General features: G+C 69.7%; 51 protein-coding genes (1 of these 51 cut by a window edge). 26 read left to right on the top strand and 25 right to left on the bottom strand.

Annotated features, from left to right (window positions below):
* From dnaK to FXF51_RS48945, 6 genes are all read left to right on the top strand, one after another.
* Positions 1-197, top strand: partial view of a molecular chaperone DnaK gene (gene dnaK, locus FXF51_RS48920; RefSeq protein ID WP_148441686.1) — the final stretch only. Its footprint begins 1678 nt before the window's first position; only the last 197 of its 1875 coding nucleotides appear in the window; its start codon lies off the left edge, out of view; its stop codon occupies positions 195-197.
* Positions 197-790 (top strand): nucleotide exchange factor GrpE, encoded by a 594-nt coding sequence (grpE, locus tag FXF51_RS48925; RefSeq protein ID WP_148441687.1) that lies wholly within the window; start codon positions 197-199, stop codon positions 788-790. The genes dnaK and grpE overlap by 1 nt, the downstream gene beginning before the upstream one ends.
* 21 nt (positions 791-811) lie before the next feature.
* A complete protein-coding gene (gene dnaJ / locus FXF51_RS48930; RefSeq protein WP_148441688.1) occupies positions 812-1996 on the top strand; it encodes a molecular chaperone DnaJ in 1185 nt (394 codons plus the stop codon).
* A gap of 3 nt (positions 1997-1999) precedes the next feature.
* Positions 2000-2350 (top strand): heat shock protein transcriptional repressor HspR, encoded by a 351-nt coding sequence (locus FXF51_RS48935; protein ID WP_043629776.1) that lies wholly within the window; start codon positions 2000-2002, stop codon positions 2348-2350.
* A 6-nt stretch (positions 2351-2356) separates the two neighbouring features.
* Entirely contained in the window at positions 2357-4930 is a 2574-nt protein-coding gene (gene clpB, locus FXF51_RS48940) for an ATP-dependent chaperone ClpB (RefSeq protein ID WP_148441689.1), read from the top strand.
* 232 nt (positions 4931-5162) lie between these two features.
* Complete coding sequence (locus FXF51_RS48945; protein WP_148441690.1) at positions 5163-5837, top strand: hypothetical protein; 675 nt, start codon at positions 5163-5165, stop codon at positions 5835-5837.
* Between the two features lie 214 nt (positions 5838-6051).
* Here FXF51_RS48945 and FXF51_RS48950 read toward each other — a convergent pair whose 3' ends face one another.
* Positions 6052-6582 (bottom strand): tetratricopeptide repeat protein, encoded by a 531-nt coding sequence (locus tag FXF51_RS48950; RefSeq protein ID WP_253753840.1) that lies wholly within the window; start codon positions 6580-6582, stop codon positions 6052-6054.
* A 172-nt stretch (positions 6583-6754) separates the two neighbouring features.
* Between FXF51_RS48950 and FXF51_RS48955 the strand changes: the two genes are divergently transcribed.
* The 3 genes from FXF51_RS48955 to FXF51_RS48965 all read left to right on the top strand — a co-directional run bounded on the left by FXF51_RS48955 (position 6755) and on the right by FXF51_RS48965 (position 8713).
* Positions 6755-7087 (top strand): hypothetical protein, encoded by a 333-nt coding sequence (locus tag FXF51_RS48955; protein ID WP_148441691.1) that lies wholly within the window; start codon positions 6755-6757, stop codon positions 7085-7087.
* A gap of 68 nt (positions 7088-7155) precedes the next feature.
* Positions 7156-7659, top strand: a complete 504-nt coding sequence (locus tag FXF51_RS48960; RefSeq protein WP_148441692.1) for a SigE family RNA polymerase sigma factor — start codon at positions 7156-7158, stop codon at positions 7657-7659.
* A 4-nt stretch (positions 7660-7663) separates the two neighbouring features.
* Entirely contained in the window at positions 7664-8713 is a 1050-nt protein-coding gene (locus FXF51_RS48965) for a hypothetical protein (RefSeq protein WP_148441693.1), read from the top strand.
* Here the strand turns inward: FXF51_RS48965 and FXF51_RS48970 are convergent.
* The 4 genes from FXF51_RS48970 to FXF51_RS48985 are packed head-to-tail and all read right to left on the bottom strand — an operon-like array spanning position 8710 to position 13090.
* Positions 8710-9351, bottom strand: a complete 642-nt coding sequence (locus FXF51_RS48970; protein WP_187414997.1) for a TetR/AcrR family transcriptional regulator — start codon at positions 9349-9351, stop codon at positions 8710-8712. The genes FXF51_RS48965 and FXF51_RS48970 overlap by 4 nt on opposite strands.
* A gap of 19 nt (positions 9352-9370) precedes the next feature.
* On the bottom strand, positions 9371-11080 hold the full coding sequence (locus tag FXF51_RS48975; protein WP_148441694.1) for an SDR family oxidoreductase: 1710 nt from the start codon (positions 11078-11080) through the stop codon (positions 9371-9373).
* Between the two features lie 42 nt (positions 11081-11122).
* Entirely contained in the window at positions 11123-12199 is a 1077-nt protein-coding gene (locus FXF51_RS48980; RefSeq protein WP_148441695.1) for a CapA family protein, read from the bottom strand.
* A 60-nt stretch (positions 12200-12259) separates the two neighbouring features.
* Positions 12260-13090, bottom strand: a complete 831-nt coding sequence (locus FXF51_RS48985; RefSeq protein ID WP_222871812.1) for a helix-turn-helix transcriptional regulator — start codon at positions 13088-13090, stop codon at positions 12260-12262.
* A 139-nt stretch (positions 13091-13229) separates the two neighbouring features.
* Here FXF51_RS48985 and FXF51_RS48990 point away from each other — a divergent pair, with 139 nt between their 5' ends.
* Both FXF51_RS48990 and FXF51_RS48995 read left to right on the top strand, forming a co-directional pair.
* Entirely contained in the window at positions 13230-14621 is a 1392-nt protein-coding gene (locus FXF51_RS48990; RefSeq protein ID WP_222871813.1) for an MFS transporter, read from the top strand.
* Entirely contained in the window at positions 14618-14857 is a 240-nt protein-coding gene (locus tag FXF51_RS48995; protein ID WP_411268435.1) for a catalase, read from the top strand. Before FXF51_RS48990 ends, FXF51_RS48995 begins: the two co-directional genes overlap by 4 nt.
* Before the next feature lie 65 nt (positions 14858-14922).
* Here the strand turns inward: FXF51_RS48995 and FXF51_RS49000 are convergent, their stop codons facing one another.
* The 3 genes from FXF51_RS49000 to FXF51_RS49010 all read right to left on the bottom strand — a co-directional run bounded on the left by FXF51_RS49000 (position 14923) and on the right by FXF51_RS49010 (position 16653).
* A complete protein-coding gene (locus tag FXF51_RS49000; protein ID WP_148441698.1) occupies positions 14923-15138 on the bottom strand; it encodes a hypothetical protein in 216 nt (71 codons plus the stop codon).
* A 381-nt stretch (positions 15139-15519) separates the two neighbouring features.
* Complete coding sequence (locus FXF51_RS49005) at positions 15520-15744, bottom strand: DUF397 domain-containing protein (protein ID WP_148441699.1); 225 nt, start codon at positions 15742-15744, stop codon at positions 15520-15522.
* Positions 15745-15789: 45 nt separating this feature from the next.
* The gene (locus FXF51_RS49010; protein ID WP_148441700.1) at positions 15790-16653 is read right to left on the bottom strand and encodes a helix-turn-helix domain-containing protein; all 864 of its coding nucleotides are present in this window, start codon (positions 16651-16653) and stop codon (positions 15790-15792) included.
* Between the two features lie 348 nt (positions 16654-17001).
* On the opposite strand from FXF51_RS49010, the gene FXF51_RS61375 reads away from it, so the two are divergent.
* From FXF51_RS61375 to FXF51_RS49040, 7 genes are all read left to right on the top strand, one after another.
* Positions 17002-17145, top strand: a complete 144-nt coding sequence (locus tag FXF51_RS61375) for a hypothetical protein (RefSeq protein WP_187414996.1) — start codon at positions 17002-17004, stop codon at positions 17143-17145.
* Between the two features lie 157 nt (positions 17146-17302).
* On the top strand, positions 17303-17518 hold the full coding sequence (locus FXF51_RS49015) for a hypothetical protein (RefSeq protein ID WP_148441701.1): 216 nt from the start codon (positions 17303-17305) through the stop codon (positions 17516-17518).
* Position 17519: 1 nt separating this feature from the next.
* A complete protein-coding gene (locus FXF51_RS49020) occupies positions 17520-18158 on the top strand; it encodes a hypothetical protein (RefSeq protein WP_148441702.1) in 639 nt (212 codons plus the stop codon).
* 121 nt (positions 18159-18279) lie between these two features.
* A complete protein-coding gene (locus FXF51_RS49025) occupies positions 18280-20463 on the top strand; it encodes a molybdopterin-dependent oxidoreductase (protein WP_148441703.1) in 2184 nt (727 codons plus the stop codon).
* Between the two features lies 1 nt (position 20464).
* Positions 20465-21076 carry an HD domain-containing protein gene (locus FXF51_RS49030; RefSeq protein ID WP_148441704.1) on the top strand — a complete coding sequence of 204 codons (612 nt, stop codon included), beginning with the start codon at positions 20465-20467 and terminating at the stop codon, positions 21074-21076.
* Positions 21077-21106: 30 nt separating this feature from the next.
* The gene (locus FXF51_RS49035) at positions 21107-22018 is read left to right on the top strand and encodes a Rieske 2Fe-2S domain-containing protein (protein ID WP_262380364.1); all 912 of its coding nucleotides are present in this window, start codon (positions 21107-21109) and stop codon (positions 22016-22018) included.
* A 29-nt stretch (positions 22019-22047) separates the two neighbouring features.
* Positions 22048-22872 (top strand): NAD(P)H-binding protein, encoded by an 825-nt coding sequence (locus tag FXF51_RS49040; protein ID WP_148441705.1) that lies wholly within the window; start codon positions 22048-22050, stop codon positions 22870-22872.
* A gap of 202 nt (positions 22873-23074) precedes the next feature.
* Here the strand turns inward: FXF51_RS49040 and FXF51_RS49045 are convergent, their stop codons facing one another.
* From FXF51_RS49045 to FXF51_RS49060, 4 genes are all read right to left on the bottom strand, one after another.
* Positions 23075-23323: a hypothetical protein gene (locus FXF51_RS49045; protein WP_148441706.1), complete on the bottom strand. Its 249-nt coding sequence runs from the start codon at positions 23321-23323 to the stop codon at positions 23075-23077.
* A gap of 23 nt (positions 23324-23346) precedes the next feature.
* Positions 23347-24102, bottom strand: a complete 756-nt coding sequence (locus tag FXF51_RS49050) for a sulfite exporter TauE/SafE family protein (RefSeq protein ID WP_148441707.1) — start codon at positions 24100-24102, stop codon at positions 23347-23349.
* Positions 24103-24161: 59 nt separating this feature from the next.
* Positions 24162-25085, bottom strand: coding sequence for an SPFH domain-containing protein (locus FXF51_RS49055; RefSeq protein ID WP_148441708.1), 924 nt, complete (start codon positions 25083-25085; stop codon positions 24162-24164).
* A 109-nt stretch (positions 25086-25194) separates the two neighbouring features.
* Positions 25195-25983, bottom strand: a complete 789-nt coding sequence (locus FXF51_RS49060) for an ABC transporter ATP-binding protein (protein WP_148441709.1) — start codon at positions 25981-25983, stop codon at positions 25195-25197.
* Positions 25984-26051: 68 nt separating this feature from the next.
* On the opposite strand from FXF51_RS49060, the gene FXF51_RS49065 reads away from it, so the two are divergent.
* Positions 26052-26768 (top strand): hypothetical protein, encoded by a 717-nt coding sequence (locus tag FXF51_RS49065; protein ID WP_262380365.1) that lies wholly within the window; start codon positions 26052-26054, stop codon positions 26766-26768.
* Here FXF51_RS49065 and FXF51_RS49070 read toward each other — a convergent pair.
* Complete coding sequence (locus FXF51_RS49070; RefSeq protein WP_148441710.1) at positions 26755-29271, bottom strand: serine/threonine-protein kinase; 2517 nt, start codon at positions 29269-29271, stop codon at positions 26755-26757. The genes FXF51_RS49065 and FXF51_RS49070 overlap by 14 nt on opposite strands.
* Before the next feature lie 366 nt (positions 29272-29637).
* Between FXF51_RS49070 and FXF51_RS49075 the strand changes: the two genes are divergently transcribed.
* On the top strand, positions 29638-30093 hold the full coding sequence (locus tag FXF51_RS49075; protein WP_148441711.1) for a hypothetical protein: 456 nt from the start codon (positions 29638-29640) through the stop codon (positions 30091-30093).
* Positions 30094-30101: 8 nt separating this feature from the next.
* Here FXF51_RS49075 and FXF51_RS49080 read toward each other — a convergent pair whose 3' ends face one another.
* Together FXF51_RS49080 and FXF51_RS49085 are read right to left on the bottom strand one after the other, a co-directional pair.
* Positions 30102-30725 (bottom strand): response regulator, encoded by a 624-nt coding sequence (locus tag FXF51_RS49080; RefSeq protein ID WP_148441712.1) that lies wholly within the window; start codon positions 30723-30725, stop codon positions 30102-30104.
* Positions 30722-31837: a GAF domain-containing sensor histidine kinase gene (locus FXF51_RS49085; protein WP_262380366.1), complete on the bottom strand. Its 1116-nt coding sequence runs from the start codon at positions 31835-31837 to the stop codon at positions 30722-30724. The genes FXF51_RS49080 and FXF51_RS49085 overlap by 4 nt, the downstream gene beginning before the upstream one ends.
* 94 nt (positions 31838-31931) lie before the next feature.
* Between FXF51_RS49085 and FXF51_RS49090 the strand changes: the two genes are divergently transcribed.
* The 4 genes from FXF51_RS49090 to serB all read left to right on the top strand — a co-directional run bounded on the left by FXF51_RS49090 (position 31932) and on the right by serB (position 35538).
* Positions 31932-32588, top strand: coding sequence for an SDR family oxidoreductase (locus FXF51_RS49090; protein WP_148441714.1), 657 nt, complete (start codon positions 31932-31934; stop codon positions 32586-32588).
* Positions 32585-33592 carry an S-adenosylmethionine:tRNA ribosyltransferase-isomerase gene (locus FXF51_RS49095; protein ID WP_148441715.1) on the top strand — a complete coding sequence of 336 codons (1008 nt, stop codon included), beginning with the start codon at positions 32585-32587 and terminating at the stop codon, positions 33590-33592. Before FXF51_RS49090 ends, FXF51_RS49095 begins: the two co-directional genes overlap by 4 nt.
* A 99-nt stretch (positions 33593-33691) precedes the next feature.
* Positions 33692-34240, top strand: coding sequence for a DUF11 domain-containing protein (locus tag FXF51_RS49100; protein WP_148441716.1), 549 nt, complete (start codon positions 33692-33694; stop codon positions 34238-34240).
* Between the two features lie 77 nt (positions 34241-34317).
* Positions 34318-35538 carry a phosphoserine phosphatase SerB gene (serB, locus tag FXF51_RS49105; RefSeq protein WP_148441717.1) on the top strand — a complete coding sequence of 407 codons (1221 nt, stop codon included), beginning with the start codon at positions 34318-34320 and terminating at the stop codon, positions 35536-35538.
* Between the two features lie 20 nt (positions 35539-35558).
* Here the strand turns inward: serB and FXF51_RS49110 are convergent, their stop codons facing one another.
* From FXF51_RS49110 to FXF51_RS49130, 4 genes are all read right to left on the bottom strand, one after another.
* Positions 35559-36035 carry a SixA phosphatase family protein gene (locus FXF51_RS49110; RefSeq protein ID WP_411268434.1) on the bottom strand — a complete coding sequence of 159 codons (477 nt, stop codon included), beginning with the start codon at positions 36033-36035 and terminating at the stop codon, positions 35559-35561.
* 697 nt (positions 36036-36732) lie between these two features.
* Positions 36733-39054, bottom strand: coding sequence for a sodium-translocating pyrophosphatase (locus FXF51_RS49120; RefSeq protein WP_148441718.1), 2322 nt, complete (start codon positions 39052-39054; stop codon positions 36733-36735).
* 1069 nt (positions 39055-40123) lie between these two features.
* Positions 40124-40543, bottom strand: coding sequence for an ATP-binding protein (locus FXF51_RS49125; protein WP_103956794.1), 420 nt, complete (start codon positions 40541-40543; stop codon positions 40124-40126).
* Position 40544: 1 nt separating this feature from the next.
* Positions 40545-40895, bottom strand: coding sequence for an STAS domain-containing protein (locus FXF51_RS49130; RefSeq protein WP_043629845.1), 351 nt, complete (start codon positions 40893-40895; stop codon positions 40545-40547).
* Between the two features lie 409 nt (positions 40896-41304).
* On the opposite strand from FXF51_RS49130, the gene FXF51_RS49135 reads away from it, so the two are divergent.
* The gene (locus FXF51_RS49135; protein ID WP_262380370.1) at positions 41305-43575 is read left to right on the top strand and encodes a DEAD/DEAH box helicase; all 2271 of its coding nucleotides are present in this window, start codon (positions 41305-41307) and stop codon (positions 43573-43575) included.
* A 1781-nt stretch (positions 43576-45356) separates the two neighbouring features.
* Positions 45357-46358, top strand: a complete 1002-nt coding sequence (locus FXF51_RS49140; RefSeq protein ID WP_148441720.1) for a hypothetical protein — start codon at positions 45357-45359, stop codon at positions 46356-46358.
* Positions 46359-46905: 547 nt separating this feature from the next.
* Here FXF51_RS49140 and FXF51_RS63975 read toward each other — a convergent pair.
* The 6 genes from FXF51_RS63975 to FXF51_RS49170 all read right to left on the bottom strand — a co-directional run bounded on the left by FXF51_RS63975 (position 46906) and on the right by FXF51_RS49170 (position 51942).
* On the bottom strand, positions 46906-47265 hold the full coding sequence (locus tag FXF51_RS63975) for an Rv3654c family TadE-like protein (RefSeq protein ID WP_411268436.1): 360 nt from the start codon (positions 47263-47265) through the stop codon (positions 46906-46908).
* Positions 47266-47330: 65 nt separating this feature from the next.
* A complete protein-coding gene (locus FXF51_RS49150) occupies positions 47331-47651 on the bottom strand; it encodes a TadE family type IV pilus minor pilin (protein ID WP_262380371.1) in 321 nt (106 codons plus the stop codon).
* A gap of 56 nt (positions 47652-47707) precedes the next feature.
* A complete protein-coding gene (locus FXF51_RS63580) occupies positions 47708-48697 on the bottom strand; it encodes a DUF4244 domain-containing protein (RefSeq protein WP_316247677.1) in 990 nt (329 codons plus the stop codon).
* A 276-nt stretch (positions 48698-48973) separates the two neighbouring features.
* Positions 48974-49780: a type II secretion system F family protein gene (locus FXF51_RS63585; RefSeq protein WP_148441724.1), complete on the bottom strand. Its 807-nt coding sequence runs from the start codon at positions 49778-49780 to the stop codon at positions 48974-48976.
* A gap of 59 nt (positions 49781-49839) precedes the next feature.
* The gene (locus FXF51_RS49165; protein WP_148441725.1) at positions 49840-50565 is read right to left on the bottom strand and encodes a type II secretion system F family protein; all 726 of its coding nucleotides are present in this window, start codon (positions 50563-50565) and stop codon (positions 49840-49842) included.
* A 240-nt stretch (positions 50566-50805) separates the two neighbouring features.
* Positions 50806-51942 carry a TadA family conjugal transfer-associated ATPase gene (locus tag FXF51_RS49170; RefSeq protein ID WP_148441735.1) on the bottom strand — a complete coding sequence of 379 codons (1137 nt, stop codon included), beginning with the start codon at positions 51940-51942 and terminating at the stop codon, positions 50806-50808.
* Positions 51943-52325 lie beyond the last annotated feature (383 nt).

Consider the following 52325-nt stretch of genomic DNA (forward strand, 5'->3'; position numbering starts at 1 on the left):
TCCGCACCTCCGCGGAGAAGCTCGCCACGGTCAGCCAGAAGATGGGCTCGGCCATCTACGCGCAGAGCCAGGGCCAGCAGGCCGGCGGCGAGGGCGCCCCGCAGGACGCCACGACCGACCAGCAGGGCCAGAAGGCCGATGACGACGTGGTCGAGGCCGAGATCGTCGACGACGACCAGCCGAAGAAGGACCAGTGATGCCGCCGCGTGACAACGGGCACGAGGAGCCGGTGATCCGCGACAACCGCAAGATCGACCCGGAGACGGGTCAGGTCAGGGACTCCGTTCCCGCCGACCAGTGGGCCGAGCAGGCGTCCGAGACGCCTGCCGGCAACGGCGAGCTGGAGGCCCAGCTCGCCGAGCGGACCGCGGACCTGCAGCGCCTCCAGGCCGAGTACGTCAACTACCGCAGGCGGGTCGAGCGCGACCGCGCCGCGGTGCGCGAGCAGGCCGTCGCGGGGGCGCTGACGGAGCTCCTGCCCGTGCTCGACGACATCGGCAGGGCCCGTGACCACGGTGAGCTGACCGGCGGCTTCGCGAAGGTGGCCGAGTCGCTGGAGTCGGCTCTCACCAAGCTGGGCCTCAGCGCCTTCGGGCAGAAGGGCGAGCCGTTCGACCCGACCGTCCACGAGGCGCTGATGCACAGTTATTCGCCGGACGTCACCGAGCCGACGGCCGTCGAAGTGTTGCAGCCTGGATACCGGATGGGTGACAGGGTGCTGCGCCCGGCGCGGGTGGCCGTCGCCGAGCCTGAGGACGCCCCCGCCGCGTCCGATGACGACGAAAACTAAGCGAAGGACGAAGGGCCGTAGATGAGCACCAAGGACTACCTGGAAAAGGACTACTACGCCGTCCTTGGTGTGCCCAAGACCGCCACCGCCGACGAGATCAAGAAGGCGTACCGGAAGCTGGCCAGGCAGTACCACCCCGACACCAACCAGGGCGACGTCACCAAGGAGACCAAGTTCAAGGAGGTCTCCGAGGCCTACGACGTCCTGTCCGACGGTAAGCGCCGCAAGGAGTACGACGACGCGCGCACGCTGTTCGGGTCCGGGGTGGGCGGTCAGCGCCCCGGCGGTGGCGGTTTCCCGTTCGACTTCGGCGACCTGTTCGGCGGCACCAGCCAGCAGACCGGGCAGAGCGGCAGCGCGGGCGAGCGGCTCGGCGACCTGTTCGGCGGGCTGTTCAACCGCGGGAGCGGCGGCGCCGGCCGCACCACCGGCGCGACCCGCCCGCGGCGTGGCCAGGACATCGAGTCCGAGGTGACGCTGACGTTCACCGAAGCCGTCGAGGGCACCACCGTGTCGCTCAGGCTGACCAGCTCCGCCGCGTGCACCGCGTGCAGCGGCACCGGCGCCAAGGCGGGCACGACCCCCAGGGTCTGTCCCACCTGTGAGGGCACCGGCGCGGCCAGCCGCAACCTCGGCAACTTCGCCTTCTCCGAGCCCTGCCGCGACTGCAAGGGCCGTGGGCTGCTCGTGGACGACCCCTGCCCCGTGTGCGAGGGCAGCGGCCGCGCCAAGAGCACCCGCACCATCCAGGCGCGCATTCCCGCGGGGGTGGCCGACGGCCAGCGGGTCAAGCTCAAGGGCAAGGGGGCGCCGGGCGAGAACGGCGGCCCGGCGGGCGATCTCTACATCCAGACGCACGTCAAACCGCACCCGGTGTTCGGCAGGGCGGCCGACAACCTGACGATCACGGTTCCCGTGACGTTCACGGAGGCCGCGCTGGGGGCCGAGATCAAGGTGCCGATCCTCAAGGGCATGCCGGTCACGCTGCGCATTCCCGCGGGCACCCCGAACGGGCGCACGTTCCGCGTCCGCGGCAGGGGCGTCACGAGGAAGGACGGCAGCAAGGGCGACCTGCTCGCGAGCGTCGAGGTGGTCGTGCCGAAGACGCTCGACGACAAGTCGCGTGAGCTGCTCAACGAGTTCAACACCGCGCACGCGAGCGAGGACCCGCGCGCAGAGCTCATTCAGCGAGCCAGAAGCGAGTAGCCGATGGACGCCAACTATTTCGACCTTTCAGACGACACCCCTGTCTATGTGATCTCGGTGGCCGCGCAGCTCTCCGGGCTCCACCCGCAGACGCTGCGGCAGTACGACCGGCTCGGCCTGGTCAGTCCTGGGCGCACGGCGGGCCGCGGCCGCCTCTACTCCACCAGAGACATCATCCAGCTCCGCGAGGTGCAGCGGCTCTCCCAGGAAGAGGGCATCAACCTCGCGGGGATCAAGCGGATTCTCGAGCTCGAGAACGAAGCTCTGCGGCTGCGTGAGGAGGTTCACCGCCTGCGCGCCGAGATGCGCATGGTCAGAGCCTTGATCCGCTACGAGCTGCCACCGGGGGCCTAGAAGGACATGGACTACAAGCTCACCCAGAAGAGCCAGGAAGCGCTCTCGGGTGCCATGCGGCGCGCCGCCGCCGAGGGCAACCCGGAGATCTCCCCGGCCCACCTGCTGACCACGCTGCTCTCGCAGACGGGCGGCACCGCCGTGCCGCTGCTCGAAGCCGTCGGCGCCGACTGGCGCACGCTGCGGGCACGCACCGAGGAGCAGCTCGCGGCGCTGCCGAAGGCGCAGGGCGCGACGGTGGGGGCGCCGTCCAGCTCCCGCCAGCTCCTGACGGTGCTCAACACCGCCGCCCAGCACGCCAACCGCCTCGAAGACCTCTACGTCTCGACCGAGCACCTGCTGGTCGGCCTGGCCGCCGACGGGGGCCAGGCGGCCGAGCTGCTCAAGTCGCAGGGGGCGACGCCGCAGGCGCTGCTCGACGCGTTCGAGAAGGTGCGCGGCAACGCCCGCGTAACCAGCGAGACGCCGGAGGACACCTACCAGGCGCTGGAGAAGTACGGCGTCGACCTGACCGAGCGGGCGCGCGGGGGCAAGCTCGACCCGGTCATCGGCCGCGACTCCGAGATCCGCCGCGTGGTCCAGGTGCTCAGCCGCCGCACCAAGAACAACCCGGTGCTCATCGGCGAGCCCGGCGTCGGCAAGACGGCCGTCGTCGAGGGCCTGGCCCAGCGCATCGTGGCCGGCGACGTGCCCGAGTCGCTGCGCAACAAGCGGCTCATCTCGCTCGACCTGGGCGCGATGGTGGCCGGCGCGAAGTACCGCGGCGAGTTCGAGGAGCGGCTCAAGGCCGTGCTCTCCGAGATCAAGGAGAGCAACGGGCAGATCGTCACGTTCATCGACGAGCTGCACACCGTCGTCGGCGCGGGCGCCGCCGAGGGCGCGATGGACGCCGGCAACATGCTCAAGCCCATGCTGGCCCGCGGCGAGCTGCGCATGATCGGCGCGACGACGCTCGACGAGTACCGCGAGCGCATCGAGAAGGACCCCGCGCTGGAGCGCCGCTTCCAGCAGGTGTACGTGGGTGAGCCCACCGTCGAGGACACGATCGCGATCCTGCGCGGGCTCAAGGGCCGCTACGAGGCCCACCATCAGGTGCAGATCGCCGACAGCGCGCTGGTGGCCGCCGCCGCGCTGTCCGACCGCTACATCACCAACCGCTTCCTGCCCGACAAGGCCATCGACCTGGTCGACGAGGCCGCCTCGCGGCTGCGCATGGAGATCGACTCCCGTCCCGTGGAGATCGACCAGCTCCAGCGCAACGTCGACCGGATGAAGATGGAGGAGCTGGCCCTGTCGAAGGAGACCGACGAGGCGAGCGTCCAGCGCCTCGAACGGCTCCGCCAGGAGCTGGCCGACCGGCAGGAGGAGCTCAACGCCCTCGTCGGCCGCTGGGAGCACGAGAAGGCCGGGCTGAACAAGGTCGGTGAGCTGAAGAAGCAGCTCGACGACACGCGGGGCGCGGCCGAGCGGGCCCAGCGCGACGGCGACTTCGAGGCGGCCTCGCGGCTCATGTACGCCGAGGTGCCCAAGCTGGAGCAGGCGCTCAAGGCCGCCTCCGAGGCCGCGCCGCCCGACAACGCCATGGTCAAGGAGGAGGTCGGGGCCGACGACATCGCCGAGGTGATCTCGTCGTGGACCGGCATCCCCGCCGGGCGGCTGCTGGAGGCCGAGACGGCCAAGCTGCTGCGCATGGAGGAGGAGCTGGGCAGGCGCCTCATCGGCCAGCAGCAGGCCGTACAGGCGGTCTCCAACGCCGTACGCCGCAGCCGCGCCGGCATCGCCGACCCCGACAGGCCGACGGGCTCGTTCCTGTTCCTCGGCCCCACAGGGGTGGGCAAGACCGAGCTGGCCAAGGCGCTGGCGGAGTTCCTGTTCGACGACGAGCGGGCGATGACCCGCATCGACATGAGCGAGTACTCCGAGAAGCACAGCGTGGCCAGGCTCGTCGGCGCGCCTCCCGGCTACGTCGGCTACGAGGAGGGCGGCCAGCTCACCGAGGCCGTCCGGCGGCGCCCGTACACCGTGGTGCTGCTCGACGAGGTCGAGAAGGCCCATCCCGAGGTGTTCGACATCCTGCTGCAGGTGCTCGACGACGGGCGGCTGACCGACGGGCAGGGCCGCACGGTCGACTTCCGCAACACGATCCTGATCCTGACCTCCAACATCGGCTCGCAGTTCCTCGTCGATCCGTCGCTGGAGAACGGCGCCAAGCGCGAGGCGGTCATGGGGGCGGTGCGCACCTCGTTCAAGCCGGAGTTCCTCAACCGGCTCGACGACGTGATCCTCTTCGACGCGCTCGGCTCCGAGGAGCTGGCGCAGATCGTCGACCTGCAAGTCGAGCGCCTGGCCAGGCGCCTGGCCGAGCGCAGGCTGACGCTGGAGGTCACGGCCGCGGCCCGCGAGTGGCTGGCGCTGACGGGCTACGACCCGCTGTACGGCGCCCGCCCGCTGCGCCGCCTGGTGCAGTCGGCCATCGGCGACAAGCTGGCCAAGGCGGTGCTGTCCGGCGAGGTGGCCGACGGCGACAAGGTCCTGGTCGAGCTGGGCGACGACGAGCTGCTCATCCAGCGCGCGGCCTAGCGCGAGGCCTAGCGAAAGGGTTCGCGGGAGCCCGGGGATCCAGCCGATCCCCGGGCTCCGGCGTGTCATGGCAGGGTCATCGGCCCGCCCGCTCGGTAAGGTTCGCCCCACTCTTCGGACAAGCCGCACTCCCCGGCGCCGGCGGCCGACTACGGTCAGCGTTCGTCAGATCACCGACATCGACTCAGGGGGACGTGCGGTGTCATTCCAGAAGTTCCGGAGCATGATCGCGGTGGCTGCTCTGACCGCGGGCGTCAGCTGGGTGTTCACCGGCGCCTCCATGGCGGGGAGCTGCGCGGAGACGGCGGTGCTCTCGCCCGCCTCGGCCGTCGCGAGCTGCGACAACCCCTCCTCGCTGCACATCGAGGAGAACGGCACGGCCGGCAGCCGCATGATCACCAGCGAGAGCAACAAGGTGGCCATGGCGGCCGGTGAGATGGCCAGGCACTTCGGCTTCACCGGCCTGGCGACCGGCAAGGAGGTGCTGAACATGGCGGACCTGAGCGGCGTGGGTGCCACGTGGGGCCTGGCGTCGCTGTTCTCGGCCTCTCCCGCGCTGTTCCCGATGATGCCCGGCCCGGCGGGGGTGTCGGAGCTGGCGACCATGGCGGACCTGCCGCCGCTGCCGCCGCTCTCGGCGCTGCCCGAGGTGCCGGGGACGCCGCTGAACAGCAGGCTGCCCGACCAGATGACGATCGGCGACGGCCCGTACGACAACCGCGTCGTCGGCACCGGGGTCGACACGCCGCTCGGCCTGCAGAAGCCGGTCAGCGAGGTCAGCGCCGAGCTGGTCGGCCAGGTGCTGCCGAAGGCGATGGACAGCCTCGAAGGCGTCGCGATCCTGCCGGGAGGCGGGTCGGGAGCGGCCGGCCTCACCGAAGCCGTGGGCGGTCTCGGGCTGAAGTGAGCCACCCTGTCCGGGCGTGGACCGTGCCTGCCACGCCCGGCTTCCCCTGGCGGAGGGGTCGCGGTCCCGGCGAACGGACCATGCGGGGATCGCGGCCCCTCCCGCGAGAGGGAGGAACGCGGGCACGGCACGGCGAGGCCGCGCCCAGGCGTGCGGGCACGGCAAGGCGAGCCCTGCCCTCATCGGACGGGCTCGGCGGAACGCGGCCGCCTCTCTAGGAAACGAGCTCGTCGAGCTCGTCCTCCGGCAGCCCGAGATCGACCCTGATGCGATAGCGGGTGCGCAGCAGCGCCACCTGCTCCGGATCGTTCTCGTCACACCGCAGAGCGGCCTGGGTGGCCCAGTCGAGCCCCCCTTGGAGGTCGCCGTAGGCGACCAGCGTCTCGGCGATCGTGTGAGCGGTCGCCGTGGAGACATTGCCCTCCGCGCGTATCGTCTCGATGACCTCCCTCGCCTCGTCAGGCCTGTCGAGCTCGAAGAGCGTGTCGGCGATGCCGGCACGCGGGTCGAAACCCGCCTCCCCACCGTCCTCGACGGCGCGCTGGAAACACTCCATCGCGCGCGCGGGCTGCCCCGCCGCTCGCCACTCCTCCGCGGCGAGAACCAGGATCGAAGCCCTGGACACGTCGCCGGACGAATAGTCGAGCGCGACGTCGTACAGCCGACTGGCCAGGGAGTCGTGGTCGTCGGCCAACAGCGCCTGCTCAAGCAGACGATCAAGGTGCTCACGGGTCACATGCGCCACACCGCGAGACTACCGAGCCGCCCAGGCCTTTGCCCGGTCAATTAGCATCGCCGGTCACCTTCGGATTCGGTAACGTCCTGTTCAAGCCTGCTCACAGCGCGCGTGTACGCGCAGCTCACAGGGCATATATCCGTCACTTTGCCGCCGTGCGAGCGGAGGGACTGTGATGGGCTTGTCCAAGCAGATGACCTTCACGCTGGCCTGTGCCGTCGTGCTGTCGGCTCTCGTGCCCGGTGTCGCCGGCTACCTGTCGGCCCGTCTGGAGGCCATCGAGACCGCCGAGCGCAACCTGCGGGCGCTGGAGACGCGGCTCAACGCGCGCGAGGCCAGGGACGCGCGCCCGGTCTCGCTGCCCGCCCCGTGTCTGCGCACGCCGACGACACCGCCCCGCCTGCACCAGGCGCCCGCGACCGCGCTCGGCGACCACGACAAGCGCTGGCTGCGTGACGTGCCCGCCTGGCTGGCCGAGCCACTCAGGGAGATGCAGGACACAGCAGAGCAGTAACGCGCGGGCAACTTTCTCGCCGGCCGCCGGCGTCGTACGGGTGACGGCGACGGAGAGAGGCTTGGCGCATGGCGGATCGTTCGGAGTACGACGCGTTCGTCGCGGCGGCGTGGCCTCGATTGCTCCGCACGGCCTACCTGCTCACCAGAGACTGGGCGGTGGCCGAGGACCTGGTGCAGACGGCGCTGATGAAGGCGTGGGTGTCCTGGGGCCGGATCAAGGACGAGCGTGAGGCGTACGTCCGCAAGATCATCGTCAACGTGCACGTGTCGTGGTGGCGGCGGCGCTGGCGGCAGGTGGAGCTGACCACGGGGGCGCCGCCCGATCACGCCGAGACCGCCGACCGCATGGGGCAGGCGGACGAGCGCGAGCTGGTCTGGCAGGCTCTCGGCCGGCTGCCCGCCCGCCAGCGGGCGGTGATCGTGCTGCGTTTCTTCGAGGACATGACCGAGGCGCAGGCCGCCGCGACGCTGGGCTGCAGCGTCGGGACGGTCAAGAGCCAGACCAGCAAGGCGCTGGCCAAGCTGCGGATCGACGAGTCGTTCGCGACCGCGTACGCGAGGAAGGGGTAGGAACGTGTCCGTCAGCCCTCAGGATCTGCACGACCTGCTGGAGGAGCGCAGCCGCCCCGCACTCGACCGGCCCGTCCCGTGGGAGCGGCTGCGCGCCCGCGCGGGGGCGGCCAGGCGCCGCCGCCTGGCCACGGTCGCCGTCGCCGTCGCCGGGGTCGCCGCCGCGTCGGTCGTGGTGGCGGGCGTCCTCGTGAACCCACGGCCGGTGATCAGGCATCTCGACGACGAGACCACGGCCACGTCCGTCTCGCCCCATCTGCTTCCGACGAGTTTCACGGAGCCGGACGGAACGGTCTACCGGCGGATCACCACGGCCACGCTGGACGCCCCGAAGAAGGACGAGGTGACGGTCGAGGTCGAGGTGAGCGGCAAGCCGCTGGCCATCATGGCGGACTGCCCGTCCGGCGCCGGCAAGCTGGTGCCGCAGGTGCGGGTCGTCCGGCCCGGCGCCGACCCATGGGCGCTGACCCCCATGTCCTCCCTGCTCAAGCTGTGCGAGACGCACCGGCCGATCGACCTCGTCCCGTTCCCTTCCGGCACGCGCGAGGGGAAGCTCGTCATCACCATGCCGAAGCCGTCGAAGGTCATGCCGGAGCAGCGGGCCAAGAGGTGGCGGTTCGGCGTCTACGAATGGACGCCGCCCGCCACCCTGCCGCCCGCGCCCGCCGCCGTCGCGCCGCCGCGGACCTTCGGCGGCACCCCGCCCGTCTACCGGCTGATCGGCTCCAGCAGCGCCGTCTGGCCGGCGGCCCGCGAGGTGAGCGTGGCCGTCCCTGCCCGGGGCAGGGATTGGGCGCTGGTCGTCTACTGCGGCGGCGGCATCGCGGGGCGGCTGACCGGCGAGGTCCACGTGACCGGCCGATCGCAGCCCGACAAGGACTACTACTGCACCGAGCCGCCTTCCGAGCGCGGCGTGGGCTTCAACATGGTCGGCTCGGCGCGGCCGGGGCCCGACGGCAAGGTGACCGTCAGGGTCAAGCTGTCGTCCCTGTACGAGGAGTACGGCCGCCGCCCGGGCACCCTGACCGTCGCCGTCTACGACTCCGTCGGCTAGAGCGGCGACCAGGATCTGAGCTGGCGGGTCAGGAACCCTCTGATGAGCTGTTTGGCCGCGTCGATCATCTCGGGCTGCCCCTCGGGGTCGCGGCGGAAGGCCATCTTCAGCACGGCGTCACCCGCCTCGACCGCCACCAGCACGGCCAGGTCGAGCGCGGGGCTGTCGGCCAGCCCGAACTCCTTGAGGAACAGGCCGCGCAGCCGCCCCGCGATCACCGTGTTGTTGTCGGAGTCGGAGTCGAGCAGGTTGAGGTCGACGGCGTCCCCGAAGTGCAGGCTCTTGAACCCGGAGACCGTCCTGTGCATGTCGACGTAAATGTCGATGATCGCGTCGACGGCCTCCCACCAGCCGCGATAGTCCTCCTCCAGGAACCTGCGATCGACTCTGCGGACGAACTCCTCGACGTTGCGCCGGGTGAGCTCCTGGGTGATGGCCCGTTTGTCGGGGAAGAACTGGTAGACCGACCCGATGGCCACGCCCGCCCGCTCGGCTATGCGGGTGGTGGACAGGGCCTCGTAACCGGACTCGTCGAGAAGCTCGGCACACGCGTCGAGCATCCGCTCGACGCGCCGGGCGCTGCGGCGCTGTGCGGGCTGCCGCCTGAGGGCTTTGGGGTGGACGCACTCGTCGTGCATTTGCGGCGAAGACACGGATTCATCTTCTCCTGTATGGGCGATCGTTACCCGCCAATTTGCTCAACCGGGCCAGCCCGCGCATGGCGCGGGGCGAAATCCGGGACAACGCGTAGCCGATTTTCCCCTCGGCGTTCACGGGGACGACGGCCTGGTTTCTGTGCACGGCCCGCAAAATGTGCGCGGCCACGCGTTCCGGCGGGTATCCGCGCCGCGCCAGCCCGCTCACGGCGTCCGCGCGCAGGCTCTCCTTCGTGTACGTGGCGTGGCTCGCGATGCCCGTGGAAACGAATCCGGGGCAGATGGCGCTGACCCCGATGCCGTGGCCCGCCAGTTCGGCCCTGAGACAGTCGCTGAGCATCTTCACGGCGGCCTTGGAGGTCGAGTACGCGGGCAGCACCTGGGAGGGCGCGAAGGCGGCCAGGGAGGCGACGTTGACGATGTGCCCGCCTGCGCCGCGCTCGGCCATGGCGGCGCCGAAGAGGCGGCAGCCGTGGATGACGCCCCACAGATTGACGTCGATGGTCCTGCGCCAGTCGTCGACTGTGTGGTCGAGGAAGGCCCCCGCGACGGCGATCCCCGCATTGTTGACCACAATGTCCGGCACGCCATATTCAGAGATGATATTTCGCGAAAAGTCTTCCATCTCTTGCGCATTCGCTACATCGACCCGCACCCCGTACGCCGCAATACGAAGGTCTTTCGCAATTTCGTCGGCCACGCGCCCGGCCGCGTCACCGTCGATATCCGCACACACCACTTCAGCCCCGTGCGCCGCGAACGCCCGCGCCGTCGCCCGCCCGATCCCTGACCCCGCGCCGGTGACCACCACCAGCCGCCCGCCGAACGCCCCCTCGCCCCGTGCCCGCCGCAACTCCGTGCTCGCCGGCCCGCCCTCGGCGTGCTCCACGAACTCGGCGATCATCCCGGCCACGGCCTCGGGCCTGCTGCGGTGCATCCAGTGCCCGGCCGCGATCCTGCGGTGCCACAGCCTGGGCGCCCACCGGCCCACCGCGGCCAGCAGCGCGGGGGTGACGAACGCGTCCCCGGTGGCCTCGACGATCTGCACGGGCACGCCGGGCAGGCGCGGATCGTCCCCGGAGCCCGGCATGTTGCACCGGTAGAGCGCGAGCCCGTTGATCCCGTCCCTGACCAGCGTCCCGGCCGGATGTCCCGGGCGCGGGGCGATGCCGTCGCCGCGCAGGGCGCGCGTCACCAGCCCCGGCAGGACGGACCGCCAGACCAGCTCGGGCAGCACGGGGAGCCGGAACGCGCCGATGTACCAGGACTTGAGCCGCTGCGCCGCGACGTCGCGGCGCGGGCCGTGCCGGGTGAAGTCGGCCGCCTGCCGCAGCCCGGGCCCGCCGAGACTGGTGAACGAGGCCAGCCGATCGGCGAGGCCAGGCCGGCTGAGCGCCTCCCAGCCCTGCAGCGAGCCCCAGTCGTGCCCGACGAGGTGCACCCGGGGCCGCCCCACGGCGTCGAGCACGGCGTCCAGGTCCGCCATCAGCCGGTCGAACCCGTAGTCGCGCCGGTCCGCGGGCTCGGTGGACGCCCCGGCCCCGCGCACGTCGTAGCGCACCACGTGGAAGCGGTCGCGCAGCAGCGCGGCCACCTCGTCCCAGACGCGGTGCGTGTCGGGGTACCCGTGCAGGAGCAACACCGCCGGCCTGCCGGGATCGCCCTCCTCGAACACCGCCAGCCGCACGTCACCGGACTCGACCATCCGCATCGCGACCTCCTATTGGACAAGATGTCCAGTAGAATAGATCGATCAGGGTCGAGCGGCCAGCCCCGTGCAACCGCGCAGCGCCTTCCAGGAGGCCACCGCGCCGGTCCTGGCCGACCCCGTCATCGGTATGGGGATACCCCCCTGGATCGTGGCCGGAGTCCACGAGTCCTTCAAGATCTTGCGACCGTTGATGGTCAGGGTCAGCACGCCCGTCCTGCCGGTGGTGGCCGGGTTGGAGTTGTAGAAGACGAAGTTGCCCATGCCGTAGTTGACGTAGGCGTCGTCGAGGTAGCCGGAGCCGAGCAGGATGTGCGCGTGCCCGCCCACCACCACGTCCGCCCCCGCCTTGACCAGCTTGGGCGCCAGCGAGAGCTGCGCCTCGTTGGGGCACTTCTGCATCTCGGTGCCCCAGTGCAGGTGGACGATCACGGTGTCGGAGTTCTTGCGGGCCTGGCGGACCGCGCGCAGCAGGGCCGTCTCGTTCTTCGCCGAGGCGAGGCCGCCCTTGTCGGCCGTGGCCGTCCACGACTGGATGAACTCCGCGTCCAGCACCTGTGTGGCCCCGATGATCGCCACCCGGTTGCCGTTCACGGTCCTGCGGTACGGCCGGTACGCCTCGGTCGAGTTCTTCCCGATCCCCACCACGGGGAACTTGGCGCGCTTGACCGCCGCCAGCGAGTCGGCCAGCCCGGTCTCCATGTAGTCCATGCCGTGGTTGTTGGCCATGGAGGCGACGTCCACCCCGGCGGCCTTCAACGCCGTCAGCGCGCTCGACGGCGCCCTGAACGTGAACTGCTTGCCGGGCGCCGGGGTCCCTCCCGTGGTGATGGCCGTCTCCAGGTTCACCATCGCCAGGTCGGCCTTGCGCAGCACGCTCGCGATCGGCCCGAGCGCCGTGCGCGGGTTGTTCAGCCGGGGCCGCAGCATGCCCTCGAAGTGCACGTCGCCGCCGAAGGCGATGGTGAACGGCTCGCGCCGCGGGGTCGGCTTCGCCGTCTGCTCCGGCTCGTCCGGCGTGGCGGCGACCTCCTTGCTCTGGAGCTGCCGCTCGGGCGCCGCCGAGCACGCGGCCAATAACCCTGCGACGGCGAACACCGAAAGGGCACGGGGGATTCTCATCTGCCGCCACTTCCGCTCGAAACCTGACTTACAGGGATCGAGCATGCCATGCAGGGCGGACTACCGCGCAGACTCCTCCATGCTCATCAACCTGGACATAATCAGTCGAGTCTTGTCATCCATCGGCGTGTAGACGATCAGCCGGATCTCCGGCATCGCCGTCAGACTGGTCGTGCTGAAGCGCATGGCGCCGAGTTCGCGGTGCTTGTACCGCTTCACCCGCGGCCCCGGATCGGCCACGTCCTGCCGGGCCCACAACCGGGCGAACTCGGCGCTCTCGGCGCTGAGCCGGCGGACGAAGTCCTGCCAGCACGGCGAGTCCGCGTGCCTGCTGTAGGCACCCCTGAAGACAGCCACCGCCCGCCCCAGCTCGTGATCGCGGTCGAGCATCCGTGTGACGGGCGCCGGGTACACGCACGCCTGCCAGAGCGAGTTGCGCTCCCCCTCCGGCGCCCCGACCAGCTCGGGGAAAACGGCGGCGTACGCGTCGTTCCAGGCCAGGACGTCGCACCGGCTGTTGGACACACAGGCCGGCATGTCGCCAAGCCGGTCGAGTATGCCCTGCATCTCGGGCGTCACCTGGCCGGAGTCCACGGGGACCGGGTCGGCCGCCTGCCCGGCCAGCCGGTAGAGGTGGTGACGCTCGGCGGTGTCGAGCTTGAGCGTGCGGGAGATCGCGTCGAGCACCTGCGGGCTGGCGTTGATCGGCCGCCCCTGCTCCAGCCACGTGTACCAGGTGACGCCCACCCCGGCGAGCTGGGCGACCTCCTCGCGGCGCAGCCCCGGCGTGCGCCTGCGCGGGCCGGGAGCCAGGTCGACCATGTCCGGCGTGATCCGCTCCCGCCGCGAGCGCAGGAACGCCGACAGGTCGGTACGTCTTACCTCAGCCACCGTCATTTCTCCACTATGGGGGCACACTGCACGGCTTAGCCAGTTAGCGTCAGTACCAGTATAAAGGGGCTCTCGTTACTGGTATCACGATGACGGCAGACTATACGACATGTCGCAAACTGCCGCTTTCTCCCCTCCTGTGAACACCCAACCGCAGGAAGCCGTTCCCAAGACCAGCGGCCTGCTCCTGGCGATCATCCTCGTGGGGCAGTTCCTGGCCATCCTGAACGTCAACATCGTCAACGTGGCCACCCCCACCATCGAGGCCGACCTGCACTCGTCGGGGGCCGGGCTGCAGATGATCGTCGCCGGTTACACCATCGTCTACGCCGTCCTGCTCATCACCGGGGCCAGGGTCGGCGACCTGTTCGGCTATCGCAAGGCTTTCCTCGGCGGCCTGGCGGTCTTCACGATCACCACGCTCGCCGCCGGCTTGGCACCCTCGACGACCTGGCTGGTCGCCTCCCGGCTGCTGCAGGGCGCCGGGGCCGCGATGATGATGCCGCAGGTGCTGACGTTGATCCAGCGCAACTACCACGGGGCGGCCAGAGGCCGGGCGATCGGCCTGTGGTCGCTGGTGATCAGCGGTGGCATCGTGGTGGGCCAGGCGCTGGGCGGGATCCTGCTGGGTCTCGGCCTGGGCTGGCGAGTGGTGTTCCTGACGCTGGTGCCCATCGCCGTGCTGCTGCTGATCGCCGGGCTCCGGGTGCTGCCCGCCGACCAGGGCGGTGGCCGTACCGGGCTCGACCCGCTCGGTCTGGTGAGCCTGTCGGCGGCCGTGCTGCTGTTCGTGGTGCCGCTGGTGCTCGGCCGCGACCTCGGCTGGCCCGCGTGGGGCTGGGTCTCGATGGGGCTGAGCGTGGTGACGTTCGTCGCGTTCGTCCGCGTCGAGCGCTGGGTCACCGCGCGCGGCGGGCGCCCGCTGGTGGACGCGCGGGTGCTGCGCGCGCCCGGCATGCGGCCAGGGCTGGCGATCCTGCTGTTCGGCCCGGCCACGTGGGGCGCGTTCCTGTTCACCTCCGCCCTGCACCTGCAAGGCGACCTGCACCTGTCGCCCCTGGCCTCCGGGATGATGATGGTGCCCTGCGCCCTGGCCTTCGGCTTGGTCGGGCTCGCCTGGCCGCGCCTGCCCGCGCGGCTGCAGCGACCGCTGGTGCCGTTCGGCTACGTGGTGGCCGCCCCCGCCTACCTCGGCCTCGGCCTCGCCTCCGGCGGCGGCGCCGGCTACGCGGTCATGAGCGCCCTCATCGGCGCCGGGCTCGGCGTGCAGGTCGCGGTCACGAACATGGCCACCGAACAGGTGGACGGCGCGTACGCGGCCGACGCCAGCGGCGCGCTGCTCACCGTGATGCAGCTCGGCCAGGTCATCGGCGTCTCCACCGTGGGCACCCTGTTCATCACCCTCGACCAGGGCGCCGCGTCCTCGGCCTCCGCGTCGCTGGCCACGTCCGTCGCCATGGCGGCCCTGGCCGTACTCGCCGGGCTGAGCTCGCTGTTCCTGGTACGCCGCCGCGTACCGGCCGCCGCCTGAACTGGAGCGACCACCACTCTCTCTCCGTCGGCCCGAACGGCCCGCTGCTGCTCCAGGACCACTACTCGAACCAGAAGATGGCCCACTTGCGCCGAAAGCGCGTCCCCGAGCGGGTGGTGCACTCCAAGGGCGGCGGCGGCGCGCACGGCTTCCTGCACATCACCGAGGACGTCAGCCAGTTCACCAAGGCCAAGCTGTTCCTGCGCTTCTCCACCGTCGCCCAGGGCCTGGGTTGACCCTCATCACCGCACGGCCCGCGCCCCTACGGGGAGCGCGGGCCGTAGCGCTGTTCGAAAGTCGATCAGGGAATTGGGGGCGTGGTGCTCTTGTCCTTCACGAACAGGCCTGTCAGGGCCATGATCGTGACGACGAGAGTGGCGATTCCGAGAAAGGTGACGCCACCTGCGCTCAACGCGTTCGGCAGATCGCCCGCCGTGGCGAAGACCACGATTCCCGCGATCAGGGCCGCGTTGAGAGCGAGGCTGAGAGCCAGGATGATGTAGCCGCCGTTCTTCATAGCCGTTCCCTCTGGTGAACGAGTAACGCTCAACCGCCTTGGACGTTGGCCAGCCGTCCAAGATGCGATGTATGGATGTTCGCGCGTCCATCCACATCCGGAAACCTTGTCTGCCTCGGGATCGTACACTGCAACTTGTATCTTGTGGTGCGTGCCTGAGTTTCCAGAAACGCATTGCGCAGACTATTGCAGCAGCGTCCACTGAAAGGCCTTTTCGCACCTGGCCAAGAACAGGATCGACGCAAGCCGAGAAAAATGCCGGAACTTGATCGGGCAACCGGGAAGCCCGTCTTCTACGGAAAGAGCGGCAGGTCGCAGAGGCGCGCCGCCGCTTGAACGGCCCTGGTGGTTGTGCCGACAACGCGCCAGGGCCGTCTCAACTCATGCACTGGCGACGAGCGCGTCCAGGTCGAATTCGCCGCTGAGGACGCCCTTTGTGAACGCCGCCCACTCCGCCGGCGTGAAGACCAGGACCGGGCCGTCCTGCTGCTTACTGTCGCGCAGCGCGACGTTGCCATCCGCCAGAGGCGCCACTTCGACGCATGCCGTCGCGCCGTTGCAGTAGCTGGCCTTACGCCAAGCCACCTTCGTGATGTCGTTGTGCATTTTCTTCCCTAGGCTCCGTTGCCTGTGTATTGAGTGGCGGCGTCGTCAACGCCGCCAAAGCATGGCCTTGCGCTGGATGAGCACACGAGACTCATCCTCATCCAGAGCTTCCGACCTCATATGGTCGAAGGCTGTTTCGTAACCAGCCACCCGCTCGAGGTCTTCCACGAAGTGGGCCGAATAGAGCTGCTCCAGGTACACCACATCGTCGAATTCCGCGAACTTGAGATGAATGAACGCACCGGTGTTGACCGGGTGAAGCGAGTCCAATGGTAGGACCTGAACGCCGACGTGTGACAGTAGGGACACCTCCAACAGATGTTCCATCTGCTCACGCATGACCGAAGGCTCCCCGAAACGGCGCATAAGCGCTGCTTCGTCCAGAATGACGCTCATCCGGCAGGGATCGGGTCTGTGCAGAACCCGTTGCTGCCGGTCGAGCCGGGCCTCGACCCTGCTGCGGACACCGCTGTGCGTGATGCGTGCGATGCCGCGCGTGGCGAGGATGACCTCCCGGGCGTAGTCCTCGGTCTGCAGGAGACCCGGCACAGCCTGGGGTTCCCAGTTGCGCTGGTGGATGGCCTCCGCCTCCAGGCCGAGGAATCTTGTGTACTCCTCGGGGAGGGTGTCCTCGTAATCCTCCCACCACCCGCGCTGCTCCGCGTCACGCAACAGGCCGACGAGCTCGTCAAGTTTGGCGCCGTCGGCGCGGTACAACTTCGCCATGGACTTGATGTCCTCGGCGGACGGCATGGTCTTGGCGGCCTCGATGCGGCTCACCTTGCTCGCCGACCAGCCCAGCTCCCTGGCGGCTTTGGCCCCGGTGTACTTCCGTCGCTCGCGGAGTAGGCGTAGCTCCTGACCCAGCCGGAGCCGCCGAACTGTTGGACTGCCCTGCTGCGATGGCACCGTCCACGCTCCTTCTCAGGAATGAAGGTGTAGCCGGATGGGACCGTTTGGAGCCCGGCTTTTTGGGCCGTTCGCCCAATCTTACACTGCAAGTTGCATGTGTTGTGCCGCACAGCCTTGCCAGAAGGCTTTCACGGGTAGAGCGTAGGAGCAAGGACAAGCTCCGTGAACTGGCAGGAGACGGGCGAGATCTTCCGGCTCCCAGCGGCCCTATGACGCTTGTCGTGCAAGTTGCACCGCAAGAAGCGAAGAAAAGTAAATCTTCCCTTGCTGGAAGTCTTGCAGCATTGACGGCAGCGGGGGACGATCAGAACCAGGAGGGTTCTCAAGTCGCGAGGGAGGCCGGACATGACGATACGGCCCAGCGCAACGAGCCTTTCGCCCACCGTCGCGCGCCCGCACGAGGGCCGCATCTCCGGCAACGTCGCCGTCCCGGAAAAGAACATCCGAAACAGGGAGGCCACTTGCCGGAAGGATCTCGTCATCGCCTGAATCGCACAGCGCGAATCCGCTCATTCGAGCACGAAAAAAACCGGGCCGAGGCTGATCACCGAGCGCCGCATACGGGCTGCCACCCTGCGGCGAAACTCGGTCACCAGCCTTCGGACCGGCAAGAAGCCACCTCTAAATGCCGCGAAAGGGGTCTTCTATGTACTCACAAGGTACCAAGGGGGTCAGCCGAATCAAGTCCTGGATCCAGGATCTCATCGCTTCCGCCGACTACGAGATCTGCGTGGAGCCCGACGAATTCGCCTTCCGGATGGGCTGGACCGTCACCAAGACCGGTTTCGGTTCGCGCAGGTACCGGGACCCACGGTTCGACCAGCTCCGCCAGCCACGCAAGGTGACAGAGGAGGTGTCCTGACATGGCGAGGAACCCGCGCAACCAGATGTACCCGGCCAGTGAGGACCTCCCCGCCGCGCGTGGCGGATCCGTCCTGGCCAGGCTCTGGCGGGCGCGCACCGAGCTGCTGCTGCTCGGCGGGCTGGCGCTGCTCGTCATGACCCTGCTGAGCGCCGCGCAGCAGGGCCGGTGGGTGCCCTTCGTCCTGGTGGCCGGCGCGGTCTCGGTGCCCGCGGCCACCAGGTTCGGCCGCAACTGGGTCGCGGCGCACTTCTGGTGCGTGGTCTCCCGGCACCGCCTGCAGCGGACCTGCCTGGAGACCACCCTGCACACGAGGGCGGGCCGCATCCCGCTGGTGCTCTGGATCACGCCGACGACCACGGGCGAGAAGGCCCTGGTCATGACCAGGGCGGGCATCAGCGCCGAGACGTTCGAGGCGTTCGGCGACGAGATCGCGGCGGCCTGCTGGGCCCGCAGCGTGAACGTCTACCGGCACCGCAGGCGGGCCCAGTTCCTCACCGTGGAGATCGTCAGGCGCGACGAGGCGCCCGGCGCCACCTCCCCCGGGCTGGACCGCCTGTACGGCCGCAGAGCCTGGATCCCGCTGAGATCCGAGCTAGAGGAGCCGCCTGATCTGGTGGCACTGCCCCAGGCAGGCTGAAGACCTAGGGAACGGGGCCGTCCCTAGGGGTGCAAGCCCCGGAGACCGCGGGGGCTCCGGGGCTTCCCCATGCGCCCGGTCCGCGCCAAGATGAGTTCATCTGGCGAACTCAGGAGTCGTGATGACGTCGACCGTCCACCGGACCTGTCCCCTGTGCGAGGCCGTCTGCGGCCTGACTCTCACCCTCGACGACGGCGGGCACGTGACCGGCGTCCGCGGAGACAAGGACGACCCGTTCAGCAAGGGGTTCATCTGCCCGAAGGGAGCCAGCCTCGGCCGCCTCGACGAGGACCCGGACCGGCTGAGCAAGCCGCTGATCAGGGAGGGCGACCTCTGGCGCGAGGTCGGCTGGGACGAGGCGTTCGCCGCCGTGCGGGCCGGCCTCGACCGGCTCGCGGACCGCCGCTCGACCGCCGTCTACCTCGGCAACCCCAACGCCCACACCATGGCGGGCGCCCTGTACGCCGCCCCGCTGATCAAGGCGCTGGGCACCCGCAACGTCTTCTCCGCCAGCACCGCCGACCAGATGCCCAAGCACGTGGCCAGCGGGCTCATGTTCGGCCATCCGCTGGCCATCCCGGTGCCCGACCTGGACAGGACCGACTTCCTGCTGATGCTGGGCGCCAACCCGCTGGAGTCCAACGGCTCCCTGTGCACCGCGCCCGACTTCCCCGGCAGGCTCAAGGCCCTTCGCGGGCGCGGCGGCCGGCTCGTCGTGGTCGATCCGCGCCGCACGCGCACCGCCGCGCTGGCCGACGAGCACGTCTTCATCCGGCCTGGCGCGGACGCGTACCTGCTGTTCGGCATCGTCCACACGCTGTTCGCCGAGGACCTGATCAGCCCCGAGGGGTACGAGCTCAACGGGCTGGAGGAGGTGCGCCAGGCGGCCAAGCAGTTCCCGCCCGAGGTGGTGGCGCGGCGCACCGGGGTGCCCGCCGAGACGATCGTCCGGCTGGCCAGGGAGCTGGCCGCGGCGCGCACGGCCGCCGTCTACGCCAGGATCGGCACGTGCACGGCCGAGTTCGGCACGCTGGCCCAGTGGCTGGTGGACGTGCTCAACGTGCTCACCGGCAACCTCGACAGGCCCGGTGGCGCGATGTTCCCCAAGCCCGCGACCGAGTTCGCCGGGCGGCGCAAGCCGTACGCGGTGGGCCGGTGGAAGAGCCGCGTCAGAGGCCTGCCGGAGACGAACGGCGAGCTGCCCGTGGCCACGCTGGCCGACGAGATCGAGACGCCGGGCGAGGGGCAGATCAGGTTCCTGCTGACGATCGCGGGCAACCCCGTGCTGTCGGCGCCGCACGGCGACCGGCTGGACGCGGCCTTCCGCGAGCTCGACTTCATGGTGAGCGTGGACCCGTACCTGAACGAGACCACCAGGCACGCCAACGTCATCCTGCCTCCGCCGCGGGTCCTGCAATCGGGGCACTACGACTTCGCGCTGCTCGGGTTCGCCGTGCGCAACTACGCGCGTTACTCGCCGCCGCTGCTGCCGCTGGACGAGCGGCCGTCGGAGGCGCAGATCCTGGCCAGGCTGGCGATGATCGCCTCGGGTCTGGAGGGGGACCTCGACGCGTTCGTCATCGACGAGATGTTGCGCAAGGCCACTGAGACGCCGGGCTCGGGCGTCGAGGGGCGGGATCTGGCGGAGCTGCGCGACCTGCTGGAGGGCGAGTCGGGCAGCGAGCGGCGGCTGGACCTCATGCTGCGGCTCGGCCCGTACGGCGAGTGGGCCGGCAAGGGCGACCTGTCGCTGCGCAAGCTGCTCGACAACCCGCACGGCCTCGACCTCGGCGCGCTGGAGCCCCGGCTGGGCGAGGTGCTCAGGACGGCCTCCGGGCTGATCGAGCTGGCGCCGCCGCAGCTCATGGAGGACGTCGAGCGGCTGCGCGGCAAGCTGGAGGAGGAGCCGCCGGAGATCGTCCTCATCGGGCGGCGGCACCTGCGCTCCAACAACAGCTGGATGCACAACGTGGGCCCGCTGGTCGGCGGCAGCAACAGGTGCACGCTGCAGATCCACCCGTCCGACGTGGCCCGTCTCGGCCTGGACGGCGAGGCCGTGGTGCGCTCGGCGAAGGGCCAGGTCACGGTGCCCGTCGAGGCGACGGACACGATCATGCCGGGCGTCGTCAGCCTGCCGCACGGATGGGGTCACGCGGGCAGTGCCCAGAACGTGGCGGCCGAGCACGCGGGCGTCAGCGCGAACACGCTCACCGACGAGACGACCCTGGACGTTCCGAGTGGTAACGCAGTGTTCAACGGAGTTCCGGTCACGATTTCACCAACCGGGGTGATCATCGCACATTAGGGTGTCGCGCGTGACTATCGCGCCAGAAGAGGACCGCCTGAACGCCCAGATCGCCTTCGCCATCGAGATCGACAAGTTGAAGCGGATCATCCGTCGCAACCATCTCATCGACGGTTCGCGGCGGGAGAACTCCGCCGAGCACTCCTGGTACGTGGGCACGCTGGCGATGGTCCTCGGGGAGCACGCCCCACCCGGAACGGACCTCCAGCGGGTGGTGGCCATGTTGTTGGTGCACGACCTGGTGGAGATCGACGCGGGTGACACGTTCATCTACGACACGGTGGCGGTCGAGGTCCAGGCCGAGGCCGAGCGGGCCGCCGCCGACCGCATCTTCGGCCTGCTCCCGGACGAGCAGGGGGTGTGGCTGAGAGAGCTGTGGGACGAGTTCGAGGCCAGGAAGACGCCGGAGTCGAGGTTCGCCAAGGCGCTCGACCGTTTCGCCCCGATCCTGGCCAACCATCACACCGAGGGCGGCACCTGGCCGCTGTTCAAGGTGACGGCAGGGCAGGTGAAGGAGAAGATCCGGATCATCGAGGAGGGCTCGCCCTCGCTCGGCGCGTACGCGTCGGAACTGGTCGAACTCTCGGTGGCCAGGGGACACCTGTCCGAGTGATCCCCACATGGCCGGGGTAGGGGACTTGTCGTGAAAGAGACAGTACGCGCGAGACGTCGGCAGTTGCGGGGTTTCGCCGGGCCGGTCGCCATCGCCGATCGGCTCGAGAAGTCGAAGGCCATGGACACGCCGATCAGGGGGCTGGCCAAGGCCGTGCGGCAGCGGCTGCGCCAGGGCCGCCTGCGCGACCTGCTGCACGGCGTCCCCATCGGAGAGCCGGTGCATCCGCCCCTGGCGACGGTCAGTTTGGGCTGCTGGCTCTCCACCGCCGTGCTGGACCTGGCGAAGGCCGACCCGCGGGCGGCCCGCCTGCTGCTGGCCACCGGCCTGGTCAACGCCCTGCCCACGGTGGCGGCGGGGCTGACCGACTGGTCCTCGCTGCACCGCGAGCAGCAGCGGGTGGGTTTCGTGCACATGGCGGCGAACCTGACCGCGCTCGGCCTCCTGACCGCCTCCCTCATGGCCCGGATGCGCGGACGCGAGCGACCCGGCCGGATGCTCTCCTACGCGGGGCTGGCCGTGGGCGGGCTCGGCGCCTATCTCGGCGGGCATCTGGCCTACCGGCAGGCCGCCGGGGCCAACCACGCGCCGCAGGTGACGCACCTGGTGCCGCTGGGCTGGCACGACCTGTGCCCGCTCAAGGACCTGCCCGACGGACGTCCGGTGGCCAGGCGGCTGGGCTACATCCAGCTCTTCGTGCTGCGCCAGGGTGACGGCGTCACCGTGCTGGCCGATCGCTGCCCGCACCTGGCGGGGCCGCTGCACCAGGGCAGGCTCGTCATGGAGGACGGCGAGGCGTGCGTGGTGTGCCCGTGGCACAGCAGCACGTTCCGGCTGGCCGACGGCTCGGTCAAGCACGGTCCGGCTACCGCGCCCGCGCCCGTGTTCGAGACGCGGATCAGACGGGACGGCACCATCCAGGTACGCCCGGGGTTGACCTGAAGTTTGGTTGAGGTCCTACCGTCGAGGTCATGAGCAAAATTCTTGTGACCGGTGCGACCGGAAATGTCGGCAGCCATGTGGTGTCCCAGCTCGCCGCGGCGGGCCTCGACATGCGGGCGTTCGCCAGGCGGCCCGAGCGGGTCCAGGCGGGCGTGGAGGTCGTGCAGGGCGATCTGACCGCCCCCGAGACGCTCGAACCGGCGTTGAAGGACGTGGAGAGCGTGTTCCTGCTCTGGCCTGGCTTCACGACGGGCAACGCGGCCGAGGCGGTGGAGAGGATCGCCGAGCACGCGCGGCGGGTGGTGTACCTGTCGGCGCTGATGCCCGGCAGCGAGGACGCCGCCGGCCACTACGGCGAGATCGAAGGGCTGATCAGGCGCTCCGGGCTCGGCTGGACGTTCCTGCGGCCGGGCGGGTTCGCGGCCAACACGCTGGGGTGGGCGGACCAGGTCAGGCAGGGTGTGGTGCGCTGGCCGTACGGGCAGGCGTCGCGGGCGCTGATCCACGAGAAGGACATCGCGGCGGTGGCCGTGCACGTGCTCACGTCCGCGGGGCACAACGGGGCCGCGTACGCCATGACAGGGCCCGCGGAGCTGACCCAGGCGGAGCAGGTGCGGCTGATCGGTGAGGCCGTGGGACGTGAGGTGCGGTGGGAGGAGCAGCCGCCCGAGGAGGCGCGTGAGCGGTTGCTGGCGGCTTGGGGGGACGAGGCGTTCGTGCAGAGCGCGCTGAAGGCCTGGGAGAGCTTCGTCGAGCACCCCGAGCGGGCCACCGACACCGTGCGGCGGCTGCTGGGGCGGCCGGCGCTGAGCTTCCGCCAGTGGGCCGAGGACCACGTGGCGGACTTCCGCTGATCGCACTGCACTCCAACACCGCCTGGCGCACCGCGCCGCACTGCCTGACGCGCCGCCTTACCTGACGCACCGTGCCGCCTGACGCACCGCGCCGCACTGCCTGACGCACCGCACTGCCTGACGCACCGTGCCGCCGACGCCGCTCGACGGACCCGGCGACGCGCGTACACCCCCCAAGGACCTCCGCCGACGTGCGGCGGGATCACCCGGCGGCGGCGGTGCGCCCGTCCGGGGGCTCGTCGGCGGGGTGCTCGACGAGGGCGAGGATGCGGCTGGACATGAATCGGGCCGTGCGCACCGGCGTGCCGCTGCGCGTGACCTCGCTCACCTCCACGAGCCCCCGCCGGTTGGCCACCTCCACCCGCCTGCCCGCGCGGGTGGCCGTGATCTCGTAGGTGCGCGGCGACGTGCCTCCGGCGTCGATGACGATCTCCACCCGGTCACCTTTCATACCGGGTTCATACCCATCGGCGATTATCCGTACACCAGTACGATAATGGCCACGACACCCACGCACACGATGACCCCGCGCAGCACCGGGGCGGGGATGCGCCGCCCGAGCCTGGCCCCGAGGAAGCCGCCCACGGTGGCCCCCGCCGCCACGCCCGCGGCGGCCTGCCAGTCCACGTCGGCGGCCACGATGAAGAACGCGGCCGCCACCCCGTTGACGATCATCGCGAGCACGTTCTTGGCGGCGTTCACCCGCTGGAGGCCGTCGTCGAGGAAGATGCCGAGCAGTCCGATCAGCAGCACCCCCTGTGCCGCGCCGAAGTAGCCGCCGTAGACGCCCGCGCCCAGCACGCCCAGCCACAGGGCCGCACCGCCGTGCGGATGCGGCTGCCGCCGGCGCGCGGCCACCCACGTGTTGAGCCTGGGCTGCGTCACGACGAGCACGCAGGCCAGCGCGATGAGGGCGACGACCACGATCTCGAACACGTCGGGATCGAGGAACAGCAGCAGGATCCCGCCGATCAGCGCGCCCAGCGCGGAGGCCGCGCCCAGCCGCAGCAGGCGGTCGCGCTGCCCCTGCAGCTCGGTGCGGTAGCCGAAGGCGGCGCTGAAGGAGCCGGGGACGAGACCGACGGTGTTGGAGACGTTCGCGATGACGGGGTCGACGCCCAGCGCCACCAGGGTGGGGAAGGTGATCAGCGACCCCGACCCGACCACCGCGTTGATGGCGCCGGCCACCACACCGGCGGCGCACACCGCGGCCAGCTCCCAGCCCGTCACGAAACCCTCCAAGCAGCCGCCGCGTGGTGCCCCGTCGGGCCGCGGCGTCGGCGGGGTTCCTACGGGCTGTCCTGTCCCTTGGGGGGTGTGAACAGGCCGCCCAGGTTCTCCAGGACCTTGCCCATCTCAGAGGGGACGATCCAGATCTTATTGGCGTCGCCCTTGGCGATCTCGGGCAGGGTCTGGAGGTACTGGTAGGCGAGCAGGTGCTGGTCCGGGTTGCCCTCGTGGATGGCCTTGAACACCATGCCGATCGCGTCCGCCTGCCCCTTGGCGCGCATGGCCTGGGCCTCCGCCTCCGCCTGCGCGCGCAGCACGGCGGCCTCCGCCTCGCCGCGCGCCCGCAGCACCGAGGCCTGCTTCTCGCCCTCGGCGGCCAGGATCGCCGCCTGGCGCTGCCCCTCGGCGGTCAGCACGGCGGCGCGCTTGTCGCGGTCGGCGCGCATCTGCTTCTCCATCGAGTCCTGGATGGAGGCGGGCGGGTCGATGGCCTTCAGCTCGACCCGGTTGACCCGGATGCCCCACTTGCCGGTCGTCTCGTCCAGCACGCCGCGCAGCGCGGTGTTGATGTCCTCACGGGAGGTCAGCGTGTGTTCCAGGTCCATGCCGCCGACCACGTTGCGCAGCGTCGTGACGGTGAGCTGCTCGACGCCGACCAGGAAGTTCGCGATCTCGTACGTGGCCGCCTTCGGGTTGGTGACCTGGAAGTAGATGACGGTGTCGATGGAGACCACGAGATTGTCGGAGGTGATCACCGGCTGCGGCGGGAACGACACCACCTGCTCGCGCAGGTCGATCATGTCCTTGATCCGGTCGATGAAGGGCACCACCAGGTTCAGGCCCGGCGTGAGCGTGCGGTGGTAACGCCCGAGGCGCTCGACGATGGCGGCCGTGGCCTGGGGGATGATGCGGATCGTGCGGGCCACCCCGAAGCCCACCGCCGCGACCACGACCAGGGCGACGATGAGCTGCTCGACGGACATGGCGACGCTCCGGAGTCGAGGGAACCGACTTCGTAGATCCTATTTGGTTTTAGGTATCGGCGTCTTTTATCACCATAAATGGCGATCTAGCGAGCGCGCGGGTCCGGCGTCAGTGCGCACGGGCGTACCAGCGGCCCTCCGCGCTGCGATCGAGCGTCAGCGGCACCCCGAACGTCTGCGAGAGGTTGTCGGCGGTCATGACGTGCTCCAGCGGCCCCTGCGCCACCACCGAGCCGTGCCGCAGCAGCAGCGCGTGCGTGAACCCGGCCGGCACCTCCTCCACGTGGTGCGTCACCAGCACCAGCGTCGGCGAGCGGTAGTCGCCCGCCAGCACCGACAGGCGGCGCACCAAGTCCTCCCTGCCGCCCAGGTCGAGGCCCGCCGCCGGCTCATCGAGCAGCAGCATCTCGGGGTCCGGCATCAGCGCGCGGGCGATCTGCACGCGCTTGCGCTCGCCCTCCGACAGGGTGCCGAACCGCCGCCTGATCAGATGGGCCGCGCCCATCATGTCGATCAGCTCGACCGCCCTGGTCACGTCGTTGGAGTCGTACTCCTCCGTCCAGCGGCCCATGATCCCGTACGAGGCGGTCAGGACAAGGTCGATGACCTTCTCCTCCGGTGGGATGCGCTCGGCCAGCGCGGCGCTCGCCAGCCCGATCCTGGGACGCAGGTCGAACACGTCCGCCTGCCCCAGCCGCTCCCCCAGCACCTCGACGACACCCTCGCTCGGGTACAACAACGTGCCCGCCACCTGCAGCAACGTCGTCTTGCCCGCGCCGTTGGGACCGATGACGGCCCAGCGCTCGTCCCCGTTGACCGTCCAGTCGATGCCGCGCAGCAGGGCCGCTCCGTCGCGCCTGACGGCGACGTCCTGGAGCCGCAGCACCTGACCACCCATCCCCGATACCTCCTTAGGAGTCACCCTCGGGACAAACCTATTGCAGGGCGAGCGCTTATCGTGGATCGGTGCGCCCTGAATCGCCTGTCTGTCCATCCCTGGTCGCCTGGGGCAACGCGTGGCTGTCCGGTCACGTGGGGCTCGACGAGGCGGCTGACCACGTGGAAGCCGTCGGCGGGCCCGCCGTCGCGGGCGACGTGCCCCTGCGTAAATACCTCGCAAACCTCCGCGCCGAGGGTCTCAGCGAGCTGCGGCTGGCCCTGCCCGCGCCCGGCGACCCGCTCGGGCTGTCCGGCCCGCCGCCGTTCAACTCGGCCGCCGTGGACGCCGGCCAGGCGGCCATCGCCGTGCTGCGCGACCGCAATCTCGGCTTCGTGCCGCTGCCCGACCGGCGCGGGTCCTCCTATGTCGGTGTACGGCTGGAGGTGCACGACGCCGGCCCCGTGCGCCACGACCTGCCGTCCCTCGCCGAGGCGGAACGTGAGCTGTCCGGCGCGATGCGCGCCGCCACCGAAGCCCTGACCTCGGTCGACGGGCCCGCCCAGGACCGCCCGGAGCTGCTGGGACGCGGCGGTGAGCTCGCGCCCGGCTACCCCGGCCGCGCGCACCGCGTCTCCGCCCTGGCCACCCGGCTGGGAGCGGTGCTGCGCCTGGCCGACGAGCGCGGCCTCACCTCGGGGCAACTCGCCGCCCGCGCCATCGCGCTGCGCGACCTTGACCACGCGGTACGCCGCGCGCTCGTGGCGGCGCACCACGCGATCTTCGAGCCCGTCAGGAACCAATAGCGCCGTCCCCGGCCTTCCAGATCCTGACCAGCTTGTCCTTGCCTGCCGAGACGATCGCCACCCCCTCGTCCGCGGGGACGACGCCGACGGCGTACACGCCGCTCTTGTGGGCCTTGACCGGCTTGCCCAGTGCCTTGCGGGTCTGGGGGTCCCACAGGCGGATGGTGCCGTCGGTGCCGCCGGACAGCAGCACCGCGCGGTCGCCCATGGTGCCGAAGGACAGCGAGTAGACGATCTTCTTGTGGCCGGACATGGTGCCGATCGTCTTGCCGCTCTTCACATCCCAGAGCCTGATTTTTCCGTCTTTACCACCCGATGCGATGACCGTCTTGCCGTCCAGCCTCGACATCGCCACCGCGTACACGCCCTTCGAATGGCCCTTGTACGTCTTGCCGTACTGCTTGCGCGAGGACATGTCCCACATGCGCACCGTCTCGTCCTCACTGGCCGAAACCGCCACCGCGCGGTCGCCTACGTGGCTCGCGCTCAGCCAGTTCACCGGCTTGCGGTGCGCCCTGATCATCTTGCCCGTCGCCTTGCGCCTGCTCAGGTCCCAGAACCTCAGGTAGCCGTCGGCGTCGCCCGTCACCGCCACGTACCTGCCCTTGACCTTCGTCAGCGCCACCGCGTAGACCGCGTCGCCGTGCCAGCCGAGCACCTTGCCCTTGCGGGTCTTGAGGTTCCACAGGCGGACGCTGCCGTCGTAGCCGCCGGAGACGGCCATCGGGGTCTTGCCCATCATCACGCAGGCGACCGCGTAGACCTCCTCGCTGTGGCCCCTCATCGTGGCCAGCGGCTTGTGGCCGGCCAGGTCCCACAGGCGCACCCGGCCGTCCTGGCCGCCCGTGACCAGCCAGGTCTTGTCGCCGTTGCGGACGGCGGAGAGCGTCTGGACGCCCTTGGTGTGGCCCTTGAGCGACTTGCCGTCCTGCTTGCCCAGCACCGGGACCGTCGCCTGCTCCACCTCGGCGGGGGTCGGCGTCACCACGGTGGGTGTGGGTGTCGGGGGTGCTGGTGTCGGGGGTGGTGGTGTCGTCGGCGGCGGGGTCACGGACGTGGTCACCTGCGCCACCGTCCCGTCGCCTGTGCCCAGCATTCTCGGGCCGAAGTACAGGACGCCGCCTGCCAGGGTCAGCGCCACCACCAGCGTTCCCGCCACCAGGGCGGCGCGCCGTCGCCTCGCTCTGGCCTCGTCGGGCTTCTCCTCGGTGGGGGTGTGCTTGAAGAACGCGTCGTTCCCGTCGCCCGGCCTCTCGGTGCGCCTTTCGTGCGGCCTTTCGGTGCGCCTGTCGTGCGACACGGCGGGGTGCCCGGCACGTGGCGGCGGCGCGCCAATACGTTGGGCAGGCGACCCGTGCGGTGGCGCGGGCGACCCGTGCGGTGGCGCGGGCGGGCGCGGCGCTTGAGCGGCAGGCGGCGGCCCAGCGGGCGGGCGCGGCGCTTGGACGGCAGGCGGGCCTTGCGGCGGCGCGGCGGCACGTCCGGCAGGCGGGCCCTGCGGTGGTGTGTAGCCGTCGCCCGACGGGCTGACCCACCCCGTGGGGCTGACCCGGCTCGAAGCGGCAGGCGCGACCAGGCCGGGCCGGCCGTCAGGCGCGATCCAGCCACCCCCCGCAGCCGCACCACCAGCCCCCGCCTCGGCGGCCACCTGCGACCCCGTGCTCAGCGCCTCGTCATCGCCGGCCGCCTCCTCCCCCTGGTTCTCCAGCAACGAGAACAGAACCTCAGCCGCCGCAGGCCGCTCCTCCCCCCGCTTCCGCAGGCACCCCTGCACGATGGCCCGCAGCTCATCGGGCAACACCGAAAGGTCGGGCTCCTCGTGCATCACCCGGTAGATGACCGCCGGCAAACTGTCCTGCCCGAAGGCGGGCCGCCCCGTGGCCGCGTACAGCATGGTGAGAGCCCAGCTGAACATGTCGCCGGCGGGCCCCACCCGCTCCCCCGAGATCTGCTCGGGCGACATGTAGGCAGGCGTCCCCACGACCCCGCTGCTGATCGTCATCGCCGAGTCCAGCGCCCTGGCGATGCCGAAGTCGATCACCCGGGGCCCGTCGGTCCCCAGCAGCACGTTGCTCGGCTTGAAGTCCCGGTGGACGATCCCCGCCCGGTGGATGGCGGCCAGCGCGGTGACGGTGCCCACGGCCAGCCGGTGGAGGGCGCCGCCTTCGCGCGGCCCGTCGCGCTGCACCACGACCTGCAGCGACACCCCGTCCACGAGTTCGCTGACGATGTACGGCTGTTCCCCGTCCATGTTCGCCCCGAGCACCTGCGCCGTGCAGAACTGGGCGACGCGGCGCGCGGCGGCCACCTCGCGCAGGAAGCGTTCGGAGTCGATGCCGGGTTTGTCCAGCCGGGTGTTGAGCAGTTTGATCGCCACGAGCCGCCCGTCCGGCGACTCGGCCTTGTAGACGATTCCCTGCGCACCCTTGCCCAGCCGCCCGATCAACCGGTAGTCGCCCAGCGTGACCGGATCACTGGACTGTAAGGGGTGCGTTTGCGGCACCTGGTCCTCCCCCTTGTGCTTGACCCCCGTTCACAAGCGTGATGAGCCTACGCAGAAGCCCGCAAGCCATCCCAGGTCACGAAAGATCATCGCTCTATGCGAAAAAATCTGCCCTACGCAATAATCATGGAGAAGATCGGGGATTTCCAGCACCGTACGGGGAGCCGTCGCATGCGCAGAAGCTTCAGCCTGTTCTTAGCCGGTGGACTGGCCGCCGCGCCCCTGACCGTAACGGGCCAGGCCAGCGCCGTAGCCACGACCGTGACGCGGGCCACCACGGGGGCCACCGCCGCGCCTTATTCGAACTTCAAAATCTCCGTGAAGTACACGAAAAGGACCAAACGCGGCGGAAAGATGACGTATTACGTGCGAGCCAAGAATCTCGGCCCGCACTACGCCGACTATTACTACATCGGCGGCCAGCTTCCCAAGGGCGTCAAGCCGACCCTGCGCTGGGGCGGCCCCAAGGGCACCAAATGCGAGTGGGCGGGCCGGTGGTTCTGGTGCTGGGGCCCGCTGGCACTGGAGAAGGGCAAGACCGACTGGCTGAACTTCCAGCTCACCCTCAAGAGCGGCACCAAGGGCACGGCCACCGCCCGGCTCGGCGTCATCTCGTTCGACGTCGACCAGGGCATGGAGAACATGAGCGAGGCCGAGCTCAAGCGCCTGGGCATCAAGCACCACTACGACCTCAAGACGGTCAAGACGACGATCGTCAGCCCGCCGCGCAACCCGGGCAGGGGCTGGACGCCGCCGCCTCCGGTCAAGGACTACAACCCGCCCGCCAGCCACGAGGAGTCGAACACGAAGAAGGACACCTAGAGCGTCCTTCAGCCCAGGCCGTGCCGTACGGCGTACAGCGCCGCCTGGGTGCGGTCCTGCACGCCCAGCTTCATCAGCACGTTCGAGACGTGCGTCTTGACGGTCTTCTCCGCGACGGCCAGGCTCCGCGCGATCTCCCTGTTGGAGCGACCGGCCGCGATCAGCGCGAGCACCTCGCGCTCGCGCTCGGTCAGCGGCACCGGCGCGGGGACGGCGGCCTGCGCCGCCGCCGTGGCCAGCATCGCCTCCGCTGCCTCGGGGGCCAGCAGCACCTGCCCGCCGTGCACGGCGCGCACGGCCTGGACCAGCGCGTTCGGATCGACGTCCTTGTAGAGGAACCCGGCGGCGCCCGCCCGCATCGCGGGGCCCACGTCGGACGGGTCGCTCATCGAGGTCAGCACCACGATCCTGGTGGTGACGCCGGACAGCCGCTCCAGCGCGCCGAGCCCGTCCATGACCGGCATCTTCAGGTCGAGCAGCAGCACGTCGGGCGCCAGCTCGGCGACCAGCTCGACGGCCTGCGCCCCGTCGCCCGCCTCGCCGACGACCGTGATGTCGTCCTGGAGGTCGAGGAAGGTCCGCAACCCCTGCCGCACCACCGGATGATCGTCGGCGATCAGCACCCGGATCACACGCTCACCTCCACGCGTACGGTGGTCCCGGCGCCTGGCGCCGACTCCACCGACATCTCCCCACCGACCGCCTCGGCCCTGTCGCGCATCGACGCCAGCCCGAGCCCGCGCGAGTCCGTCTGTTCGAACCCGCTCCCGTCGTCCCGCACGACCAGCTCCAGCCTGCCGCCCGCGTACGCCAGGCGCACGGCCACCGCCTCGGCCCCCGAGTGCCGCAACGCGTTGTGCAGCGCCTCCTGCGCCACCCGCAGCACCGCCACCTCCACCGCCGCGTCGAGCGGCGGCAGCTCGCCGCACTCGAACGTGACCGCGACCGGATGGAGCCGGTCGAGCAGGCGCACGTGCTTGCGCAGCGTCTCGGACAGCCCGTGCCGGTCAAGCTCGGCGGGCCGCAGCTCGACGATCACCGCCCGCAGCTCGGACAGGGCCTCGCCGGCCAGCCGCTGGACACGTTCGAGCTCGACGGCGGCCTTGCCGGGGGCCTTGTCCAGCATGGCTCCGGCGGCCTGCGCGGACAGGCGCAGCGAGAACAGCTTCTGGGTGACCGCGTCGTGCAGCTCCCTGGCCATCCGGTTGCGCTCCTCCAGCATGGCCAGCTCGCGCCCGTTCTCGTACAGCCTGGCGTTGATCAGCGCGATCGCGGCGTGCGCTGCGAACAGCGTGAGCAGCTCCTGGTCCTCCTGGGTGAAGCCGCCGCAGGTGCGCTTGTTCGCCAGGAAGATGATGCCGAGCACCTGCTCGCGGTCGCGGATCGGCACCCCGAGGAAGTCCTTCATCACCGGGTGCGCCTTCGGCCACCACTCGAACCGCTCGTCCTCGCGCAGGTCGGGCAGCCTGACCGGGGTGCCGTCGCGCAGCATCGCGCCGAGCATGCCGTGCTGCCTGGGCAGCGGCCCGATCGCGTCCCACTGCTTGTCGGTCAGGCCCTCGGCGACGAACTCGGCGAACGACCCGTCCTCGTCGGGCACGCCCAGCGCGGCGTAGCGGGCGTCGAGCAGCCGCTGCGCGGAGCGTACGATGACCTGCAGCACCTCGCGGACCGACAGATGGCGGGTGACCGCGAGCACCGCGGAGCTCACCGCCTGCAAAATCTCGTCCCGGTCGGAGGTCACGGCCCCCACTCTAAGGTCCTAGGACGAAGTGCCCAGGCCGGGACCGGTCCTCAGCCCGATGTCCTGCGCGCGTCGCGTTCCTACCGTCGGATACATGACGAACACCGCGATCATCACCGGCGCCTCCCGCGGACTCGGTCTCGCTCTGGCCAGGTCGCTGGCCGGCGCGGGATGGAACCTCGTACTCACGGCGCGCGGCTCCGACGACCTGGAGCGGGCCGCCGACGAGCTCGGCGCCACCGCGATCCCCGGCGACGTGACGGACCCCGCCCACGTGCGGCGGCTGGCCGAGGCGGCGCCCGAGCTGGACCTGCTGGTCAACAACGCCAGCGACCTGGGCGTGACGCCGCTGCCGCCGCTCTCGATCTACCCCCTGGACGCGTTCAGGGCGCTGCTGGAGACGAACGTGACGGCTCCGCTCGCCCTCGTCCAGGCCACGCTGCCGGCGCTGCGCGCGTCGCGCGGCTCGATCGTGAACATCACCTCCGACGCCGCGACCGGCGCGTACGAGGGCTGGGGCGGCTACGGCGCCACCAAGGCCGCGCTGGAGCAGCTCTCGAACGTGCTGTCCGCCGAGGAGCCCGAGCTGCGGGTCTGGTGGGTGGACCCCGGCGAGATGAACACCCGCATGCTCGCCGACGCCGTCGGCGAGGAGGACGCCTCCGCCGCCACGGACCCCGCCAAGGTCGCGGCGGCCCTGTACGACCTGGTCGGCTCGCGCCCGGCGAGCGGGAAGGTGAGCCTGCAATGACCGCCGCGCTGGACTTCTCGCTGCCGCCCGGCCTGTCGGCCCACGAGCCGCCGGAGGCCAAGGGCATGGCCAGGGACGCGGTGCGGCTGATGGTCTCGCGCGGCGACCTGGAGCCGACCCATCACCACTTCAGCGACCTGCCGGCCCTGCTGGACCCCGGCGACCTGATCGTGGTGAACAACTCGGCCACCCTGCCCGCCGCCGTCCGGCTGGACCGCCTGTCGGTGCACTTCTCGACCGTCAGGCCGGACGGCACGTGGCTGGTGGAGCTGCGCCGCCGTACCGCCAAGGGGTCGGAGCCGTACGGCGGGGGCGAGCCGGGCGAGTGGCTGCCGATGCCGGGACGGGCCACGTTGCGGCTGGTCGGGCGCGAGACGCCGCGGCTGTGGCGGGCGGTGCTCGACCGGGACGTGGAGGCGTACCTGCGGGTGCACGGGGTGCCGATCCGCTACTCGTACGTGGAGCGGGACTGGCCGATCGAGGCGTACCAGACCGTGTTCGCGACCGTGCCGGGCAGCGCGGAGATGCCGAGCGCGGCGCGGCCGTTCACGGCCGATCTGGTGACGGCGCTGGTGGCGCGCGGGATCGGGATCGCGCCGATCACCCTGCACACGGGGGTGGCCTCGGCCGAGAAGGACGAGCCGCCCTACGCCGAGCGGTACGAGGTGCCGGCGGCCACGGCCCGGCTGGTCAACCTGACCAGGGAGAACGGCGGGCGCGTGGTGGCTGCGGGCACCACGGTGGTGCGGGCGCTGGAGACGGCCGCCGGCCCTGACGGGCGGGTCGCCGCGTCGGCGGGCTGGACCGGGCACATCGTCACGCCCGAGGCCGGGGTGCGGGCGGTCACGGGGCTGATCACCGGGCTGCACGAGCCGCGTTCCAGTCACCTGCTCATGCTGACCGCGATCGCGGGGGAGGCGGCGCTGGCGCGGGCGTACGAGGAAGCGTTGCGAAAGGGATATCTGTGGCACGAGTTTGGCGACACGCACCTGATTCTGAAGTAATAGACTTTACTAAGATTTTAGGTTTGTGATAGGAAAAGCCGACATTTACGGGGGCTTGGTTCTGTGACGTCCCCGTGTCCCTTCGTAACGGAGACGTGAATGCGAAACTCCCTCCTCAAGGGTGCCGCGCTGGCAATTGCGGCCGGTGCCCTGCTCCTCCCGGCTGTCCCGGCCTCGGCCACCGCCACCGCCACCGCGGCGAGCACCGCCGCCGAGCCGTTCTCCACCTTCGACGTGAAGGTGAAGGCCAGCAAGACCGTCAAGCCGGGCGGAAAGATCACGTACACGATCAACGCTGTCAACAAGGGCCCGCACTACGCGGACTCCTGGTTCGTCGGCGGCCAGTTCCCCAAGGGTGTCGACCTGCGCAAGATCCAGTACTGGGCGGAGAAGGACACCGAGTGCTTCCTTGACGGGCGCGCCTTCTACTGCTTCATCCCCAGGGTCGTCGAGGTGGGCGAGGCCGTCAGCATGAAGTTCGTGGCCAAGACCACGAAGAAGGCCAAGGGCACCCAGACGGCGACGCTCGGTGTGGTCACCTACAACGTGGACCAGGGCATGGAGAACATGAGCAAGGAGGAGCTGGACCGGCTCGGCATCCCCGAGTACGCGTTCGCGAAGACGGTCAAGACCAAGGTCGTTCGCTAAAGTTCACCCGCCGCGCCCGGGCCGAATGCCGTACCTGCTTCACGAGCATCGGACCGGGCGCAGTACCGTGGCTGGATGTGGACCAGCGCACCCTCCTGATCACACTGACCGGCCCTGACCGTCCGGGCGTCACCTCGCGTCTTTTCTCCGTCCTGTCGCGCTTTCCGGTGACGGTCGCCGACATCGAGCAGGTCGTCATCCGAGGCCGGCTCACGCTAGGCGTGCTCGTCGCGTACGCGGGCGGCCCCTCGACCGGCACCGGCACCACCCTCGGCGCCATGTGGACCGCCGTCGAACGCGTGGCCGAGGACCTCGGCATGGAGGTGGAGCTCTCCACCGGATCGCAGGCCAAGGAGCAGCGCCGCCGCGGCCGGCTGTCGGTCAGCGTCCTCGGCGCCACCCTGCAGCCCGCCGCCATCGCCGGCATCGCCGGCCGCATCGCCGCCGCCGGGGCGAACATCGACCGCATCGAACGCCTCGCCCAGTGGCCCGTCACCTGCATCGAGCTGTCCGTCTCCGGCGCCGACCCCGCCGCGCTCCGCGTCGAGCTGGCCGCCGAGGCCGCCGCCCAGGAAGTGGACGTGGCCGTCCAGCGCACCGGCCTGTCCCGCCGCGCCAAGCGCCTGATCGTCATGGACGTCGACTCGACCCTCATCCAGGGCGAGGTCATCGAGCTGCTCGCGGCGCACGCCGGCTGCCTGGAGGAGGTCGCCAGGGTCACCGAGGAGGCCATGCGCGGCGAGCTCGACTTCGCCGAGTCGCTGCGCCGCCGGGTGGCGCTGCTCGAAGGGCTGCCCGCCGAGGTGTTCGAGGACGTGCGCAAGGAGGTCGTCCTCACCCCGGGCGCCCGTACGCTGGTGCGCACGCTCAAGCGGCTCGACTACCGCTTCGCCATCGTCAGCGGCGGCTTCACCCAGATCACCGACGGGCTCGTCGAGGAGCTCGGCATCGACTACTCCGCCGCGAACGTCCTCGAAGTCGTCGACGGCCGCCTCACCGGCCGCGTCGTCGGCGAGATCGTCGACAGGCCGGGCAAGGCGCGGGCGCTGGAGCGCTTCGCCCGCGCCGCCAAGCTGCCGATCTCCCAGACCGTGGCCATCGGCGACGGCGCCAACGACCTCGACATGATCGCCGCGGCCGGGCTCGGCATCGCGTTCAACGCCAAGCCCGTGGTGCGGCAGGCCGCCGACACCGCGGTCAACACGCCGTACCTCGACTCGATCCTCTACCTGCTGGGGATCTCGCGGGACGAAGTGGAGGCCGCGGACGCCGAGGACGGGGTGCTCACGGCCCTGTAAGCCCTTTCAGGCCCTTCAGCTCACGGCGCTTTGGGGTCCCACTGGGTGATGAGGCGGCCCTGGCCCGGCCAGAGCTCCTCCCACGGCGACTCCACCCCGATGACCGCGAACGCCCCGGGCCTGAACACGTAGTCGCCCCCGGCCAGCCCCAGCGCGAGCTCGTGCACGCCCGGGTTGTGGCCGCACAGCACCACCGTGCTCAGCCCGGGGTCGGTCCGGCGGACCAGCTCCAGCAGCTCGTCCGGGTAGGCCTCGTAGATCTCGCGCTCGTAGCTGATCTCCACCTCGGGGAACGCCAGCTCGGCGGTGCGCCTGGTTCTGACCGCCGGGGAGCAGAGCACCGCGTCGGGCTCCAGGCCCGCCGCTCTGATCTCGTCGCCCACCCGCTTGGCGTCCCGCTCGCCCCGGTCCGTCAGGGGACGCTCGCGGTCGGCCAGGCCCGGGACCTGGGCGGCTTTGGCGTGGCGCAGCACGATCAAGGTACGCAACGGAGTCATCCCGTCTTCGAGGCCCAGAGGGACAACGCGATGATCACTGCGAGGATCGCGATCATCGCCAGGAGAATCAGGCCCAGGGTCTTGCCGCCGCTGGGCCGGTTTTCGTCGTTCACGCGCTCAGTTTCCCATTGCGGGGGGTGGGTGCCGCGGGCGCGTCCGTCCCCTCGCCTGAAACGCGCCCGTCCCTCTCCTGCGCCCGCAGCTCAACATCAAACACGCCCGCCCTCTCCCCGCGCTCCCAGCTCCACGCCGCAGACGCCCGCCCTCTCACGGCGCCCCAACTCCACGTCGCACGCACCCACCCGCTCCCACGGCCCCAACTCGACGTCGCACGCGCCCCTCTTCCGCGTCCACAACGTGCCACACCCGCCCCCCCTGCCCGCGCCCGCAACGCATGCCGCACTTCGCCCCCCCCCCCCCCCCCACCCCGCCCCCCCCCCCCCCCCCCCCCCCCCCCCCACCCCCCCCCCCCCCCCCCCCCCCCCCCGCCCCCCCACCCCCCCCCCCCCCCCCCCCCCCCCTCGCGCCCGCCCCCACAACGCACGCCTGACGTGCCCGCCCCTCGCCCCTGCGCCCGCAGCGCACGCCACACGCGCCCGCCCTCCGCAGCTCCGCCCTCTTCCCGCGTCCGTGGCTCCACGTGAAACGCGCCCGCCCCCTCGTCTGAGGGAACGGGCGCGCTCGTCCGTCATGCCGCCTACGACGCCACAGGCTCGTGCTCGCGGTTGTTGTTGCTGGCCTCAGGCTCGCTGGTCACCGAACGCCGCTTGGACACGATGATCGCCCCGACCACCACGGCCACCGCCACCACCGTGATCCCGACGCGCACCACCGGGTTGGCCGCGTACAGCACCACCGCGGGCGCCACCAGCAGCGCCACCAGGTTCATCACCTTGATCAGCGGGTTGATGGCCGGGCCCGCCGTGTCCTTGAACGGGTCACCGACCGTGTCACCGATGACCGTGGCGGCGTGCGCATCGGAGCCCTTGCCGCCGTGGTGACCGTCCTCGACCAGCTTCTTGGCGTTGTCCCAGGCGCCGCCCGAGTTCGACAGGAAGACGGCCATCAGAGTGCCGCAGGCGATGGCCCCGGCCAGGAAGGCGCCCAGCGGCGCGTACCCCAGCGCGAACCCGACCGCGATCGGCGTCATGACCGCCAGCAGGCCGGGCGTGGCCAGTTCGCGGAGCGAGTCGCGGGTGCAGATGTCGACGACCCGGCCGTACTCCGGCTTCTCGGTGCCGTCCATGATGCCGGGCTTGTTGCGGAACTGGTCGCGTACCTCGAAGACGACCCGCATCGCGGCGCGCCCGACCGCCATGATCGCCAGGCCGGAGAACAGGAACACCACCGCGGCGCCGATGATCAGGCCGACGAGGACGTTCGGCTGGTCGAGGCTGAGCGAGAAGGACGAGAAGCTGCCCAGCGCGTCCTTGACCGCCTGCGAGGCCGTCGCCAGCTCTGTCTCCACCGCCGTGCGGAACGCGCCGAACAGCGCTGTGGCGGCCAGTACGGCCGTGGCGATGGCGATGCCCTTGGTGATGGCCTTCGTGGTGTTGCCGACGGCGTCCAGGCTGGTCAGCACACGGGCGCCCTCGCCCTCGACGTCGCCGGACATCTCCGCGATGCCCTGGGCGTTGTCGGAGACGGGGCCGAAGGTGTCCATGGAGACGATGACGCCGACGGTGGTCAGCAGGCCGGTGCCCGCCAGCGCCACCGCGAACAGCGCGATCGTCACGTTCCCGAAGCCCAGCAGGAACGCGCCGTAGACGGCGCCGCCGATGATCAGCGCCGAGTAGACCGCCGACTCCAGGCCGACGCTGATGCCGGACAGGATGACGGTGGCGGGGCCGGTGACCGAGCTCTCGCCGATCTCCCTGACCGGGCGGCGGTTGGTCTCGGTGAAGTACCCGGTGAGCAACTGGATGGCGCTGGCCAGGACCAGGCCGATGAGGACGGCGCCGATGGCGATGAGCCGCGGGTCGGCGTTGAAGCCGGTGATCGTCGAGCCGGTCAGCTCGCCGAAGCTGCTCGGCAGGTAGAGGAACGCGGCGACCGTCACCAGCACCGCCGAGATGGCGGCCGAGATGAAGAAGCTTCGGTTGATCGCGGCCATGCCGTTGCGGTCGCGGTCGCGGAGCCTGGTGACGAAGATGCCGATGATCGCCGTGATCACACCGATCATCGGGACGATGAGGGGGAAGACCAGCCCCTCCTCGCCGAAGGCCGCGCGGCCCAGGATGAGGCTCGCCACGAGCATGACCGCGTACGACTCGAACAGGTCGGCCGCCATGCCGGCGCAGTCGCCGACGTTGTCGCCCACGTTGTCGGCGATGGTGGCGGCGTTGCGCGGGTCGTCCTCGGGGATGCCCTGCTCGACCTTGCCGACCAGGTCGGCGCCCACGTCGGCGGCCTTGGTGAAGATGCCGCCGCCGACTCGCATGAACATGGCCAGCAGCGCCGCGCCGAACCCGAAGCCTTCGAGCACGCCGGGCGCGTTGCCCTGGTAGACGAACACCACCACGGCCGCGCCCAGCAGGCCGAGGCCCACCGTGAACATCCCGGCCACACCGCCGGTGCGGAACGCGATGCGCATCGCGCGCTTCTCCCCGCCCTCCCGGGCGGCGGCCGCGACGCGGACGTTCCCGCGCACGGCCAGCCACATGCCCATGAACCCGGTCAGCGCGGAGAACACCGCACCGACCACGAAGAAGATGGAGCGGCCGATGCGTACGTCTGTTTCCGCAGGTAGCAACAGCAACAGGAAGGGGATCACGACGACGAAGATCGCCAACGTGCGGAACTGGCGCGTGAGGTAGGCGGCGGCGCCCTCTTGGACGGCGCGCGCGATGTTCTGCATGCGTTCGGTGCCCTGGCCGGCGGCCAGCACCTCACGCACCAGGCCGCCTGCGACGGCCAGCGCGATCAGTGCGACCGCGGCGACCACGATCACGATGGTGAGATTGTTTCCGCTCAGGGCCAGATTGGACGCTGGCTCCGATGCCAGCATGTGCCTGCTCATCGTTCTCCTCGGCAAGACCGGTCGTCCTGCCCGGGCGGTGCTGCAGTTTTCCTCGGCGGGTGTTGCGGCACCATCCGGGTTGTGGGTGCCGCTTCCGGTTGAATCCGCGTTCCTCTGGATCACCTTGGCCGGTGCCGGGAGTCTACGCAGGGGCTCAGCGGATATGAAGGCTCTCGCGGTCGCTAATTGTGCGAGTGTCTAGTAATCCCCTGCCTGGGACCCGGTTTGGGATCTGACAAGTGGAATTTCCCTGAGTTACGGTCTCTGCAAGAGGGGGATAGGGGAGGACCGTAATTCGCTCCGGGAGTGGCATGGTTTGGGGAGTGAGGTGGGTTTTGGGGCTGGATGAGGCGGTGTGGTCTGTAGTCATGCGGGCGAGGGCTCTTTGAGCTCGGAAGCCGAAAGGCATGACCGGGGAGGGGCCTCTTCCGACGCCGTATCGGGCGGGTGCCGGGAAGCACGTACAGACACACCAGGCCCTCAGATGCCGGGCGACTTCGCGTGGACACGAGGAGTCTCGGCGCGCGCCTGGCACCGAGTCCAGCCCTCACACAAGCGGCTCGCGACTCGCCCTGACCCGTATCGAGCCATCCCACAACCCGGCGGCAGGCCCTTGCCGGCGAGGCCAAGCCCTGAGACCAGCTCCGCCTCAGCCTGGAATCAGCGCCAGCCCAGCTCACATGCAGGCTTAGCTCTTACCTGCAGCCTCAGATACAGGGCTCAGCCCCAGAAACAAGCTCAGCTCCATCCGGAGCACTGCTGCAGGCTCGAACGCAGCATCAGCCCGGATTCAGGCTCGCCTTAGCCCCGGATACAGGATCGCCTCAGCTTCGGATACAGGCTGGCCTCAGCCCGCTGCAGCAAACCTCGGCCCAGCCTCAACCCCCATGTAGCAGACTCCGGCCAGCATCAGTCCGGCTCAGCCTCGACGCAGCAGACTCCGGCCAGCATCAGCCGAACCCAGCCTTAGCCCTGACTCAGCGGACCTCGCCCCACCATCGATCCGGCCCAGCCTCAACCCCGAGGCAGCGCCAACGACACAGCCGACGACTCAGGCCCAGGGGCCGGTCTAGACGCCGACGGCCGCTGGCCAGCTCATGCGAATGTTCGTCCCCTTAGGACTGGGAAACACCTGGACGTCATCGGCCAAGCCCTCGATGACCGCGATGCCGAAGTTCGACATGAACGAGTCGGACAGCATGCCCAGATCGAGGGGCTGCTCCTGCTTGATCTCGTCACTGGGGGCCTGGTCGCTGACCGTGACCTCGAAACGCCCGGAGTCGTCACGTAGCTCGATGCGGATGGGCTCGCCCGGACAGTGCGCGCGATGCGCCTCCACCGCCCGGGAACACGCCTCCCCCACAGCGAGCCTGACCTCGTCCAGCAGGGACTCCTCGACGCCGGTGCGGCGGGCGATCGCCGTCGCCACCAGCCGGGCGGTCCGCACATGCGCGGGGAGTGCGCTGAACGTCAGCTCGACGGTAGCCATGCTACTTGTCTTTGCCGTGAGCTTCCTTGGCCTCGTCGACCGAAGCGTAGATCCCGAAGACCTTGGTGAGACCGGTGATCCGGAAGATCTTCAGGATGCGCTCCTGCGTGCAGACGAGCTCGAGGGAGCCGTCGTGCGCACGAACCCGCTTGAGCCCCCCGACCAGGACACCGAGGCCCGTCGAGTCGAGGAAGTCCACCTTCTCCATGTTGACAAGAAGGTGGAAGTTGCCCTTGTTGACCAGGTCGATGAGGAGCTCACGCAATCTCGGCGCCGTGTAGACATCGATCTCACCCTCGACCTCCACGATGGTGAGTCGGTCTTCGGTGCGGTGATCCAACTTCAGATCCACAGATCCTCCAGCGCCTCGCCTGCGAAAGTACTCTTGCGGGCCTGGCAATCTGGAGCGTGGCCCCAGACTGTCCGACCCTGACGCGCGGCATTCAACCACGCGCCTGGCTTGTGTCTATACGAAATCACGATTCCCGGCGACTTTGCCCATCGATGCAAGACTGGAAACAGTGACTTCCTCCGGATCCTCCCCACAACAGGCAGGTCCACTCCTCCACCACCTGCTTGGCGTTCCCGCACGTCATGAGCGTGTCACCCATGTGGAGCATGTTCCAGCACGTCAGGCGGGTCAAGTCCGTTGGCCCAAATGGACGCCTGAAGTACTTGTTACGCGCTTGGCGAACCGAGGGGTGACAGGACTCTGGCCCCACCAGTACGAAGCCGCCGACCTGGCACACCGTGGCCGAAACGTGATCATCTCCACAGGCACGGCCTCCGGCAAGTCGCTGGCGTACCTCACCCCGGCGATCGCCTCCTGTCTCGACGGCGGCACGGTCCTGTACCTGACGCCCACCAAGGCCCTGGCCGCCGACCAGCTCCGCGGCCTACGCGAGCTGCGCATCACCCAGCTCCGCGCGTCCTGCTTCGACGGCGACACCCCTTTCGAGGAACGCACCTGGGTGCGCCAGCACGCCAACTACGTGCTGACCAACCCCGACATGCTCCACCGCAGCATCCTGCCCAGACACGCCCAGTGGTCGTCGTTCTTCCGCCGGCTGCGCATGGTCGTCGTGGACGAGTGCCACGGCTACCGCGGCGTCTTCGGCTCGCATGTCGCCCAGATCCTGCGCCGCCTGCGCCGCGCCTGCGCCCGCTACAACTCCCGCCCCACGTTCGTGCTCGCCTCCGCGACGGCCAGCGAGCCTGGCGTGTTCGCCACGCGGCTGACGGGGCTTGAGATGGACGAGGTGACGGTGGACGCCTCGCCGAAGGGCTCAACCACCATCGCGCTGTGGGAGCCGCCCCTGACGGAGCTCCGGGGCGAGGGAGGGGCTCCTGTGCGGCGGACGGCCACGGCGGAGGCGGCGGATCTGCTGGCGGACCTCGTTCTGGCCGACGTACGTACGCTCGCCTTCGTCCGATCCCGTCGCGGCGCCGAAACCGTCGCTCTGTCGGCCCGCGCCAAACTCGCCGACGTCGCCTTCTCCATCTCAGCCCCCACCCCCGCTTCGACTCTCAGGCCCAGTCCCACCTCAGCCTCCACTCCAGCACCGGCGTCCCCATCAACGCCCAATTCCGCCCCCACCTCCGCGCCCAGCCCCGCCTCCCCCCACACCTCCACCTCCACCTCCACCTCCACCCATGGGCCTCTCACTTGGGCCCTGCCTGAACCCCCCGATCCCACCCTGGCCGACCTCCCCAACAAGATCGCCGCCTACCGGGCCGGCTACCTCGCCGAAGACCGCAGACTCCTCGAAAAGGCCCTCCGCGCCGGCACCATCATGGGCTTGGCCACCACAAACGCCCTCGAACTCGGCGTCGACGTCTCCGGCCTGGACGCCGTACTGATCACCGGCTGGCCAGGCACCCGCGCCTCCCTCTGGCAGCAGGCGGGCCGCGCCGGTCGCGACGGCCAGGACGCTCTAGCCGTACTGATCGCCAGAGACGACCCGCTGGACACCTACCTCGTCCACCACCCGGACGCCCTGTTCGGCCAGCCCGTGGAGGCGATCGTCCTCGACCCGGGCAACCCGTACGTCCTGGGTCCCCACCTCTGCGCCGCGGCAGCCGAGATCCCTTTGACCGAGGACGACCTGCCGATCTTCGGCCCCAGCACCTCGAAGGTGCTCGACGACCTCGTGTCGCAGGGCCTGCTCAGGCGACGTCCCGCAGGCTGGTTCTGGACCCGGCGGGAACGCGCGACCGACCTCGCCGACATCCGCGGCGGCGGCGGCAACCCCATCCAGGTCGTGGAGTCATCCACAGGCCGCCTCCTGGGCAGTGTGGACGAGCCCTCCGCCCACACGACCGTCCACACCGGCGCGGTCTACCTGCACCAGGGCGAGACCTTCCTCGTGGAGCTCCTGGACCTGGACGCCGGCGTCGCCCTCGTCACCAGCGCCAACCCGGACTACACCACGTTCGCCCGCGACATCACCGACATCTCCATCCTCTCCACAGAACGCTCCCGCTCCCTCGGTCCGGGGACGCTCCACTTCGGCGAGGTGGAGGTAACCCGCCAAGTCGTCTCCTACCTCATGAGACGCCTCCAATCAGGCGAAATGCTCGGTGACGAGCCCTTGGAACTACCGCCCCGCACCCTCCGCACCCGCGCCGTCTGGTGGACACTCCCCGCCTCCGCCGTCACCCCTCTCGCCGAAGCCGGGATCGACCTCGGCGGAGCCGCACACGCCGCCGAACATGCCTCGATCGGCCTGCTCCCACTGTTCGCGACTTGCGACCGCTGGGACATCGGCGGCGTCTCCACGGAACTTCACGCTGACACCGGCCTGCTCACCGTCTTCGTCTACGACGGCCACGAGGGCGGCGCCGGCTTCGCCGAACGCGGTTACGCCCGCGCCACGGACTGGCTGACCGCCACCCGCGAGGCGATCACGTCCTGCGAGTGCGAACGCGGCTGCCCATCCTGCATCCAGTCCCCGAAATGCGGCAACGGCAACGAGCCCTTGGACAAACGCGGCGCCATCCGCCTCCTCAACACACTCCTCGCATCACCGTGACCGCACTCATTCACCCGAAGAATCACACTCAAAGACCGCGCGCGCATAAGCATCGATCCACAAAGAAAACGGGCGCGCACAACCAGGGCAGCTACGCAGCCACACAATGGCACCAAATCAGGCCACAAACCGATCGGTATGCCTAGCACCCTCGTGCGCCGAACCTCGGCTCCACGAACCCAAGTTCCACGCGGGCCATGCACAGCCAGTTCTGTGCCATGCATGCGCGGCCAATTCCCAAAAACCGCACGACCTGATTCCGGTGGACAGCGCGCCACCGAGCCCCGGCTAGCGCCGTCACCGTGCGGCGGCCAGCCGTTTCCTAACTCTCACCACCTCTGTGCCGACGCCCCACGTAGGTACGCCCATCGCCCTTCCCGTCACCGCCCTCCGGATCAGCGGCCCAGAAGTCGGCCGCTCCCGGCTGCGGACGCTCCCAGAACCCGCTGTCCTCCATTGACCTCGGCGAAGGCGGCAGGTAGTCATCCCACCGCTCCTCAAGCCGTACGGCGGGAGCAATCGTCGGCTCGGCGGACTCGGGCACATCCGTCACCGCCGAACTGGGCAGCGCGATGTGGAGCGGCCCCTGCTGAACATCCCGCTCTTCCTGCCGCCCCGGAACACCACCCACTAACTCCTCACCAGCGCCATACTTCGGCAACGCACCCCCGTCCCCAGCGCCCTCCCCCCGCGCCTGATCAGACGCGACCCTTGCCCCACGCAGCGGACCGGACGCAAGCCTCGCCTCCCATACCCGCCCAGGCACAGGTTCCGTCCCACCCAGCGGATCAGATGCAAGCCGCATCCCACGCACCCGATCAGACCCGTGCTCCGTGCACTCCTTCCCGCCCGCATCGTCAGACGCGCGCTCGCTTCCACCCGTACCGTCAGACGCGCGCTCGCTTCCACCCGTACCGTCAGACGCGCGGTCCTTCCCGGCAGTACCGTCAGACACGCGCTCCTTCCCCCCCGCGCCGTCTGACGCGCGCTCCTTCCCGCCCATCCGCTCCGCCGCAAGTCCCTTGCCGCCCATCCGATCGGACGCGAGCCCTTCCTGTCGCCCCGGAGTCGCACCGTACGGCGGCACCCCAGCCACAGCCCTCCGCGACGGCTCAGCAGCAGGGGAACTCATTGGCGATTCCGCACCAGAAGCAGCGCCCAACGGCGACTCCGTCCCCTCCCCCAGCCACCGACTCCGACCATCGAGCGACGATCCCACGTCCCGACCCACCTGCTGGAGCGGTGATCGCTCGGGACCCGTACCGGAAACCTGTGAGGACGGGGAGGGCTGAGCAGGCTGCTCAGGAATCCGAGTCTTGGCGACAGCCAGGATGACCGCAGGCCGGCGAACCGTTCTTCTGACGGGCGAGGTGCTGACATCCTCCTCCGCAACAGCCTGCGGCCCTGAACGCGCATCGTGCGCCAACGCCGCTCCAGCGGGTCGCGTACTGGCGCCAGCCGCAGTGGTGGTCGCTGTCGTGGCCGTAGCCATGGCCGAGACAGCGGAACCGTCCGCAGCACTTGGGGCAAGCGCACGCCTCCTCGCCCAGGCACCCGCGTGCGCGCCCAGCAACAGCAGCAGGATTCCCCCCGCGACGTACAGACCGTACTGGCCGATGTTCCCGATCGACGACTCGCTCGACTGCGCCTTCACACCATCGCTCTGTACGGGAGCCTCATCCGCCTCGTCCTTCGTATCGGCGGGAACCAACCCTCCGTTCTCGCCCTGATCGTCGCCGGCAGTGGGGATGGGAAGGTTGCCACTCGGATCAGCGTCGGGAATGTCGGGCAGCTTCGTGGTCGTCGGCTTGCGCGCCGTGGCAGTCGTCGGCTTGCTCGATGAGACGGCCTTCGGCTTCCTGGCGGGCAACGTCGGCAGCGCCTCGGCGCCCTGGGCATCGGCGTCCCTGTTCTTCGGCACCTGCGCACTTTCCGTGGCTTTCTTCGTCGGCTGCGCCGCAGGTGGGGCAGGAAAGGTGACGTACGCAGCCGCCGAGTCCCCCGACCCGACCGAACCGCCGTCACCATCCCCTCTGAACACCTTGACCGTGAACCCGACCTTCTGCCCCGCCGCCTTGGACGGCACGGCGAGCACCGCCTTGCACGAGGAACCCGCGCACGCGCTGTCGGCGGACAACCGCCCCACAACACCTGACTGGGTATTGGAAACCTCGTACGACTGCAGGTCCGGCTCGGACCCCTTGCTCCAGGTGACGAGTACCTTGCCGGTGCCCTGCCTGCTCGCGCTCACTCCCCCTGGCGCTTCGGCCGGCCGCCGCAACTTGAACGTGCTCGTCGCGTACCGGTTGCCGGTGATCTCCCCCTTAAGGGTCACGGTGAAGGTCCCGTTGGGGGCAGCGCCTGCGTCGAACATGCCGGACAGCGTCTGGTTGGCTCCACCTGAGGCGATCCTCTGGCTGGGCGTGGAGGGCCCGTCCACGTACAGCCCCATCCTCAGCTGCATGAGCCCCGTACGCGCGGAGACCACCACAGAGGAACCCGAGATCACCTCACCGTCGGAGGGCGAGGTGATCTGCCCGGAGGAATCGGCCCGTCCCGCCACCACGGACGCCTGGGCAGTGCCGCCGAGCGCGATGAATCCGGCCACGATCATCCCTGCGGCAACAACTCTGCCGACTACCGTCACGACGCTTCCCTCCATCGAGAGCCTCGCGCCGCCTGAGCACCCTCGGGGCGTTCATGCGACGACCGGAAGTGCAGTGCGCCCGGTCGGCACGGTCACCGACCGTCCCCGGACCCGCACCTTAGCGACTGCGCCTTAGCTCTCCCAGGCTCCTTGACGCATACGGCATGGACCGAGGGTAAGCGGAACCTTACGGGAGACGTCCGACTCTTGGACACCACGTCTAAGAAGTCGTGACTTGATTGCGACATTGCCCCTCAGATCCCATCCACCCCATAACGCCTCACCCTTCCGGTTGCCGTAGCGAGCCATCGCAACGCGATGCAGGAGCCGTCCCTCCGACGCTGGCTGCGCGCTCATGCCGCTGGCTAGCACACGGCGCAGTGCCATCACACGACGCCGCTGGCCATCACACGACGCTGCAGGCCCGTACCTGCCCTGCAGGCCATGACACGCGTTGCAAGCCATCACATGTGCTGCAGGCCATCACATGTGCTGCAGGCCATGACACGCGCTGCGAGCCATCACACGCGCTGCAGGCCATCACACGGCGTCACTCCGTCACGGACCCGAACCCGGTCCCGACAGACCCGTGCGTGGTGGCCTCACCCGCCCGACCGTCCCCGTCGGCCCGTGGTCCGCCCGTCAGCACGTGGTCCGCCCGTCAGCACGTACGAACCCGGTCGTTAGTCCAAGGTCGACGCTGTGGGGCCCGCGCGAGACCTGCCCTGTACGGTGCGGCGGCCTATTAACGGCAGCGAGACGGACAACGCAGTCCAGACATCGGCAACATCATCGGTTATCTGGCATCTTGCGAGCTCGACCCCGTTCTCTGCAGCGAGCTCGAAGGCCCTGCCACAGGCCCCCTCAGGGTCGACCAACGCTAACTTCGCGGCTGCGAGGGCGCTAAGGTCGGCGGCGCTGTTGGCCCGATGATGGGCCACGCGGACGGAACCTACCGCCGCAAGCGCGGTGGCAACCGCCATCAGCAGGCCCATCAATGCCACGCCCCAGAGCGTGGCAGAGCCTCTTTCCTTGGGTTTGATCGTTGTCTCCTGGCGTTAAGTGCGGGACGGATGTTCCGTCGGTCGGTGGCGGGTGTGGCGTGATATCACTGCTCGGTGGCTGCGGTGGCTGCGGCTGACACGCGAACTGCAGGTAGGGAGTCGCCCCAAGAAGGGCGTACTTCGACGGTGATCTGCACTTTTGTAAGTTCGGGATCGCGGGTTATGACTACCTGGGCGTTTCGATTCATGGCTGCTTGGGTGAAGGCGCGGACTTGGTCCAAGGGCTCGCCTCTGGCTGCGGCGCGGGCTGCCATGCGGGCGGCGTCCACGCATTCGAGCTGGACGGCGACGGCTTGGATGGCCCACAGAGCGGCAGCCAGGACGACCATGAGGGCGGGCAGCATCGCGGCGGTCTCGGCCGTCACCGAGCCCCGCGATGCCGACCGCTTGATGCTCTTGGAGATCCGCGCTCGGCGCGGTGTCATTCCTGCCCGGTTTTGAGTGCTCGGTCAATGAGCGATGTGAGCATTTCCTGGACTTCTGGGCTGTTCACGACTTTGAAGAGGAGCGCGGCGAACGCGCAGGCGGCGATGGTTCCTACCGCGTACTCGGCGGTCGACATGCCGTGCTCTCGGTGAGCGGCCGCGTAGTGAAGCCACTTGTTCGTTCGCGGGCGAGAACTGGTGATGCGGCGTCGGCTGGCAGCCGGAGAAGGAGTCTGTGGTTGGTCGGCGCTTGAGGGGGTTGAGGTGGCGAGGCTCTTTTGGTGATCGGCGAGGACGCTTGTGGAGGGACCGTTGGCGCAATGGCCTGTTGTGATGTTGCGGCGTTTCGGGGTCAAGAGTGCTGCGGCCGTGGCGTTGGTGTTGGCGCTGGCAGCGCGGTCGTGGTGCTGGGCGGGTGTGGGGGTGGCGGTCGCGGCGGAGGCTGTCGGGCTTCGGATGGTCCGGCGGCCTGGGTGGAGGGTTGATGCGGTGGTGTCGGTTTGTGCTGGGGCGGCTGCGATGTCGTCTGGCTTTGTGGCGGGACTGTGCATCTTGCCTCCAGGAGTTGAGAGCCAGGGGTCTTGACCTGGCGGGAGTTCAAGGGTGGCGGAGGTGGGGTGGGGAGATGCGGCCGAATGGGGTTCTGTGGATAACGGCGAGGTGGCGGTGGATGTCTTGTGGATAAGAGCCGGAGATTGGGCGGACTGCGGTGACAGGGAAGCGGGTGGGTCTTGGTCTAAGGTGCGGTGGGGATGCTGGACACAACGGTGCGTTAAGTGCGGCGGAGTGCTTGGCAGGCGATTAAGGGATGCGGGGCGGACGCGACCTGCGGTGGTGACGGCCCACGCGGTGGGCACAGCACACGCGGTGGGCACAGCACACGCGGCTACGGCACACGCCATGGCCGCGGGCGAGGCCGTAGGCAGGGCACGCGCGGTAGGCAGGGCGGAAGCGGCGGGCTCGGCAGTGGGCGCGGTGGGTGCCATGGGTGCGGTGGCGCGGCGGCGCGGTCGATGCCCTGAGCACGGGTGAGTGGCGCTCGGGGATGCGCTGACGAAAGGCAGACATGCTCATCTCGACGGATGCGCCGGGGCAGCGTGGGTCAGTTCGGCGGGGTGGAGCGGGGTGCATAACACCTCGGCGAGGACGCACGGGTGCAGGCTTCTGCGTTAGGTACGGCGCGTGCGCTGGCCACGGCGGGCGCTCTGCCCATGCGCAGGCCTTGTCTTCTGTGAGTTCGCTGGCGTGGCGCTGGTGGGCGGTTATGGGAGGACGATGGCTGAGGCCAGGCCGGCTACTACCGGGATGATGCCGAGTAGGACGAATGCCGGGAGAAAGCACAGGCCCAAGGGGGCTACTGCCTTCACGCCGACGCTTCTGGCCGCGGCGACGGATTCGGCTCTGAAGGCTTCTCGGGCGTCGTCGGCCAGGCGGGTTAGGACGTCGGCGATGGGAGCGCCGCTCTGAGCGGCTCGGCTCATGGCTCGGGACAGTTGGCCCATGGCGGGGTCTTTGGCGAGGGCTGCCCAGGTGGGGTCGGGGTCGGCGCCCAGGCGTAGTTGGGTGCTGACCCAGGTCAGGCGTTCGCCTACGGGGCCGCCTATCGCGTTGGCGGTGGTTTCTGTGGCGGCGCTCACTGGTCTGCCCGCGCGTAGGCAGGCGGTCATCAGGTCGGCGGCGAAAGGCAGGTCGGTGGCGATGCGGCGGTGGTCGGGAGGGGGTTGGTGGCGAGCTCTTCTGTGGAGGAACAGGGCTGTTGCGGGGGTTATGAGGGTGCCTGCTACGGCTCCGGGGAGGCCGCCGATCAGGAGTGTGGAGAGTAGGCCTGCGGAGATGGCGGTGAGGGTTGTTCTGCGGGTCAGGCGGGTGGGGTGGGGAGGTTTCTGGGAGTGCCAGGTGGGAGGTCCGGGCGGGAATTGGCTTCCTGGGTGGTGGGTTGTGGGTTTTTCGGGGGTTGGGGGTTGCTTGTCCGGTTTGCGTAGGTGGGTTAGGCGGTCTGTGGGGGTTCGGGGGGAGAGCCATAGGTAGGTGGAGAGAGCGGCGCATAGGGCGGAGAGGAGCTGGAGCATGAGTGGGTCCTGGTGGGTCTGGTCTTGGCTTGGGCGGGTCTGGCGTGGGCTTGGATTGGTCAGGTTTGGGCTTGGGTGGCCATGCGGGTGGTCCACCAGAGGCCGCAAACGTCCAGGGTTATGCCGGATATCAGGCACATGAGGCCTGGGAGGGTGCCGAACAGGAACGACAGCGGGTGCATGTTCAGGGCTGCGGCCATGAGGAGGCCGAGGGCGGGGAGGGCGGCGAGCATGCGGGCCGTGGTGCGTGGGCCGGCTAGTTGGGCTGCGACGTCCTGGCGATGGGTTTGGGCTGCTCTTAACGTGTGCGCCACTCGGTCTACCAGGGAGGCGAGGCCTGCGCCTGCGGTAGTGCTGACCCTCCAGGCTGCTGCGAGTTGGCGTAGGCCTTCGCCGCCTGTTTGAGGGGCTGATGAGGTCAGGGCTGCGCAGACGTCGCCGCCGTCGCGAGCGGCTGCCATGACTGGGCGGAGGGTGGTCGGGTCTGGGAGGTCTACTGCTGCCAGGGCTCTCGTTAGGGACTCGCTTGGGGTGCAGCCTGCTGAGAGTTCGGCGGCGAGGGATTGGCACAGCTCGATCGAGGCGCGGCGCCAGGCTTCGGCGCGGCGGGAGGGGGTGGGAGTGGTGGTGAGGTGGGTGGCGAGCTTGAGCAGCGATTTCCCGGGTGGGTGGTGGTCGGTGGGTGAGGTTAGGAGCTTGTTCAGGCGGGTGGTGGCTGTGTTGGGGCCTGTCCACAGCCATATGGCGGCGGCTGTGGACAGGGCGGCCATGAGGGCGCTGGTCATCGTGCTTCGTCGTCCTGGGGTGGGTGCGAGTGAGGGCAGTTCTCACGGTCGTAGGTGATCGGCGGTTCTCACGGTCGTGGAGTTGTCGGGGTCCGTATGGGTGTGGGGTTGTGGGGGCGCGGGCGTGGTTTGTACGGGCGTGAGGTCGGGAGTTCGTGCGGTGTGGTTGAGGGCGTCCCTGCGGTCGGAGGTGGTTTTGAGGGGGTGGTTGGGCGGACTTGTGGTCAGGGGTTGGGTTGGTTAGGGGCAGGTTCGGTGGGTTAAGGCTTCGTAGCCGGGGCCGGGATGAGTGCGGCCTTGGGGGTCGAAGGTCAGGGCTGGGACGGATTCGACGAAGCCGGTTGGGGTTCTGGAGAGCAGGCGGATCTCGGCTATGCGTCTGCGGCCGTCCGGGCGGCTGCGTGTCAGGTGGATGACCGCGTCGAGGGCTGCTACTAGTTGGCTGTGTACGGCCTCTCTCGACAAGCCTGCTGCGCAGCCGAGGGCTTCCAGGCGTGGGGGGACGTCTGCCGCTGTGTTCGCGTGCAGGGTGCCGCAGCCGCCCTCGTGGCCCGTGTTGAGGGCGGCGAGTAGGTCGACTACTTCGGGTCCTCGTACCTCTCCCACCACCAGGCGGTCCGGGCGCATTCTGAGTGCCTGCCGTACCAGGTCGCGGAGGCTTACTCCGCCTGCGCCCTCGAGGTTGGCTGGGCGGGTTTCGAGGCGGACCACGTGAGGGTGGAGGGGGCGGAGTTCGGCTGAGTCCTCTACCAGGAGGAGGCGGTCGGCTGGGTCTGCCAGGGAGAGGAGGGCGGATAGGAGGGTGGTTTTGCCGGTGCCTGTGCCGCCTGTGACGAGGAAGGCCAATCTGGCCGTGACCATGGCGGTGAGCACCGGAACTGCCTGGGGTGTGATCGTGCCTGCTGCGACGAGGTCCTGGAGGGTGAAGGCGCGGCGGGGTGGGAGGCGTAGGGAGATGCAGGTGCCGCCGGATGCGATGGGTGGGAGTACGGCGTGGAGGCGGACTCCGCCCGGAAGGCGGGCGTCTACGTACGGGGAGGCGTCGTCGAGGCGTCTTCCCGCGGTGGTGGCGAGGCGTTGGGCGAGTCTTCGGACGGAGCCGTCGTCGGTGAAGGCGATCGGGGTGCGGCGTAGGCCTGTGCCGTCGTCGATCCATACCTCGCGTGGGCCGTTGACCAGGACGTCTGTTACGTCTGGGCGGGCCAGGAGGGGCTCCAGGGGGCCTGCGCCTATTAGGTCGGCGCAGAGGGCTCGGGCTATGGCGAGGATTTCTGCGTCGCCGTAGACGGATCTTTCTGCTCTGAGGGCTAGGGCTACTTGGGCGGCGGTGGGTTCGACGCCTGTTCTGGCGAGGCGGACGCGTACTGCCTCTACCAGCTCCGGGGAGGCTGAGGTTGGGGTCGCCGGCGCCGCCGGATCAGGTGGTTGTGCGGTGTGCGAGGTCGTCTGGGGGCGGGGGTGAAGTGTGGCGGAGGTGCGCGCGGAGCTGCAAGCCGAAGTGGTGGTGCGCGTGGGTGCCAAGGTCGTGTGGGTGGTGGGGCTTGGAGTCGTGCCGGTGAGGGCTGGAGTCAGGCGGGTGCGGCTCGGAGTCGTGCCGGTGAGGGCCGGAGCCAGGCCGGTGCGGCTCGGAGTGGCACCGGTAGGGGTGGGAGCCGGACGCATGGAGGTCGAAGTGGCACCGGTAGGGGTGGGAGCCGGACGCATGGAGGTCGAAGTGGCACCGGCAGGGGTGGGAGCCGGACGCATGGAGGTCGAAGTGG

This window comes from Nonomuraea sp. PA05 (assembly GCF_008086045.1).
GTDB classification, from domain to species: Bacteria; Actinomycetota; Actinomycetes; order Streptosporangiales; family Streptosporangiaceae; genus Nonomuraea; species Nonomuraea monospora.

Coding starts and splice junctions, on each gene's coding strand:
- FXF51_RS49040 (WP_148441705.1), top strand. CDS start 22,048: ATGAGCAAAATTCTTGTGACCGGTGCGACCGGAAATGTCGGCAGCCAT.
- FXF51_RS49005 (WP_148441699.1), bottom strand. CDS start 15,744: ATGCACAACGACATCACGAAGGTGGCTTGGCGTAAGGCCAGCTACTGC.
- FXF51_RS48960 (WP_148441692.1), top strand. CDS start 7,156: ATGGCGGATCGTTCGGAGTACGACGCGTTCGTCGCGGCGGCGTGGCCT.
- FXF51_RS48980 (WP_148441695.1), bottom strand. CDS start 12,199: ATGAGAATCCCCCGTGCCCTTTCGGTGTTCGCCGTCGCAGGGTTATTG.
- FXF51_RS49060 (WP_148441709.1), bottom strand. CDS start 25,983: ATGGGTGGTCAGGTGCTGCGGCTCCAGGACGTCGCCGTCAGGCGCGAC.
- FXF51_RS49165 (WP_148441725.1), bottom strand. CDS start 50,565: ATGACCAGCGCCCTCATGGCCGCCCTGTCCACAGCCGCCGCCATATGG.
- FXF51_RS49100 (WP_148441716.1), top strand. CDS start 33,692: ATGCGAAACTCCCTCCTCAAGGGTGCCGCGCTGGCAATTGCGGCCGGT.
- FXF51_RS49000 (WP_148441698.1), bottom strand. CDS start 15,138: ATGAAGAACGGCGGCTACATCATCCTGGCTCTCAGCCTCGCTCTCAAC.
- FXF51_RS49110 (WP_411268434.1), bottom strand. CDS start 36,035: ATGACTCCGTTGCGTACCTTGATCGTGCTGCGCCACGCCAAAGCCGCC.
- FXF51_RS63580 (WP_316247677.1), bottom strand. CDS start 48,697: ATGGCACCCACCGCGCCCACTGCCGAGCCCGCCGCTTCCGCCCTGCCT.
- FXF51_RS61375 (WP_187414996.1), top strand. CDS start 17,002: ATGACGATACGGCCCAGCGCAACGAGCCTTTCGCCCACCGTCGCGCGC.
- dnaJ (WP_148441688.1), top strand. CDS start 812: ATGAGCACCAAGGACTACCTGGAAAAGGACTACTACGCCGTCCTTGGT.
- FXF51_RS49020 (WP_148441702.1), top strand. CDS start 17,520: ATGGCGAGGAACCCGCGCAACCAGATGTACCCGGCCAGTGAGGACCTC.
- clpB (WP_148441689.1), top strand. CDS start 2,357: ATGGACTACAAGCTCACCCAGAAGAGCCAGGAAGCGCTCTCGGGTGCC.
- FXF51_RS49025 (WP_148441703.1), top strand. CDS start 18,280: ATGACGTCGACCGTCCACCGGACCTGTCCCCTGTGCGAGGCCGTCTGC.
- FXF51_RS49045 (WP_148441706.1), bottom strand. CDS start 23,323: ATGAAAGGTGACCGGGTGGAGATCGTCATCGACGCCGGAGGCACGTCG.
- FXF51_RS49055 (WP_148441708.1), bottom strand. CDS start 25,085: ATGTCCGTCGAGCAGCTCATCGTCGCCCTGGTCGTGGTCGCGGCGGTG.
- FXF51_RS48975 (WP_148441694.1), bottom strand. CDS start 11,080: ATGCGGATGGTCGAGTCCGGTGACGTGCGGCTGGCGGTGTTCGAGGAG.
- FXF51_RS49120 (WP_148441718.1), bottom strand. CDS start 39,054: ATGAGCAGGCACATGCTGGCATCGGAGCCAGCGTCCAATCTGGCCCTG.
- FXF51_RS49140 (WP_148441720.1), top strand. CDS start 45,357: ATGTCGGGCAGCTTCGTGGTCGTCGGCTTGCGCGCCGTGGCAGTCGTC.
- FXF51_RS48970 (WP_187414997.1), bottom strand. CDS start 9,351: ATGCACGACGAGTGCGTCCACCCCAAAGCCCTCAGGCGGCAGCCCGCA.
- FXF51_RS48935 (WP_043629776.1), top strand. CDS start 2,000: ATGGACGCCAACTATTTCGACCTTTCAGACGACACCCCTGTCTATGTG.
- FXF51_RS49125 (WP_103956794.1), bottom strand. CDS start 40,543: ATGGCTACCGTCGAGCTGACGTTCAGCGCACTCCCCGCGCATGTGCGG.
- FXF51_RS63585 (WP_148441724.1), bottom strand. CDS start 49,780: ATGCTCCAGCTCCTCTCCGCCCTATGCGCCGCTCTCTCCACCTACCTA.
- FXF51_RS49090 (WP_148441714.1), top strand. CDS start 31,932: ATGACGAACACCGCGATCATCACCGGCGCCTCCCGCGGACTCGGTCTC.
- grpE (WP_148441687.1), top strand. CDS start 197: ATGCCGCCGCGTGACAACGGGCACGAGGAGCCGGTGATCCGCGACAAC.
- FXF51_RS49095 (WP_148441715.1), top strand. CDS start 32,585: ATGACCGCCGCGCTGGACTTCTCGCTGCCGCCCGGCCTGTCGGCCCAC.
- FXF51_RS49015 (WP_148441701.1), top strand. CDS start 17,303: ATGTACTCACAAGGTACCAAGGGGGTCAGCCGAATCAAGTCCTGGATC.